54 protein-coding genes (2 of these 54 cut by a window edge) are annotated in these 56,664 nt (G+C 59.2%); 14 read left to right on the forward strand and 40 right to left on the reverse strand.

From position 1 onward, the window contains the following. From NE609_RS00290 to NE609_RS00410, 25 genes are all read right to left on the reverse strand, one after another. A protein-coding gene (locus tag NE609_RS00290) for a phage tail sheath family protein (protein WP_256151331.1) crosses the window boundary here: on the reverse strand, positions 1-683 show its 5' portion. 658 nt of this gene lie to the left of the window's left edge; only the first 683 of its 1,341 coding nucleotides appear in the window; its start codon is at positions 681-683; its stop codon lies off the left edge, out of view. A gap of 1 nt (position 684) precedes the next feature. Then, the gene (locus NE609_RS00295; RefSeq protein ID WP_256151332.1) at positions 685-870 is read right to left on the reverse strand and encodes a hypothetical protein; all 186 of its coding nucleotides are present in this window, start codon (positions 868-870) and stop codon (positions 685-687) included. Between the two features lies 1 nt (position 871). Next, positions 872-1,297, reverse strand: a complete 426-nt coding sequence (locus NE609_RS00300) for a DUF6838 family protein (protein ID WP_256151333.1) — start codon at positions 1,295-1,297, stop codon at positions 872-874. Beyond that, entirely contained in the window at positions 1,284-1,757 is a 474-nt protein-coding gene (locus NE609_RS00305) for an HK97 gp10 family phage protein (RefSeq protein ID WP_256151334.1), read from the reverse strand. Before NE609_RS00305 ends, NE609_RS00300 begins: the two co-directional genes overlap by 14 nt. Continuing rightward, positions 1,757-2,119 carry a hypothetical protein gene (locus tag NE609_RS00310; protein WP_256151335.1) on the reverse strand — a complete coding sequence of 121 codons (363 nt, stop codon included), beginning with the start codon at positions 2,117-2,119 and terminating at the stop codon, positions 1,757-1,759. Before NE609_RS00310 ends, NE609_RS00305 begins: the two co-directional genes overlap by 1 nt. Then, the gene (locus NE609_RS00315) at positions 2,113-2,502 is read right to left on the reverse strand and encodes a hypothetical protein (protein WP_256151336.1); all 390 of its coding nucleotides are present in this window, start codon (positions 2,500-2,502) and stop codon (positions 2,113-2,115) included. The genes NE609_RS00310 and NE609_RS00315 overlap by 7 nt, the downstream gene beginning before the upstream one ends. A 5-nt stretch (positions 2,503-2,507) precedes the next feature. Further along, positions 2,508-3,695, reverse strand: coding sequence for a phage coat protein (locus tag NE609_RS00320; RefSeq protein ID WP_256151337.1), 1,188 nt, complete (start codon positions 3,693-3,695; stop codon positions 2,508-2,510). Between the two features lie 20 nt (positions 3,696-3,715). Beyond that, positions 3,716-4,315 carry a phage scaffolding protein gene (locus tag NE609_RS00325; protein ID WP_256151338.1) on the reverse strand — a complete coding sequence of 200 codons (600 nt, stop codon included), beginning with the start codon at positions 4,313-4,315 and terminating at the stop codon, positions 3,716-3,718. Positions 4,316-4,719: 404 nt separating this feature from the next. Then, entirely contained in the window at positions 4,720-6,306 is a 1,587-nt protein-coding gene (locus NE609_RS00330; RefSeq protein WP_256151339.1) for a minor capsid protein, read from the reverse strand. After that, positions 6,296-7,786 (reverse strand): phage portal protein, encoded by a 1,491-nt coding sequence (locus tag NE609_RS00335; protein WP_256151340.1) that lies wholly within the window; start codon positions 7,784-7,786, stop codon positions 6,296-6,298. The genes NE609_RS00330 and NE609_RS00335 overlap by 11 nt, the downstream gene beginning before the upstream one ends. A gap of 13 nt (positions 7,787-7,799) precedes the next feature. Further along, positions 7,800-9,023, reverse strand: coding sequence for a PBSX family phage terminase large subunit (locus tag NE609_RS00340; protein WP_256151341.1), 1,224 nt, complete (start codon positions 9,021-9,023; stop codon positions 7,800-7,802). Then, positions 8,950-9,435 carry a hypothetical protein gene (locus tag NE609_RS00345; protein WP_256151342.1) on the reverse strand — a complete coding sequence of 162 codons (486 nt, stop codon included), beginning with the start codon at positions 9,433-9,435 and terminating at the stop codon, positions 8,950-8,952. Before NE609_RS00345 ends, NE609_RS00340 begins: the two co-directional genes overlap by 74 nt. Positions 9,436-9,589: 154 nt before the next feature. Then, positions 9,590-10,033 (reverse strand): hypothetical protein, encoded by a 444-nt coding sequence (locus NE609_RS00350; protein WP_256151343.1) that lies wholly within the window; start codon positions 10,031-10,033, stop codon positions 9,590-9,592. Continuing rightward, positions 10,030-11,391 (reverse strand): SNF2-related protein, encoded by a 1,362-nt coding sequence (locus NE609_RS00355; protein ID WP_256151344.1) that lies wholly within the window; start codon positions 11,389-11,391, stop codon positions 10,030-10,032. Before NE609_RS00355 ends, NE609_RS00350 begins: the two co-directional genes overlap by 4 nt. Beyond that, positions 11,381-11,665 carry a VRR-NUC domain-containing protein gene (locus NE609_RS00360; RefSeq protein WP_256151345.1) on the reverse strand — a complete coding sequence of 95 codons (285 nt, stop codon included), beginning with the start codon at positions 11,663-11,665 and terminating at the stop codon, positions 11,381-11,383. Before NE609_RS00360 ends, NE609_RS00355 begins: the two co-directional genes overlap by 11 nt. Before the next feature lie 308 nt (positions 11,666-11,973). Beyond that, on the reverse strand, positions 11,974-14,289 hold the full coding sequence (locus NE609_RS00365) for a virulence-associated E family protein (protein WP_256151346.1): 2,316 nt from the start codon (positions 14,287-14,289) through the stop codon (positions 11,974-11,976). 80 nt (positions 14,290-14,369) lie between these two features. Then, positions 14,370-14,792: a dCMP deaminase family protein gene (locus NE609_RS00370; RefSeq protein ID WP_256151347.1), complete on the reverse strand. Its 423-nt coding sequence runs from the start codon at positions 14,790-14,792 to the stop codon at positions 14,370-14,372. 4 nt (positions 14,793-14,796) lie between these two features. Further along, entirely contained in the window at positions 14,797-15,201 is a 405-nt protein-coding gene (locus tag NE609_RS00375) for a dUTP diphosphatase (RefSeq protein ID WP_256151348.1), read from the reverse strand. After that, positions 15,191-15,955 (reverse strand): FAD-dependent thymidylate synthase, encoded by a 765-nt coding sequence (locus NE609_RS00380; protein ID WP_256151349.1) that lies wholly within the window; start codon positions 15,953-15,955, stop codon positions 15,191-15,193. The genes NE609_RS00375 and NE609_RS00380 overlap by 11 nt, the downstream gene beginning before the upstream one ends. Beyond that, positions 15,948-16,283, reverse strand: a complete 336-nt coding sequence (locus tag NE609_RS00385; RefSeq protein WP_256151350.1) for a hypothetical protein — start codon at positions 16,281-16,283, stop codon at positions 15,948-15,950. The genes NE609_RS00380 and NE609_RS00385 overlap by 8 nt, the downstream gene beginning before the upstream one ends. 5 nt (positions 16,284-16,288) lie before the next feature. Next, positions 16,289-18,235 carry a DNA polymerase gene (locus NE609_RS00390; RefSeq protein WP_256151351.1) on the reverse strand — a complete coding sequence of 649 codons (1,947 nt, stop codon included), beginning with the start codon at positions 18,233-18,235 and terminating at the stop codon, positions 16,289-16,291. Positions 18,236-18,301: 66 nt separating this feature from the next. Next, positions 18,302-18,865 carry a DUF2815 family protein gene (locus tag NE609_RS00395; RefSeq protein ID WP_256151352.1) on the reverse strand — a complete coding sequence of 188 codons (564 nt, stop codon included), beginning with the start codon at positions 18,863-18,865 and terminating at the stop codon, positions 18,302-18,304. A gap of 4 nt (positions 18,866-18,869) precedes the next feature. Beyond that, positions 18,870-19,403, reverse strand: coding sequence for a 3D domain-containing protein (locus tag NE609_RS00400; RefSeq protein WP_256151353.1), 534 nt, complete (start codon positions 19,401-19,403; stop codon positions 18,870-18,872). Between the two features lie 12 nt (positions 19,404-19,415). After that, on the reverse strand, positions 19,416-20,576 hold the full coding sequence (locus NE609_RS00405; RefSeq protein ID WP_256151354.1) for a DUF2800 domain-containing protein: 1,161 nt from the start codon (positions 20,574-20,576) through the stop codon (positions 19,416-19,418). Continuing rightward, positions 20,569-20,925: a hypothetical protein gene (locus NE609_RS00410; protein ID WP_256151355.1), complete on the reverse strand. Its 357-nt coding sequence runs from the start codon at positions 20,923-20,925 to the stop codon at positions 20,569-20,571. The genes NE609_RS00405 and NE609_RS00410 overlap by 8 nt, the downstream gene beginning before the upstream one ends. 570 nt (positions 20,926-21,495) lie before the next feature. Here NE609_RS00410 and NE609_RS00415 point away from each other — a divergent pair. Genes NE609_RS00415 through NE609_RS00425 form a run of 3 tightly spaced genes read left to right on the forward strand, consistent with a single transcriptional unit; the run spans position 21,496 to position 24,305 of the window. Next, the gene (locus NE609_RS00415) at positions 21,496-21,888 is read left to right on the forward strand and encodes a helix-turn-helix domain-containing protein (RefSeq protein WP_256151356.1); all 393 of its coding nucleotides are present in this window, start codon (positions 21,496-21,498) and stop codon (positions 21,886-21,888) included. Beyond that, complete coding sequence (locus NE609_RS00420) at positions 21,885-22,577, forward strand: HNH endonuclease (RefSeq protein ID WP_256151357.1); 693 nt, start codon at positions 21,885-21,887, stop codon at positions 22,575-22,577. Before NE609_RS00415 ends, NE609_RS00420 begins: the two co-directional genes overlap by 4 nt. 45 nt (positions 22,578-22,622) lie before the next feature. After that, positions 22,623-24,305 carry a recombinase family protein gene (locus NE609_RS00425; protein WP_256151358.1) on the forward strand — a complete coding sequence of 561 codons (1,683 nt, stop codon included), beginning with the start codon at positions 22,623-22,625 and terminating at the stop codon, positions 24,303-24,305. Positions 24,306-24,350: 45 nt separating this feature from the next. On the opposite strand, the gene NE609_RS00430 is transcribed toward NE609_RS00425, so the two are convergent. From NE609_RS00430 to NE609_RS00450, 5 genes are all read right to left on the reverse strand, one after another. Then, the gene (locus NE609_RS00430) at positions 24,351-26,930 is read right to left on the reverse strand and encodes an FtsX-like permease family protein (RefSeq protein WP_256151359.1); all 2,580 of its coding nucleotides are present in this window, start codon (positions 26,928-26,930) and stop codon (positions 24,351-24,353) included. Beyond that, on the reverse strand, positions 26,927-27,610 hold the full coding sequence (locus NE609_RS00435) for an ABC transporter ATP-binding protein (protein WP_101551052.1): 684 nt from the start codon (positions 27,608-27,610) through the stop codon (positions 26,927-26,929). The genes NE609_RS00430 and NE609_RS00435 overlap by 4 nt, the downstream gene beginning before the upstream one ends. A gap of 82 nt (positions 27,611-27,692) precedes the next feature. After that, on the reverse strand, positions 27,693-28,682 hold the full coding sequence (locus NE609_RS00440; RefSeq protein WP_256151360.1) for a sensor histidine kinase KdpD: 990 nt from the start codon (positions 28,680-28,682) through the stop codon (positions 27,693-27,695). Continuing rightward, positions 28,669-29,355, reverse strand: a complete 687-nt coding sequence (locus NE609_RS00445; protein WP_256151361.1) for a response regulator transcription factor — start codon at positions 29,353-29,355, stop codon at positions 28,669-28,671. Before NE609_RS00445 ends, NE609_RS00440 begins: the two co-directional genes overlap by 14 nt. A 226-nt stretch (positions 29,356-29,581) precedes the next feature. Continuing rightward, entirely contained in the window at positions 29,582-30,460 is an 879-nt protein-coding gene (locus NE609_RS00450; RefSeq protein WP_256151362.1) for an aldose 1-epimerase family protein, read from the reverse strand. A gap of 175 nt (positions 30,461-30,635) precedes the next feature. Between NE609_RS00450 and pepT the strand changes: the two genes are divergently transcribed. Continuing rightward, entirely contained in the window at positions 30,636-31,862 is a 1,227-nt protein-coding gene (gene pepT / locus NE609_RS00455; RefSeq protein WP_256151363.1) for a peptidase T, read from the forward strand. Between the two features lie 66 nt (positions 31,863-31,928). On the opposite strand, the gene NE609_RS00460 is transcribed toward pepT, so the two are convergent. Beyond that, entirely contained in the window at positions 31,929-32,486 is a 558-nt protein-coding gene (locus NE609_RS00460) for a TetR/AcrR family transcriptional regulator (protein WP_256151364.1), read from the reverse strand. A gap of 183 nt (positions 32,487-32,669) precedes the next feature. Here NE609_RS00460 and NE609_RS00465 point away from each other — a divergent pair, with 183 nt between their 5' ends. The 3 genes from NE609_RS00465 (at position 32,670) to NE609_RS00475 (ending at position 38,678) form a co-directional block, all read left to right on the forward strand. Next, the gene (locus NE609_RS00465; protein WP_256151365.1) at positions 32,670-33,461 is read left to right on the forward strand and encodes an SGNH/GDSL hydrolase family protein; all 792 of its coding nucleotides are present in this window, start codon (positions 32,670-32,672) and stop codon (positions 33,459-33,461) included. Positions 33,462-33,541: 80 nt separating this feature from the next. After that, entirely contained in the window at positions 33,542-35,323 is a 1,782-nt protein-coding gene (locus NE609_RS00470) for an SGNH/GDSL hydrolase family protein (protein WP_256151366.1), read from the forward strand. Between the two features lie 127 nt (positions 35,324-35,450). Beyond that, positions 35,451-38,678 carry a thioester reductase domain-containing protein gene (locus tag NE609_RS00475; protein ID WP_256151367.1) on the forward strand — a complete coding sequence of 1,076 codons (3,228 nt, stop codon included), beginning with the start codon at positions 35,451-35,453 and terminating at the stop codon, positions 38,676-38,678. A 100-nt stretch (positions 38,679-38,778) separates the two neighbouring features. Here NE609_RS00475 and NE609_RS00480 read toward each other — a convergent pair whose 3' ends face one another. From NE609_RS00480 to NE609_RS00490, 3 genes are read right to left on the reverse strand one after another with little or no spacing between them, the layout of a single operon-like run. After that, a complete protein-coding gene (locus NE609_RS00480; RefSeq protein WP_256151368.1) occupies positions 38,779-39,729 on the reverse strand; it encodes a DUF4097 family beta strand repeat-containing protein in 951 nt (316 codons plus the stop codon). A 4-nt stretch (positions 39,730-39,733) separates the two neighbouring features. After that, entirely contained in the window at positions 39,734-40,381 is a 648-nt protein-coding gene (locus tag NE609_RS00485; protein ID WP_256151369.1) for a permease prefix domain 1-containing protein, read from the reverse strand. Beyond that, positions 40,371-40,721, reverse strand: coding sequence for a PadR family transcriptional regulator (locus tag NE609_RS00490; protein WP_121585796.1), 351 nt, complete (start codon positions 40,719-40,721; stop codon positions 40,371-40,373). Before NE609_RS00490 ends, NE609_RS00485 begins: the two co-directional genes overlap by 11 nt. Before the next feature lie 169 nt (positions 40,722-40,890). Between NE609_RS00490 and NE609_RS00495 the strand changes: the two genes are divergently transcribed. Further along, positions 40,891-41,946, forward strand: coding sequence for an alcohol dehydrogenase (locus tag NE609_RS00495; protein WP_101551029.1), 1,056 nt, complete (start codon positions 40,891-40,893; stop codon positions 41,944-41,946). 70 nt (positions 41,947-42,016) lie between these two features. Here NE609_RS00495 and NE609_RS00500 read toward each other — a convergent pair whose 3' ends face one another. The 6 genes from NE609_RS00500 to NE609_RS00525 form a co-directional block, all read right to left on the reverse strand. Further along, complete coding sequence (locus NE609_RS00500; RefSeq protein WP_256151370.1) at positions 42,017-42,943, reverse strand: nucleoside hydrolase; 927 nt, start codon at positions 42,941-42,943, stop codon at positions 42,017-42,019. Then, positions 42,940-43,881: a nucleoside hydrolase gene (locus NE609_RS00505; RefSeq protein ID WP_256151371.1), complete on the reverse strand. Its 942-nt coding sequence runs from the start codon at positions 43,879-43,881 to the stop codon at positions 42,940-42,942. The genes NE609_RS00500 and NE609_RS00505 overlap by 4 nt, the downstream gene beginning before the upstream one ends. Before the next feature lie 63 nt (positions 43,882-43,944). Then, a complete protein-coding gene (locus tag NE609_RS00510) occupies positions 43,945-44,913 on the reverse strand; it encodes an ABC transporter permease (protein ID WP_256151372.1) in 969 nt (322 codons plus the stop codon). Beyond that, the gene (locus NE609_RS00515; RefSeq protein WP_256151373.1) at positions 44,913-46,004 is read right to left on the reverse strand and encodes an ABC transporter permease; all 1,092 of its coding nucleotides are present in this window, start codon (positions 46,002-46,004) and stop codon (positions 44,913-44,915) included. Before NE609_RS00515 ends, NE609_RS00510 begins: the two co-directional genes overlap by 1 nt. Then, positions 45,997-47,559, reverse strand: a complete 1,563-nt coding sequence (locus NE609_RS00520) for an ABC transporter ATP-binding protein (RefSeq protein ID WP_256151374.1) — start codon at positions 47,557-47,559, stop codon at positions 45,997-45,999. The genes NE609_RS00515 and NE609_RS00520 overlap by 8 nt, the downstream gene beginning before the upstream one ends. A 164-nt stretch (positions 47,560-47,723) precedes the next feature. Continuing rightward, a complete protein-coding gene (locus NE609_RS00525) occupies positions 47,724-48,887 on the reverse strand; it encodes a BMP family ABC transporter substrate-binding protein (protein ID WP_256151375.1) in 1,164 nt (387 codons plus the stop codon). 915 nt (positions 48,888-49,802) lie between these two features. On the opposite strand from NE609_RS00525, the gene NE609_RS00530 reads away from it, so the two are divergent. From NE609_RS00530 to NE609_RS00555, 6 genes are all read left to right on the forward strand, one after another. Beyond that, positions 49,803-50,855 carry an ABC transporter ATP-binding protein gene (locus NE609_RS00530; RefSeq protein ID WP_101551015.1) on the forward strand — a complete coding sequence of 351 codons (1,053 nt, stop codon included), beginning with the start codon at positions 49,803-49,805 and terminating at the stop codon, positions 50,853-50,855. Beyond that, positions 50,852-51,664: an ABC transporter permease gene (locus NE609_RS00535; RefSeq protein WP_101551013.1), complete on the forward strand. Its 813-nt coding sequence runs from the start codon at positions 50,852-50,854 to the stop codon at positions 51,662-51,664. Before NE609_RS00530 ends, NE609_RS00535 begins: the two co-directional genes overlap by 4 nt. Continuing rightward, a complete protein-coding gene (locus tag NE609_RS00540; RefSeq protein ID WP_101551011.1) occupies positions 51,661-52,473 on the forward strand; it encodes an ABC transporter permease in 813 nt (270 codons plus the stop codon). The genes NE609_RS00535 and NE609_RS00540 overlap by 4 nt, the downstream gene beginning before the upstream one ends. Then, positions 52,470-53,714 carry a PotD/PotF family extracellular solute-binding protein gene (locus tag NE609_RS00545; protein ID WP_256151376.1) on the forward strand — a complete coding sequence of 415 codons (1,245 nt, stop codon included), beginning with the start codon at positions 52,470-52,472 and terminating at the stop codon, positions 53,712-53,714. Before NE609_RS00540 ends, NE609_RS00545 begins: the two co-directional genes overlap by 4 nt. Positions 53,715-53,966: 252 nt before the next feature. Then, positions 53,967-56,414 carry an ATP-dependent Clp protease ATP-binding subunit gene (locus NE609_RS00550; protein WP_121585784.1) on the forward strand — a complete coding sequence of 816 codons (2,448 nt, stop codon included), beginning with the start codon at positions 53,967-53,969 and terminating at the stop codon, positions 56,412-56,414. 139 nt (positions 56,415-56,553) lie between these two features. After that, a protein-coding gene (locus tag NE609_RS00555; protein WP_121585782.1) for a thioesterase family protein crosses the window boundary here: on the forward strand, positions 56,554-56,664 show its start. 279 nt of this gene lie beyond the right edge of the window; only the first 111 of its 390 coding nucleotides appear in the window; its start codon is at positions 56,554-56,556; its stop codon lies beyond the right edge, outside the window.

Raw genomic sequence — 56,664 nt, forward strand, 5'->3', positions numbered from 1 at the left:
TCGTCGCGGAGGCGCTTTGTGTAGTTGATATACAGCTTGATAGTGGTCGAGTCGTCGGACGGGCAGCCGAGAGTATTGAAGCTATAGCTCTCAAACTTATCGAGCGCCGCCTGATGAGCCGCCGCGTTTGCCGTGCCGTTCGTACCACCGGTGAGCGGGGTCTTCGCAGTCGCGGCGAGAGACGCGGTAGTCTTCCACGTTACGAAGTCGTTATCCTTGAGCGCGGTAGCCGCAGCCACGGTCTGCGTATCGAGGAGAGTCGTATCGTAGTAGAGGCTGACGTCGAAGAGGCTGGAGTTGTCAGCGTTCGCCGCAATAACCACATAGAGCTTGTTGCCGGCAACGCCGGAATACTTCGCCGTGCAGTAAGCGCAAGCGGCCTTAGCGCCTCCGCCATTCAGGCGATAGGCGTAGAGGGTCTGCGTGTACTGGAAAAGCTCGCGCAGAGGCAGCAAAGCGTCATCAGTGTACGCATGACCGAAAATCTTGAGGCTGTTCTTCTGGAAGTCGCCGCTCGTCACGGTAAAGACCGTACTGTCGGGACCCCAGTCCAGCATAAGAGGCATAGCCGCGTAACCTCTGTCGGAGAGAGTAGCGGACGCCTTAGCCACGCTGGAAAAGTTGATATACGTGCCGGGGAGTACCTTGTTCTGTACTGCCCAGATTCCACCGCCAAGGGCCATATTATTTCACCTTGCCTTTCATAAAGTTTTCGATAGCGGTATCAACCTCTTCGAGGGTGTACCACTTACCGTCCTCCAGAAGCGCGCCCAGAAGGTCGCGGCGCTTAGCGTAGCGCTGAGACCTCAAAAGCTGCTCTTTGGAGTGAGTAGGAGCGACGGACTTTGCCGCCGCAGTAGCTTTCGCCATATCAGTTTCCTCCTTGTTCAATTTTCAGAGTTCCCATTTTGACCTCCTCGGCCGTCTTATACGTGAAGTGGTTATAGGAGACGAGGAAGTGAAGCACTCCGTCCGTCACCTGAAAACTCATATCCGTACCGCGTAGCTTATCGCCGCCGGGCAGGTCAATCACTTCAAGCACTTCGGTGAGGGTATCTGCCACGCCGTAGCAGTCCTCACGCCCGGCCTTCGGAAAGTAGAGAACATCAAAACGAGGAAGACGTTTCTTGCGCTGAGCCGGGTAGTCCGCGACCTCGGCGTTAATCAAAAGCACAATAAAAGCAGGTTGCCGAAGCCCCTGCTTTACTGCGTTTGATTCGATGTGACTGCCGGGAAAAGCGGACCTCAGGGCCAGCGTGATTCCGTCTAAGATAATGTTTGTACTAATTTCCGCCATTGCAGACCTCCTTCAGCTTCCGAAGCACCATCTTCTCAAGCACAGACGGGGCGATTCGTCTCAGCTTTTCCTCAGAGATAGTCAGCATGTACCGGCCCTCGACCCAGCCGCCGCTTACGGTACGGTGACCGAACTCGACATACGAGGCGTACTCGACCGGATTTATGATTTCGACCATATACGTATTCCCGGACTTTGTGACAGTCAGGGACTGCGCATACTCGCGGCCGGCTTTACCGTTCTTAGCACCCCAGCCTCGGCGGAGGGTACCGCCTTTCTTACCGGAGCCTTTCGGGTACTTGCCGACCGGGGTAGCCGGAATAACGAGAGCCAGAAGCCTTGCGGCGAGCTCTTTACTGCAGGCCACGCAGAGGTCGTCTATCTCAGAGTCGCTCAGCTTTTCAAAGCCTTTCGCGAACTCCCTGAACTGAGAGAAGTCGCAGCGTCCCCAGCGGGACATTAAGCGTACTCCTTGAACGGGACGAGCGGTATCTCCTGATGACAGCTATAGACCGCAGGCTCGCCGGACCTCGCATAAGCGGTAGTCCGGCCTTCCTGCGTTACGACTATCTTAGAGCCCGCCGGGATTTTTACGGTCTTCGAGACGAAGAGCTTGACAGACTGCTGAATCAGCGGTGCGCTGTCCCGCTCAGTCGTGCTTGAAATACTTGAGAAGGACAAACGGCAGGGCTCGCCGTGGAGCTTCTGGACCTCCGTAGGCTCGTCCCGGCCGTTTGCCTTATTTACCGCTGTCTCGAGGACATAAACGTCACAGAGGCCGTCCCAGAGCCTCCGTAGAGCGTTCTGATAGCTTTTCACCATACCAACCTCCTAAACGCTGCGATAAGCTCCGCGTCGGGGTTTACCATCTTCGCGAGCATTGCGTCGAACTGGTCCTCAAAGGAGCCGGTATCTGCAATCGCAAAGGTGACGGAGGTGTCGCCCTCAGAAATGCTCTTAGCCGGCGCGTCGAAGTCGTAGACCTCAGAGAGCGCACCGGAAGCCTTCTTGTCTGTGAGGAACATGCCCGCAGCCATATCCGCCCAGACATAGAAAAGGCCCTCAGACACTTCGAGCTGATTCGTTCGTACCTTTAGGGTCGTCTCGGCTTTCTTAATATTGTAATCAAGCGCCGCGCTGTCGGTCTCGGTCACGGTATAACCGAGGGCCGACAGTCGGGCGGTTACTGCCGCGAGTATCTCCATAGGCCTTAACCTCTGGAGAAGATACGCGCGATAGGAATGGCCTTGTGGTTGATGTAGGAACGCTGAGACGCGGTAGTCTCACCGGAATGCACCAACGCCCAGTTCGCGCCGTTCTTGAGCTCGGTATCGGTAGGAGACAGAGAAGTCTGAGAAGCCTTCTCATAAGAGATACCGTAAGGAGCGAAGACCTTGCGCTGACGAGTGTACAGAGTGTCCTCACCGCCGTTGGTCTTCGGGTCACGGTTCATCTCATAAGGCACCTTCGCGCCGATGTCCTCGTAGGAGATAGCGCCTTCGCCGAGAACGTAGGTCGTATACTGAGTACCTGCAACGACATAATCGTTTGCAGCCAGAGTCTTGCTGCCGAAGTACGGAGTTACCTTAGACAGAAGAATCTCGCCTGCAGCAGGAGTGCCAGAAGCGACAATCTTCAATGCGCCATCAGTGTTGGCATCGGCGTCGAAGTAGCCATCAGAAGCCGGCATGTCGTCGTCAACAACAACGAGCTTGCCGTTCCACGTGCCGAGCTCGAGGTCGCGGGTAATGCCGTCCTTATCGGTATACTTGAGACGCTCAATCAAGTTGAGATTCTCAAGGCCGGTAGAAACGTCAGAGTGCATGAACACGAGCTTGAACTTCTTCTTGTTCGCGCCGCAAGCCTTGTTCGCCGCGGAGTTCAGAGTAGAAGCCGCCATTGCTCCGGTACCGACACCGGTTACGTCGAGGGTATGCTTAGACACGAACTCCTTGCCCTTTGCGTCGGTCATGGCGAAAATGCCGGCAAGAATAGCGAGAATCGTGTTCTGGTCCAGATGGTCCTTATACTCGGCCACCTGCTGGCTGATGTTGTCCATGAAGTCAACGCCGCCAGTAATGTCATAGGAGAAGTCCCTCTCAGTCCAAGCCTTCGCACGACCGACGACAACGACGCCCTGCTCGAAGGTCTTAGTGGAGGTTGCGGTGATGTCAGTCTGGCCGTCGTAGTTAACGGCATCGCCATCAATCAGGCCGCGCATAGCCAGACGGGCATACGCAGTGCCGTTCTGAGCGGTAAACACACCGCGGATGTCGGGGTTGCCCGCAAGGGCACGAGACTTCTTGAGCTCGTTCAGGTTGAGGTTAGGAACGCGGTCCACCATGTACTTGAACGCCTCAGCATTGAAGCTCTTAGAATCAAACTTGCTGTTTGCCATAGTAAAATCGTCCTTTCATATTAAAGTTTTGTGTCAGGATTTTCGGCGAGGTACGCGCAGAGCTCGTCGTAAGTCATATTCTCCGGCTTTTTATCGCCGGAAGGTGCCGGGTCTCCGCTCTCGCCGGGCTTGAAGCCCTTAAAGTCATTCTTCGGTTTCGTAGTGTCGAACATAAAACCGCTGTCGGGTGCCTCGGCCAGCTTCTTAATCTGGTCGGCCAGACCCTTAACGGTGCCGTCCGCGTCGAGCTCAGCCTTATCAAGGTCGAGCAGCGCCTTCACGGCTTTTACGTTCTTCGCTTTGGCAGCAGACAGAGCCAGCTCAACGGCGTTATCGATTTTGAGACGCTTGATTTCTGCCTCATGGGCCTTCGTCGTTGCGGTGTTCTCAGTCTGGAGAGTAGCGATTTGCGTCTTGAGCGCCTCGACGTCGCCGGTAGAGGCCTTGAGGGTCTCAAGCTGCTTGTCGCGCTCCTTGACGGTATCGGCGAGAGCTTTCTTCTCGGTGTTCAGAGTGTTGAAGTCTGCACGCGCCACGAAGTTCTTGCCGATTTCCTCAGAGACCTTCTTATCAATCTCCTCGGAGTACGCTTCTCCCAAAATAGTTTTCAGCCAGTCCAACATTTTGTCCTCCTGTCTCCCGCTGTCCTTTTTATCCGGCCAGTCCCGGTATTGCGGGTACGCTATTTGTTGTCCGCCGCGTAAGGCGGTAATTTTTGTATGAAAAAAGCGCCTCCTGCTAAAAAGCAGGGACGCTCTAATCAACTATTGCTTCTGTGGGGCTCCACGGTCTCCCGTATCGCGTTTTAACTGAGGGGCCCTTAGATTTACCCTCTGAAAAATCGGGCTCGAATCAGGAGCCTTCTGGCTCGCTCGAATATCGACCGCACTTCTTACATACCTCGAGAGCCTTATCCCAGTCGGGAACGGTATCGCCCTCAAGAAGAATATCGTCGGTAGCGATATTGCAAAGCTCCCAGCAATAGCCCCAGTCAATTTCCTTATTCAGTAAAGGGCACTTGACCTTATTTTGCTCGGACATGTTTCATCACCTCGTCATATAGCAGCTTGCCGCGTTCGTCCAGTTGCCCGGCGGTACCAATCTCGCCGTTATTATCAAGGACCGCAAAGCCCTCACTCGTATAGAAGGCGTATTGCGTGCCCTTACGCTGTTTGAGCGCGAAGTCTGCGTTATCAATAATATTCTGAGTCCATTCTAAGGTTATGCCGCGAGAGGCAAACCGTTTTTCGGCGTGCTCGTTCGCCTTGATAGCGACTCGCCCCAGAGGCGGGGCGACCAGAGTTCCGGTTGTCCGGACTTTGCCCTCATCGTGGAGAGCCTTGACCGCTTTATGCGCGGTCCAAAAGCGCTTATCGCTTGTAGGATTCGCTCCCTTGTATCGGTAGTAGCCTGTAAGGTCCTTGTAGTTCTCAGAATTATATTTTAACTGCTGAAAAGCCGCAAAGTTCTTAGGCGCGTCTGCACCGAGTCGAGCCTTGTAGTTCTCATACTGCTTTTTATCAGCAGATTCATTATACCACATATTTTTGAACTTTTCTACGGTACCAGCGCCATAGGCGGCGTCTTGTCTCGCTTTCCAGTCCTTATATGTCATATCCTTCGGAATATCGAAGCTCTCGCCGGTCTTCACGTCTCTCGCGAAGCGGTCTCCGAGACCCTGCATATCCTCGTAGTAGGGGGCGGTCGTGCCACGACACCACGGATGAAAAGGCGGCGCGGTAACGCCGACTTGATACTCACTCATAGGATAGACCTTGCCGTCGAACTGCGCGCAGAGGCTGCAGGTCTCGTTGTCAAGGGTTTCCACAATAACGTACTTCTCGACGCCGAGGTCTTTGAAGCAGTCCTTGCGGGCCTCGTTCGCGAAGGCGGCGCTCTCGGTCATAACCAGACGCCCGGCCTGCGACTTAGAGACCTGAAAACGGTCGGAGATAGCCTTGATGGCTTTATCCGGAGCCGCACCTCGCATTATCATCTGAGTAAGCTGCGTGTTGACGCTGTTGACGAGCGCCTGCTTGTTCGCCCAGATTCTATCGCTGAAGGTCTGGCTGTCTAAGGTCCACGGCCGCGAGAGTACTTTGCTGATAGCTTCATCGGTCAGCCCGTGAAGCGTCCAGCCGACCCCCATGCCCTTTTGGAGCTCAAAGGCGGTATGATAATAGCCTCGCTGGTAAACCTCGCTCAGGGACGAATTAAGGGCCTCCGTCTGCGCCCCGTGTAAGGCCTCGGCCTGCTCCTGTAGCTGGAGCTTCAAGCTGTCAAGCCTTGACACGTGGACGCGGGCAGAAGCATTCTTAAGCTGCTTGAGCCACGCCTGAGAGACTGCGTTCTCTTGACCGTGTTTTATGTACTCTTCAACGGTCCACCGGAACTCGTCAAGCTCCTGCGTGGTAAGCAGCTTATTCGCCTCGGCGAGCGTTATGCCGTTTTCGGCCGCAAACCGCTGATACCATCTCGCGATTTGCGATTCTATATCCTGAATAGCGGTTGCATATTGCCGCTCGAGGTTTTTAACGTAGTCGTACCCCTTATCAAGCAAGGACTCCTCAAGAATCCGCATTCGGTTGGCCCAGTACTTATCATTCCTCATTTACCGGGTCACCGCCTTCGGGGTTACGCAAAGCCCGCGCCTGCTCAAAAGCCGCGCGGTAGGGGTCAGTTTCCTCTTTCTGCTTTTCGAGCCGTTCAAGCTCGGCTGCAGGGTCATCGACCCACGGGTGCATAGCGACGATGGTCTCGTCGGAGATAATGCCGACGGACTTAGAGCAGTTATCGATAGCCTCAGACTCGTTGATAAGAATGTCGCGGTTGAAGATAACCGTAATATCTTCGCTCTCATACGAGCCCTTGCCGGTGTTGGCAAGGTAGGTGTTCACAAACCAGAGAATCTCTTCAAAAGAGGCTTGCAGCTCGGTCTCCATCGCGTTCGCGTCGAGGTCGATGTCGCAGTACATGCTCTGAATGTTCATCTGGTTAGGCGTACCAGAGAGGCGGTCGTCCTTCGCGTCGTAGCTGCGGAGGTTTTCAATGAGCGCCTTTTTCAGAAGCTCGAGGACGGTCTTATAGTTCTCAGAGTTTACCGAGATTTCAAGGCTGTCCACGCCGCCGTCAGTACCCTCGACCGTGCGGACCTTGATAGCTCCGTAGGTCGTCAGGTTACGCCGGAACTCCCCGAGGTCCTGTCCATCGTAGTTCTTGAGGACAAGGACAGTATTACGGACGTCTTCCTCCATGTTGTTCACGAAGTCGGATTGCAGGAGGTTGATAGCGTCCTGCAAGGAGCGGCCCCGACGAATGAGAGGGACTTCCTTCGGGTTGTACTTGATAGGGATAAGGGGGAAGCGTTCCCAGTTCAGGGGCTGCTCGTTACCCTTGCTGTCCTTCACCTTAACATAGGCCTGCTTCTCAGTGTCCGGCGTGAGTACGCCGTTCTCAAAGATGTAGGTCGTGACGCCTTCCGGCGTGAAGAGGTCGACCTTCTTAACGATTTTCTTCTCGGTACCGTAGTAGACCTCGACCGGATAAAGGCGAAGGGCGGAGTCAAGCTCGGTGTGAGCTGCGTCCGCCCAGAACGGCATAATCTCGTAGCCGGGGAATACCCGGAATGCGAGCTCGCCGTTTTTATTGTAATAGGGATAAAGCCACGAGATACCCGCATTGAGGCACTCGACTCCCGCGCTCTTGAGAGTACGCATAAACCTCATGCCGAGTACCTTCTTGACCTCGGCTGCGTAATCGTCATTCTCGCAGGAGAAGGAAATAGGCTGACCGAGAAGGTAGTTTGCCTTCTGGTCAACGTGTTTCGCATACTGGTTATCCACAATGCGGTTGTTCGGGAGATTCTCAATCACAATCAGCTTACCGTCAGGGCCGATAGCCGTGCGCTGGCGTTTGAGAATGTCATGGTCTCCGGTATAGTACCGGTCGCCGTCAATCATCTCGCGCCGTTCAGGAGAAGTCTCCCAGTCGGTAAGCTCTCGCGCGTAGAACTCAAGCTCGGTCATAGGCCTGCCGGCGCGGAGGCGCAAATTGAAAAACTCCTGCTCGATAGGCTTCTTGAATAAGGGCATTTATCGCACCTCCTTAAAAACTGAATCTCGACGGTTGGAACGCGGCGCGAACGAAGTATCTCGTATCGTCCATAGCGTGGTCGTCGGTTTTTAGCGGCCGGTCTTCGGCGGCTTTTTCGTCCCACCGATATAAACCGAACTCTCTTATACAGTCCGTGCAGCAGTCGCAAAAGAAAATGTCGCCGGCGTTCAGCCGGGTAGCAACATCGCGAATACCGTCAAGGACTCGGTTGCTTGCCTGCTCGACCATGAAGCGGTCGTGCCGGCGTATGACCTCGATAAACGAGGCGGCGGAAGGGTCAACGATGATTTTCCGAATCGAGAGGTCTCCCGCAAGCTCTTCAATAGCTGCGTAATGCTCCTCGTCCGTTCGCTGATACCGTTCCTTGCGTCCGTCGTAGTAGTACTCTCGAACGCGGTACCATTTTCCCTCACAGAGGCCCCAGAGCCCGGCCGAGGTCGGGTTTAAGGTGCCGTAGTCGCAAGAGATAAGGTACTCCTCGTAATCGCGAGGCACGGAAGGGACTACATGATAGTCCTTATTAAACATTGTATATATCAAGCCCTCCGCGACGGTCCAGAGACCACGGATATACCGGTCGTAGAACACGCCGGAATACATACCCTCGTATCGGGCTTTGATTTTCTCATCAAGGCTGAGGTTGTCGTCCATCGTAAAATGCAGGTAGAGCATATTGCGCTCCGCCGCCTTACGAATCCACTCTTTATAAAACCAGTGGCCCGGCGACTCGGGGTTGCAGTTAAACCAGAACTTCGACCCGGAGACCGAGCAGCGCGCCATAGCCTGCTCTACGAAGGAGCGAGGCATAAGGGCGACCTCATCGAAGAGGACTCCCGCCAGAGTAATGCCCTGAATAAGGGTGTAGCTGGATTCGTCTCGGCCTCCGAAGAGGTAGTAGGTATTAGAGCGATTGCCGATAGTGACGACCATTTTATTCTCGCTGCGGCGCTCAGTAACCTCGAACATACCCTCAAGCCATGTGGGAATATGTACGATAACGTTACGCCGAAGCGCTTCAATCGTGCGGCCGCAGATAGCGAAGTTCTGTTTATCGAAGCTCGCCATGCTCCACATGATAAAGCCGATAGCCATTGAGACCGTCTTGCCGGAACGGATTGACCCGTCGCAGATAAGGCCGTCTCTATTCTGATGTTCCGGTTTCGTCCACCAGAAGAGGGTCGCATTCTGCCGAGGACTGAAGCTCTGGTATTGCACTCAGGTCAACCTCCTTTCCAGCAGCACGAATCGCCTCAAAGAAGTTGGTCTCCTTCGCGTCGGACGACTTAATTGCCTCGTTAGCTGTATATTTGTCAATGACGATACCCATAGCGGTAGCAAGCTGATTGACCGTCGCGGCAGCGAGCTTGTCTTCGTCTCCCATAGCCGCAAGCAGCTTGTCAATCAGTCCGCAAACGTCATTTTTCTTAGAATCCATAAAGGCCAGAATGCTTGCCGTGTTCTCAGCCTTTTTTTGTGCGACCTTTTGTTTTAGGTCGTTGTCGCTTTTTAACGTGCGCTGAATCGTAGTCGTAGAGACGCCGTATTTCGCGGCCAGCGCCCGAATGCTCGAGCCGTTCACCGATTCAGCTATAATCTTTTTCCGTTGCTTATCGGTCAGCTTAGCCACGTTCGTCCCTCCCTCGTTAGTTGTTGCTAACCTCCATTCATAATAATAGACGGAGCACTGCACCGGAGGCCCGCGCAGTGCTCCGCCCGCGATACCGGAAGTCCCGATAACGCAAAAAAAAGCCGGACTCTTCATCCGACTTTTTCATCATATATTATATCGCATGTTCGGCGTGAATTAACGCGCTTTCGGTAAAAATTGTGAGAGCTTTTTTATGAAGAGTCATCGTCCAGCGGAAAGTGATGTCAAGTCGTACCGCGATTTCCTCCCACTTGAGGTACTTAAGATACCTCATCTCTAACAGAGCGTTAAGGGTCGGGTCGGTAACTGCCTGATTGATAGCTCTCCCGATTTCCAGCTCGATGGCTGCAAGCTCGTAGATTTCCGCTTTGATTTCCGACTGCAAATCGACGATAGCGCAAGCGGCGTCCTCGACCTTCTTCGACGGGGTAGAAGAAAACGAAGCGACCGGCTTAATCTCAGCCGTGATAGACTCAGCTCTGCGAATCCACTCGTCGATACGTTCCTCCTTAACCTTTATTCTTTCTCTGGACCTATATCCTCTGTTGAGGAAGTCCTTCGCTTCCTGTATTGTCATTTTGATACCTCCTTGATTCTGGCTTTCAAAGCCTCGAGGCAAGCGTTCTGCCTTACCTCCTTCGGCGCGAGTATGTCATCTAAGACGCGGTAGTCATAGGTGCCCTTCATCAGGATATGGTGAATCAGGACCGTTTTCTTTTGTCCCGGACGGTGTAGCCGCTTGTTTGCCTGCTGGTAAAGCTCGAGACTGGTAGGAAGGCCGTACCATATCGCGATATGACCTCCTGCCTGTAAGTTCAGGCCGTGCCCCGCGCTCGCAGGGTGGGCGAGCATAATCGGAATCTTGCCCTCGTTCCAGCGAACGACCGCCCCGTCGTCTTTAATATCTACCGCTTCCGGGTACCGCTCCATAATTCTGTCGCGCTCATGCCGAAAGGCGTAGAACACCAAAACGGGTTGACCGTTCGCTTCTTCGATAAGCTGGTCTAACGCCTCGAGCTTGCAGTCGTGCAGGACTTTAACGTTGCCATTCTCGTCATAAGCCGCACCTCCCGCAGCCTGCAAGAGCTTATTCGTCAGGACCGCAGCGGTCGGCGCGTCGATGTCGCCGTCGGCAAACGGAAGAAGAGTGTCCCGCTCAAGAGTCTTATAAAGCTCCATCGCCTCGGGGGTAAGCTCAAACTCACGACGGAGAAAAAGCCGGTCCGGTAGCTGTAGGTAGTCCGCCGCGTTCATACTGATACAGAACTTACCGATTTTCTCATAGATAAGGTCCTCCGCGCCGTCTTTCGGTTTCCATGAGAAAATGGTCGTGGCGTTCCGCTTATCCGGGACGAAGTAAGTATCGCGATACCCTGTCAGGGTTTTGCCGAGAGCCTTACCCTCATCAAGCAAGTACATCTCCGGCCACAGGTCAAGCAGTCCGTTCGGCGACGGCGTGCCGGTAAGACCGACAATCCGCTTGATATACTTCCGCACCTTTTTCAGAGCCCGGAAGCGCTGCGCCTTACTGGACTTGAAGCTCGAGAGCTCGTCGATGATAACCATATCGAAAGGCCACTTGCTTTTGAAGTGGTCAACAAGCCAGACGACATTCTCGCGGTTAACGATATAAATATCTGCCTCCCGCTCGCAAGCCGCGATACGCTCAGCCTTCGAGCCGAGAATCAGCGAGAGTTTCAGGTGTTTCAGGTGGTCCCACTTCTTGACCTCGGGAGGCCACGTTTCCTTTGCTGGTTTCAGCGGAGCGATAACAAGGACCTTACTCACGGCAAAGTAGTCATTCAGGAGCTTGTCCGCAGCGCTCAGGCTCGTTACCGTTTTCCCCATACCCATATCCAGTAAGAGCCCCGCCTCGGGGTTATCGAGAATGAACTTCTCCGCGAAGTCCTGATAATAGTAAGGTTTATATTCCATCGGCTTTTAGCCTCGCTTTCAAATCCTCCATATCGGAGATACGCCAAACAGTACAGCCGAGCCCCTCTAATGTCGCGATGACCTTTTTCTGCCTGACACTCAAACCGTCACTCAGCCCCGGCCGCTTGACCTCTATAAAAATTATTCGTCCCCCCGGCAATATCGCGATTCGGTCAGGCACCCCCGGAGCTCCCGGGGACACCCACTTGTACGCTTTACCGCCGAGGGACTTGATATGCTCACAGAGCTTTCGCTCAAAAGTGCTTTCATACATAAAATCCCTCCTTTAGGTAGTCGAGTAGCGCGTGTAACAAAGATTCCCTATATATACATGTAATGCGAGGGGGCGACGAGATTGCGTCGAGTGCCCCTTTACTTTTTCAAAAAATGTTTTTAAGATTTTTCGACTACCAGTACTACCAAGTAGCCAAAAGCATTGATATATAAGGCTTTTTCGAGGTAGCAGAGTAGGTAGCACTTTGTTGCAAGTAGTTCTCAAAGTGCTACCTTTGTTGCAAGTGCGCTTGTACGACCTACCCTCTAACGAAAAAAGTTGGCCTTTTAAGTGCTACCTTTGCTACCTCAGACCTCTTTCACGAAGCCTCTCTGCCTGCCGTAAATTGCTCCGCAGTTGACGGAGGTGGATAACCGCCAGCCCGGAATCATGCGCAGGAGCCCGATAATCTCGCGGGCCTGAGTCTGCGAATAGCTCTTCGGGTCGCCCTTGAAAAGCTCCTGCCAGACTTCAAGTGCGCAGACCTTTGTTCTCGGCACGGTGCCGTTACGCTCCTCGCCGAAGCCGCCGCTCCAGAACATGAGACGCTTTTCGAGGTCCCAATCGTCCCAGCCCTCGGGCAGCAGGACTTCAAGGAAGTTCTCGATAAGACCGAGCTTGCCGTTCGCCTCGGTGTGGTCGGCCTGCACCTTGCGGGCCATCTCTTCGACCGCACCGTCAAGGTACCAAGTCTCACCGGCCTCGTAGTAGGTCACGGCCTCGGCCCATATCTGGTCCACGATAGAAGCGGTCAGCTTGTCCCCAAGAGTTTTACCCGAGTCGGTAACGACGACCGGCCAGAAACGGCGGGCGCCGGTAGGGTCACGCAGGAACTCCTCGTCATTCGTGGTGCCGAAGAAGGCGCATTGTCTCGGGTGGCATTGCGTGCGGCGAGCGTATGCCGCGCGGTAGTTGTCCTCTTGTTTAGAGACGAACTGCTTAATCTGCTCAACCTCAGCTTTACGGGTCGCAGCCATCTCGGAGAGCTCGATAATCCAAAAGCCTTGAAGCTGCTCGTAAGCGTCCTTGCCGGACATGGTATAGAGCGAGTCCGAAAACCACTCTTTACCGAGCTTCTTCAAGGTCGTGCTCTTGCGGCAGCCCTGCGGGCCGATAAGAACGAGCATGTGGTCGTGCTTGCAGCCCGGAGATAAGATTCTCGCGGCAGCACCGATAAGCGCCTTACGGGTTACCGTTCTCGTGTACCGGGAGTCCTCGGCGCCGAGGTAATCGATGAAGAGCGTCTCGCAGCGTTTCTCGCCGTCCCAGATAAGGCTCCGCAGGTACTCGCGTACCGGGTGCCTCGTGATGTCGGCGAGAGCAAGGTCGACGCCTTCTCGGGTCTTCGGCATAGAGTCGATTTTGTAGTCCTTCTCAAGGACATTGTGAACGCCGGCGTCGTCGGTGTCGTCCCACGAGCGCGGCTTTGCGTCGGCCTTTCTCCAAGGGAGGTCTCCGCAGACCATAGGTCTCTCCATGAACTCGTCCCAGTAGAAGGTCCCCTTAAACCGAGGGTCATTCTTCACGATGATACGAATATTCTCTACCGTAGTCGCTGCGTGTCCGGTCTTCGGATTTACCTCAAGCTGTGAGACCCAGTTCATATCAGGAGCCTCGTCGCCCTCGCCGAAGAGCTGAACGATGTAGTCGAGCTGCTTGCTCTGCAGCTCCTTCATAACGCTCTCACAGTTGGTCTCAATCCACTTACACATATTCTTATAAGAAGGAAGGTTGTTCGCCGCGGTGTTCGCGGGTTTCCCTTCGTCGTCCTTACCGAACATGTGAATGCGGACGAGGTCGAACGCATTGCAGAGCTTGCCGCAAGTCGGGTCCGTGCTGTGATGGCTGTACGCAAAGCGACCGTCTTCGTAGATAACGAGGCCGCCGGAGGTCGAGCCGCCTTTATAGGTGTAGCGGCCGTTTTCGCCCTTGATGTAGACGTCAGGCAGGAAGGTCTCGATTGCGTCCTCAACGGAGTAAGTACGGCAGAACGCGCCGACGATACCGTCTTTCGCGGTCGGGTCTCCCTGCTTGTCAGCGAGACGCCGAATCGTGCCGGACTTCCTGCTCGATACGGGCCACTGAGTCGGGTCTTTCCAGTCCGCATACCTTGCGAGCTGCTCGTCGGCGTCCAGCCACGGGCCGTCCTGCACTTCATAACGGAACTCGCCGTCAGAGGAAGCGCTCGCCCAGTACATGAGCCGATGGGGCTCATAGGTGGTATCGTCGCACATGTCGATACCGATGTCGCCTGCAATCCTGCGGGCAATGGCCTCGTACTCCTCAGGAGACACGGGCCTTGAGAGAGGAAGCACAAGGCGAAGTCTCGGAGCTTTCGCCGTGTGGCTATGTGTGCTGTAGAGCACCGCAGCGCAGCCCAAAATCAGCTCGACCGTAGGCCAAGGGTCTTCGCCGGCCGTGATAGAGTCCATGTCGAGGGTGATAAGCCGACGCTGCAGTACGGCGTCGATTTTACGGCGGCCGCCCTTTAAGGTACCGCCGACAAAGCCGCCGACGTCTTTCGCATTGTCGCGTTCCTCCTTCGGCATACGGAAGTACTCTTGCTGGGTCTCCTGCGTCCGGGTCACACGGCCGAGCTTATCAACGAACTCAGACCAGAGCATTTCTTTAGTTTTCCAGCTTGCCGAACGCCGCGAGCTACCCGTCGCAATCGTTATCAAGCCGTCGTATTGAAGAGTCGGCATTAAAAGGTACCGGCTCTCGTTACTACTCTCGTGATACCCGCGTTCTTAATCATGCGGTCGCAGATATTACACGGAGCGGGGTCAATGGTTTCATCGAGGCATGCAAGGTAAAGGGTAGCACCTCGCATGGACCGCCTCGGCGCACTGATAATCGCGTTCTGCTCGGCGTGAACGGCGACGCAGGTCCCGTACTGGTCCCCATGACGAGCCGCGTGCTCGTCAATAGGCGTGGAATGCTCTCGGCAGTAGCACTTCCCAACGTCGCAGCAGTTGGCCTCACCTCTGGGCGCGCCGTTGTAGCCGGTCGCGATGATTTCGTCGTCTGCGACAATCACGGCCCCATACTGCCTGCGAAGGCAGGTAGAACGGGCCGCGACGGCTTTTGCGATATTCAGATAGTAGTTGTCTTTGTCTATTCTCATAGTCTTACCTCCCGCTACTTCCGAAAGCTCCGGTACCACGCTCGGCAGACTCTGCATACGTGAACTCAGGGATAACGACCGGCATAATCACGAGCTGGCCGATACGGTCGCCCTTCTTGATGTCGTAGCCGTCGCCGCCAACATTCGAGACGATAGCATGGACCTCTCCACGATAGCCGGAATCAATGGGCGGAAGCTCGCATACGATACCGCGAGCGCTCAAGCTGCTGCGAGGAAATATGTACCCCACATAGCCATCAGGCAGCTCCAGACCGAAGCCGAGAGGCAGCTTGTAAACCTGTCCCGGGTAGATGGTCTGGTCTCTGGGACTGAACACGTCCGCGCCGGCGTCGTTGTCATGTGCTCGTACAGGAGCGGGACCGTTAAAGTCAATCAGCTTAATCTTCATCTCGCACCTCCATACAGAGCGGAAAATCCCGCTCAAGAATATCGTGCGGCGTAAGGTCAGACGTCAGCGGAGCGCCGCAAGCCATCTTACCTTCAAGACACTTGCCCTTCATGCAGAAGGGGCCAGTCGTCTCAGGAGAGAAGAGAGCCGGAGCCAATTCGTAAAGCTCTTCCCAAAGGCGGAGCATAACGTAACGGGTCTCGGCGGTATTGCGCCGGCAAGTTCTCTGGCTTATCATGTGCTTCCACTGATAAGGCGTCGCGCTGATAATCAGAACGTTTCTCAGACCCTGCGGCGCCAGATAGCCGGCAGAGTCGTTGTCCACGCCGTACTCGACGAGGAGCTTGTACTTCCGCATAGCGTCCTGACACTGGGAGAGGTAGGAGAAGCGCATTTGACTGTCAAGCAGCTCATAAGGGACAACGAAGTCGGCCTCATTCGAGTAGTCGCTGTACTGCAGCGACGCGGACATGAACTTGACCTCGTTCTGGTGTCTCGTAATCTGGGCAAGGAATCGCCTTGACGCTCCGACAATTACGGCGTTGATGACCGCGAACTTCTGAATCGTGGGGTGCGGAAGCTGGGTCATAACCTTAGCCGTTTTCTCGGTGTACTCTTTATCGTAAAGAGCGAGGAAGTCGGAGAGGTCTTTGACCGTATGCCCGCGCTGCGTCAAGCGCGCTGCGCAGACCATCATCTTCTCAGCCTCGCTGATTGCGGTCGGGTTGAGGATTGCGACTTTAATTTTATCCATTGCCGTTCGCCTCCTCCTCGACCAAAGCCTTGAGCAGAAGCAGGTAGTTAATGCTGTCCGTGATTTTCTCGGTCCAGCGGTCAAGAGAGTAGCTGCGGCCGTCGGTACACATATCCGAGATAGAAACGAGGTGCTTTGTCAGCATACCGAGCAACGCCTCTTTCGGAGTACCGTCAATAATCGCAGCCGCCTTCTTGAAGTGTGCAAGGCGGTCGATGTTGCTCTCGTCTACGGCGTCAGGGGCGTACTCGTGGCCCTTGCCGGTAAGCAGGTGCTCGCAGACAAGAAGCTGCTCTTTGACAACCTTATTAAATACGTCTATCTTCATAGCGGTTAGTCCTTTCTATAGTATTCGCACTCATAGGCGTCAGCCTTGAGCGGTAAGCCGGTCGCCCACTCGATGGGCTCCGACATGATTTTGCTGATTTCCTCGGCGGAGCTTACGCCGATAGGTACCTCGCAGATAACTTCGTCATGGACATGGAACACGACCGGAAAACCGGCGCGCTCCAGACGGTCAATGGCGACCGCAAGGCAATCCCGGGCCGTAGCCTGAACGATGTTCTCCACGAGTTTCGGGCCATAGGACTCGATACGACCCCAGCCGCCCGAGGACTGAATTGTGCCCTCATAGGTGATACTGTCGTCGTCGATTCTGGGCTTTACGTAACTCAGCTCACGACCATTCGGAAGTCTCAGCTTGAGGAGAGGCCCTTGCTTGTAGAAGCCCATACCGAAAGGCAGCTTAGTAGGAGCCTTCGTCTGAATGGTCCTGCGTGCGGCGGCATCCGTGTCCCACCACAATTTAGTGATGGCAGGATTTGCAGCGCGCCAGCTATTGACGAGCGGTTTCAGCTCAGACTCTTCGAGCCCCATCTCGAGAGCGCCCATAGATTTCAGAGCGCCGACGCTGCCGCCGTAGCCGAGCGCGAGCTCAGCGATTTTTCCTTTCTGCCGCATAGGGTCGCCCTTCTTGACGGAGCCCTTCGGAAGGTGAAACATCTGCTCGGCGGAAGCCTCGTAGATTTTGCCGTGGGTCTTGAAAACCTCCATGCGCCACTCTTCGCTTGCGAGCCACGCGATAACGCGGGCCTCGATAGCAGAGAAGTCAGACACGATGAAGCGGTAGCCGGGTCTCGGGATAAAGGCCGTGCGGATAAGCTGCGAGAGAGTCCCGGAAATGTCGTCGAAGAGCATTTCAAGAGTCTCAAGGTCTCCGGCCTCGACGAGCTGTCTCGCGGTATCGAGGTCGCGGTCCGGCATTTTGTTCTGGGGTAAGTTCTGCATTTGCACGAGACGCCCAGCCCATCGGCCGGTACGCGCCGCGCCGTAAAACTGAGTCAAGCCGCGAATGCGTCCGTCTGGGCAAGCCGTGCGAAGCATAGCGCTGTATTTTTCAGTTGAGGTCTTTGCAAGACCCGCTCTGATGTCGAGCATACGGTCCACGGCGTCGCAGTCAGCGTCGGCTCTTACACCGGCGATACTCTTCTTGTTGAGGCTCTCGACCTCAATACCCGCAGTGTCCTCAATCCAGCTCTTGAGCTGCGCAGTACTCTTCGGGTTTTCAAGGCCTGTGAGTTCCTTAGCCTGCTCGAGAAGTCTCGCCTTGATAACGGCGTCAATCTCGACCGCGTGCTCCGCGAGGTTAAGGTCCACGCCGACGCCTCGGTCGTTGATATGCTGGTCGTGAATCCAAAGGGGCTGTTCCTTTTCATACACCGGGAAGCGAGAGAGCTTCTGCCGGATAGCCCGCTCCGAGACGACGTCCTGACGGTTGTACTCAACGTAGATAGCCCAGCGGTCAGGGTCATGCTCAGGAAGGTTGCGGGTCCGGTTGCCGTTCGTCTTCGTAGGCTTACAAGGTATCGAGAAGTAACGGATAAGCGCCCGGCCGGTCTTAGACTTCTGCTTGTCTTCAGGAAGCCCGATGACTTCGCCGACAGCCTCCAAGCTACCGGGCAGGCCCAGCTCTCGGGCCATGACTGCGGTACAGCTCCATTGCTCGGGCGGCGTCACGCGGCCCATAAACGCGCTCAGGCAAGTCCGTTCAAAAGACGCATTGAATGCTGTCTTTAAGATTTCGGGGTCATACAGAGCGTTCTGGAGCTCCTCAGGCAGGCTCTCGCCTCTGGCGAGGTCGATAACCTCGACCGGGCCGTCGTCCCAAGCGTACCCGAAGAGAAGAATCTCAAAATCGGGGCTCTGAGCGTAGGCGTAGACGCCGCACTTTTGCAGAGAGACCGAGCTGTAGGTCTCTATATCGATTGCTAATGTTCTCATATTGCCTCCTTCCTCCGGGCGGCGTTCGCCTCAGCAAATCCGAGACGAACGCGCCGGAGCATACGCTTAACCGAGGAGGTCGTCGTTGTCGTCCTCGTCTTCCCAGCCGTCGTCCCAATCGGAATCCGTAACAACGCCGCCGCCCAGAGGCTCGCCGTCGTAGAGCTTCATAATACCGTTGAGGCCGGCAGAGATACCCTTGTTGCCCTGCGTGTCATACACGTAGAAGTTGATGATTGCACGGCCGTAGCAGCCGGAGTAGAGCTCCTGCGGGTCAGTCAGCGGGGTCTTGTCCGCGTGGACGAGAACGGGCTTGTTGTTGGAGCTAACGGTGATAACGTAGCAGCCCTTGCACTCTTCGCCGAACTCGCCGCCGTTCGGGCGCTCACCATCGCCGTCATGCAGCGTGCTCTTGAGGTTGGTAGGCAGCTTCTTGCCGCTGTTGCTTGCCATGAACTTCTGCTTAGCCTCGTCCATAGCAGCCTTGATTTTCTGCATGGTGGCCTTGTCACTCTTCGGAATCAGGAGGGTAACGCTGTACTTCGGCGTAGCGCCTTCCTGAACGGCGCGAGGGGTGAAGAGGTTGCAGTAGGAAAAACGGACCTTACCAGTAGTGATTTGAGTAGACATAGTATCAATCTCCTTTAATATAAATAGTTTTCATCTGAACGCCGTACTCGACGGCAAGCTCATGTGAGTCAAAATAGATGTCGATAACGTTTCCCTTAACGGCGCTTCCTGTATCTTCGGCTATGTACTCGTGACCGTCGATAATGAGGACCGTTCCGAGAGGTATCACAGCGGGGTCGACCGAGACCGTGCGGTCTGCGGTCGGAATCGTGCCGCTCTTTGTTCGCTGCACGTAATCGGTACCGACCCGAGAAGGGTGTTCCGCACTCCAGATACCGCAGCACTTAACGCAAGTGCAATAGGCGGTAGTCTTGAACTCGCCGAGCTCGATAAGCTCAGGCTCCGGCGCGGCGGTCTCGGTAATCGGCTCAGGAGCTTCTACCCGAACGGGCGAAGACTTAGGCTCATCAGGAACGGAAGCGCTCGGCCTCGTAACGAACGAGAGAATCAAGGCGACAATGAGCGCCAGAATGAGGAGCCACTGGATTTTGATAAGGCGGATTCTCGCCCGCGTTCTGCGTCTTGCCGCTTCCGTCATAACGAGACCTCCTTACTTATCGAACTCAGCGAGAAGCTGTTCTTCGGGCTTGAACTCAGGGCGCTTGTCCTTTGCAGGAGCCAGAGCGGGCTTACCCTGAGGCTTGACGATAAGCTCGCCGAGCGTTTCAGCTACAGCCTTTTTACCGAAGTCCTTCTCCATCTGAGTCAAAGTAATCAGTTTGCGCTCGTAGAGCAGACTCTCGTCGTAACCGGCGGACTTCATAGCCTCGACGACTTTCAACTCGTCCGCGAACTTGCGGTTGCTGCGGCCCTCGACCATCTTCCAGCCGGTAACAGGCTGACCGCTGAGCAGCGTAGAAGATACAAGGCCTTCAAGGTCCGTAAGCCACGCCTGAATATCCGCGGCCTTTTCAAGAATCGCGCCGGCCTCTTCAGGAGTCAGGAGCATAGCGTCCGGAGCCTCATCGAAGAGCTTGAGATTCTTGTCGGCTCTCGCTTTGCACTGAGCTTTCGCCCGGCAGAACTTGCAGACCTCTTCGGACGGGGCAAACTCGCCTTCGCCCTTATAAGCCAGCTTAGCGCGGGGCTTGACATACTTCTCAGCCCACTCGAGCAGCTCCTTGACGGTGATTTCGTCGGAGCTCTGAACGCCGGAGAGGCGAGGCTGGAAAATCGTCATGCGAACGGAATCGATGTCGAAAAGCGTGTTGTACTTGAGAAGCGCGCCGAGGGCGTAGAGCTTCATCTGAGGGTTACCGGTCGCCTCAACGCGAACGCCCTTGCCGTACTTAAAGTCCACGATTTCAAGGACCTTGTCAGCGACGATGATACAGTCGCCGGTACCGAAGCCGTCCTTGACGTACTTCGAGAAGTCGACTCTTACCTCAAGCTCGGTAAATGCGTCCTCGCAAGACTCCTGCGCAACTTTGGTCTTTTCAGTAACAAATCTTGCGTAGTCATTTGCGCATTCCTGCATTTCAGCGTTGTAGTAAGGACCTTTTGCCAATTCGTCACGACGATTCTCAAAGTCCATCTCGGAGACCTCACCGAGGAAATAGCGGGCGGTCAGCTCGCAGAGCTCATGAGCTGCGGTACCCTCTTCGGCGTACTCGCTCGTAGTCTGCGGAAATTGAAGCTCAAGTAGTGCGCTCGGCGTACACTCGAGCCAGCGGTGAGCGCCGCTTGCGGAAAGTAGTGCGTGCTTAGCCATTGACACTCACCAGCTCTTTCATAAGCGCCGGATAGTCTTCCGTGCGGCTGTCGAAGTCGGAGAGCTTCTTGCAACCGAACTTCGCAAAGATGTCGGCGAGCTCTTTCTGCTTGCCGGCTTTGGAGAGCTTCAGGGCTACGGCGCGAATGTCGGTCTTCGTGATAGGCTTGTCCTCGGTCTTCGGAGTCTCAGTCGCAGGAGCAGGGGCCTCGGTCTTTGAAGTCTCGACGGGCTTTTCCGAAGGGGAATCGAACATACTTACCTGACCGGGAATCTCGGTATCAGGGAGCAGGGCTCTCAGCTTGCTCAGGTTTTCCTGAGTCAGTTCCATTGTTACGGTGATTTTCATTTTGTTTTGCCTCCTTGTTTTTCTTCCAAGCCAAATAGGCTTGCATATTTTGTGGATTTTCGTAAAACGCGTTGACCGCAGCGCTTAGTCGGTCAAGCATAAGATTCTCTCTTGCAAGAGCGGTTTCGGCGAGCGTCGGCCGCATTTTTGTCTTTTAGGACAAATCAGCCGCAAAAAAAATTGCGTTCGTCGTAGGAGCGTCCAAATCAAGGAGCTCCTTACAGAGCTGCACTTCAGGTACCGTGAAGGCAACTTTGCCCGTAATCTTACGGTAGGCTGTGCTCATACTCCAGCCCTGCGCGTCCGCAAGGTCCTTCGTAGTAACGCCTTTCAGGGTCATGTGGGCCCTCAACATTCGAGTTTCAACCATACGATATACTGTCTCCTTTCCTTGAGATTTTTCCTCGTAGGCACTACCGGTTGTCCCAAAGGACAAATTTATTATACCGTGTCCTTTTGGATTTGTAAATAGCCTTTTGGAAAATATTTGTGAATTTTAAGCAAAAGTATTCACTTTAAGACAAATGCGTGTTATAATAAGAGTAATCTTTTTCAAGGGAGGCGGTCTTAATGACTTTAGGCGATAGAATACATTATCTCAGAACAGAGAAAGGGTACACTCTGCAGGAGCTCGGCGATAAGGTCGGCGTCGGTGCGAGCACGGTCCGCAAGTGGGAAACGGGCTACATCAAAACACTTCGTACCGATAAAATGCAGAAGCTCTCGAACGCTCTCGGAACGTCGGTCGACTACCTGATGGGGTGGACCGATAACAGCGTAAACGTCGGAACGGTGGGGACCAATAACGGCGTCATAGGCCAGAACTCCGGTGAGATTCACTTAGAGCAGCAGCGCTCCAAAGAGGAAGCGGAGCTTCTGCGTATTTTCTCCGGGCTCGATGTCAAGCGGCGTATGGAGCTGCTTATGACAGCTATCCGCTTAGACGAGGAGCAGAATCAATGAACGCGTGGAGCAGAGAGGATATAATTATCGCCTATGCTCTTTACTGCGTTACTCCTCTCGGGAAAATCAATCCCAGCAATAAAGTCATTCAGCAGGTCGCCGAGATTATTCCTCACTCAGTCGCTTCTATCGTAATGCGCATGAGGAACTTCCGGTACATAGACCCGAAGGTTTCCTCAGGACTTAAGAACGTAGCGAAGGCGGACCGAATGATTTACGAGGAGTTCAAGCACGACTGGGGCTCTCTGAGTCTTGAGGCGGAGACTTTGACGGGTCTCGCTATCTTTGACTCTTCGCCTTTGCAAGGAGCAAAGCCGCTTTCGTCTCTAACGAATCACGGAAAAGTATCGCGGGAACGACACTTCTTCAAGCAGGCGGTGCTCGCGGCTTACGACGACCGGTGCTTTATATCCGGCTGCGCGCTGCCGCAAATGCTCGTTGCAAGTCATATAAAACCGTACTCGCAATGCCGAAGCGAGGCGGACCGGGTCAGCCCCGACAACGGGATTTGCCTCAATACTTTTTATGATAAAGCCTTCGACCGAGGCCTTATAACTATCACTCCTTCCATGAAAATCTATGTTTCTCCAATAATTTTGGATAGCCCTCAGGACGCTTTTACAGCCCGCTGGCTGGCTTCTCTTGACGGAATGGTTTTACCCCCCCCCCCCCCGATTTCCGCCGCGTAGAGAGCTTCTGGAGTACCATAACGACGAAATTTTTAGGAGGGTCACATGAATACAGTAATTTATGCTCGGTATTCTGCCGGCCCAAGACAGACCGACCAGAGTATCGAAGGGCAGCTTAGAGTTTGTACCGACTTTTGTAAGCAACGAGGGCTTACCGTTATCGACACATACTGCGACCGTCATATCTCAGGACGGACAGACGAGCGACCGGAGTTCCAAAAGCTCATTGCGGACGCTAAGCGCAAGAAGTTCGAGGCGGTAGTCGTCTATAAGACAGACCGCTTTGCCCGGAACAAATACGACAGCGCCGTTTATAAGCGGGAGCTCAAGAGGAACGGAATCCAAATCTTTTACGCCGCCGAGGCGATACCGGACGGGCCTGAGGGCATTATCCTCGAGAGCCTTATGGAAGGTCTCGCGGAATACTACTCGGCAGAGCTCGCTCAGAAAATCAAGCGGGGAATGCACGAGAGCGCTTTGAAGTGCCAGAGCACCGGAAGCGGGAGACCTCTCGGCTATCGGGTCGACGAGCAGAAGCACTTTCAGATAGACCCAGAGTCAGCCCAGACCGTTCAAACGATTTTTGAGCAGTATATTAAGGGCGAATCAAATGCGGCCATCTGCGAGCTCCTGAACAGCCGTGGGCTGCGTACCGCGCAGGGTAAGCCCTTCAACAAGAACAGTATCAATCGAATTATTAAAAACCGAAAGTACATCGGCGAGTACCGGTATCACGATATAGTCGTCGAAGGCGGTATGCCTGCAATTATCTCGAAGGACACCTTTAACCTCGCTCAGGCCGAAATGGAACGCCGGCGCACTCGCAAGGCTCCGAAGTCGCCAAAGGCTGAATACCTCTTAGCCGGTAGGCTCTTCTGTGGTCATTGCAAAGGGCCAATGCAGGGCGTCAGCGGAACGGGCAAGAGCGGGAACAAGTGGTACTACTATTATTGCGGGAACACTCGCGGCAAGAATAAGACTTGCGATAAGAAGCAGGTCTCACGCGACCGCCTCGAACGCGCCGTAGTCGACTTCACCGTCCGCTATATTCTTCAAGAGGAAGTTCTCGAGGAGCTCGCGAGGAAGGTACACGCGGCGCAAGAGCGCCAAAATGATACCGCTTCGGAGATTGCCTTTTACGAGAAGAAGCTGGCAGACAACAAGAAGTCTATCGCGAATGTGCTGCGGGCTATCGAGTCAGGAGCTGCGACGCAGACCTTACCTGCACGCTTGCAGGAGCTCGAGAACGAGCAAGCGGTCATTCTGGGCGAGATTAGCTTCCTCAAGGGCAAGCGCCTCGCGTTCACAGAGGACCAGATTCTCTTTGCATTGATGAAACATTTTGAGCCATACCCGGGTGAGTCCGAGCAGGACTACCGTCGGAGAATCATCTCTGACTTTGTTTCAGAGGTCTACTTATATGACGACCGGCTTCTTATCTACTTTAATATCAGTAGTGAAGACGGAAAACTCAAGTCCGCAGACCTCTCAAACATTGAAGGCGGCGAGTTCGACGAGGGACTCGTCAGCTCCACCAAAGGCACCATCGGAAGATGGTGCCTTTTTTCTGCAATCCCCGCCGTGACGGATGCGCAGCATCCGGCACGAACGGTGGGGATTGGTTGGTTGAGAGTTCGATCCTCTTCGTCTCCACCAAAAAAAGTCCGCAACGGTTTCGTAGCGGACTTTTTTGTAGTGTTCGGCCTATTTTTCGGGGCGCCAGATTAAATCGGGAGGACGGCTTCTGCCGTCCCCCCCGATTTTTGCAGCCGTTTAGGTCATGTCGTCCCGGAGCGCGTCGATGATGTTTTCCCTTTTGATTTTGCCGACGGCATAAGCCATCGTTGCGAATATGACCAGCAGCACGCTGAACACGCTGATCCCGATGCTCGCCCACGGCAGCGTAAACTTCACGCGGTCCACGACCATCACCTTGTGGATGAGCCAGGAGGACACCGCCGCCAGGGGAAGCCCGAAAAGCAGGGCCCTCGCGCCGTAGAACACGCACTCAAACCGCATCATTCTGTTGAAATTCCGGTCGGACATTCCCACGGAGCGGAGCATGGCAAGCTCCCGCCTGCGCAGCTTTATGTTCGTGGAGATCGTGTTGAACACATTGGCGACCGCGATCAGCGAGATCATGATGATGAACGTATAGGCGAACATGTTGGCGACGAAGATGTAGCTCCGGTTTTCCTCGAGCATTTCGGAGGCGTTGAGCAGCAGGTAGGGGACCGTCAACCCCTCCGCCCGGATGATCTCCTTCATTTCAGCCGCCGACCGAGACGGGTTTTCCGATTGAAAGGTCAGGCCCTTGACCCTGACATCCACCGGGGCGCCGGAGGGGATGAACGCCTCCTTGAGCGACCAGGGGGCCATCACCTGGAAAACATACGGCTGCTGTGGGGAGGCCCCCATCACCGGGGGCGTATCCGGAGGAACGAATTCCACAAAGGTAAGGCTTACCTCCCGCCCGAGCTCCGTCTTCGGCGTCCCGCCCGACAGGGGAATGATGGTTACGTCCGCGGCGGAAGCGGCGAACAGGCCGCGAAGCTGGCTTAAGGATTCCGCACGTCGGTCCTGCATCTTCGCGACGGCGATCAGCCTGGCGTTTTCCCCTGCGTATTCTTCGGGCGGCAGGCCCAGCCCGCGGATGATTTCCAGGTAGGCGTCGTCGTCGAGAAATTGGAGCTCCATCGGCAGCTTCACCGGTTCCCCCGCGGGATCCACCCCAGCATATTCCCGGTAACCGTCCGAGAGGATGCCGGCCGGGACGGTACAGGCGTATTCCACCACCGACTGGCAGGTGCTCCGGGTGACGCCCTCGGCGGTTTCGAGGCTGTCATAGAGCCGCAGCAATTCTCCGTCGTCCAGCTCCTGCGCGCCGAAGCCCACGTCGTAGTCGGTGACCACTTTCGCGTCTTCCGACATCCGCTTCAAGTCGGCGACAAGGGCGCTCGTTGAGATAAACAGCACGACACTTAGGATGAGCGACATCACGATGCTGCGGTACCGCTTTTTGTTCCGCTTGAAATTCTTCAGCGCAAGGGTGCCCTCCAAACCGCAGACACGCTCCGCCAGCCTCGACGTTTTCACCGCCCGGGATTCCATCTTGACTTCGTTCGTCTGGCGGATGCACTCCATCACCGGCGTGTTAGAGGCCTTCTTGGCCGGGAGATAGGCCGAAATCAGGATCGTGACGAGGCTGACCGCTGCCGCACCGGCAATCGCGAGGGCGGACACATGCATGGTCAGGGGAATCTCGGTGTGGAAGATATCCCCGAACTGACGGGAGGCGGAGGAGATCACAAGCCCGATCCCGCCGAGCCCCACAAGAACGCCGGCCGGGATGCCGACCGCACCGATGCAGAGCCCCTCGAAGAGCACCGAATTCCGCAGCTGTTTCGCCGTGGCGCCCACGGAGGCGAGGATCCCGATCTGCCGGGTGCGCTCGTTCAGGGAGATGCTGAAGGCATTGTAAATGAGAAAGATCGAGCCGACCATGATGATCACGACCACGATGCACCCGAACGAAAAGAGCAAGGCGTTGAAGATTCTGTCGCCCGGGTCGTTTGAGAGGCCCATCATGCGCAGGACATGGTGGTTCAGGATGTACGGACGGCCGTCCGCCGCGCCGCGCAGGTAGGCGTGCACCCGGCGCGGATTTTTCAGCGTGACGAAGAGGGCGGAGCTGTCCGCGCCTTCCGCCGCGTCCGTCCGCGTGATCAGGGTGTACCCCGGCGCGGAATCCGGCTCAAAGGCGGGCGTCCCGCAGATACCGACCACCGTGTAGGTCTTTTCGCCCCGCGGCAGAAGCGTTTCCGTCCCTGCCTCGTACGGGTCGCCCTGTCCGAGCGCCCCGCCGTCCCGCACGCGGCTTCCCACCGCGAGGGAGAGCGTGTCGCCCGGCGCGCAGGAGACGCCGCCGTCCGTCGAGGCCTTCCCTGAAACGAGGACCTCCCCGCTGTTTTCGGGAAGCCTGCCGGACAGCAGGGTCAAGGGCAGAGCGTCGAAGGTCTCCGTGCTGAAACCGGCGATGAAAAGGTACGGCCGGTTCGGGTTTTTGCCGCCTTCCAGCGCCGCGTAACCGATGTTTTCAAAGGACGCGGTCGCCAGAACGTCCCGGTCGAGCGCCCGTTCCCGCGCAAAGGAGGGGTCGGCGTCCAGAAACGCCAAATGCCAGCCGCCGTATCTCTGGGCCGCGCCCTTTGCCATATAGTCCAGCAGGGAGACGCCGAAGGTGGAGACGGCCGTAATCATGGCGGCGGACAGGATCACGCCGATGATGGTGACGGCCGTGCGCGTGCGGTTCTTTTTCAGCCCCTGGAGGGCCACTTTATGCAAGATATTCATGGCCGCACCCGCTCGTCTCTCACGACCCTGCCGTCCGATATGCCGATGATGCGGTCCGCCTGCAGGGCGATGTTTTCGTCATGCGTGACGAGGAGCAGGGTCTGCCCGTACTTCCGGTTGCTCTCCTTCAGCAGCTTGACGATCTCATGCCCGTTCCGGCTGTCCAGACTGCCCGTGGGTTCGTCGGCCAGCATGACCGCCGGGGCGTTCATCAGGGCGCGCCCGATGGCGACGCGCTGCTGCTGCCCGCCGGAAAGCTGATTGGGCAGGTGGGACCTGCGGTCCTGCAGGCCGAGCAGGCGCAGCAGGTCCTCCAGACGTTCCCCGTTGACCCGGCGCCGGTCCATCAGGATCGGCAGGGTGATGTTCTCCACCACGTTCAGGGTGGGGATGAGATTGTGGAACTGGTAGATCAGCCCGACCTGCCGCCTGCGGAAGACCGCCAGCTTTTCGTTGTTCTGGGCGTAGACGTCCTGCCCATCCAGATAAACCTTGCCGCCGGTGGGCACGTCCACGCCGCCGACGATGTGGAGCAGCGTGGATTTGCCCGAGCCGGAGGGGCCGATGATGGCGGCGAACTCCCCCTTTTCAACGGTCAGCGAAACGTGATCAAGCGCAACGACGCGGTTCGCGTCCTTTCCGTAGACCTTGCACAGGTCTTCGATCCTTAAAAGCTCCATGATGGGAGCCTCCTTTCCCATGGCTTACCCATATCATAGAACATTTGGCTGACATCCCGGTGACTTTCGGGTGAGAGATCCGTCATTTTGGGAAACGGATCGAAAAGACCGCGCCTCCCTGCGGGTGGTTCCCGGCGGTTACCGTCCCGCCTTGCCGCGAGATGATCGTCTTGCAGAGGGCCAGTCCGATCCCGTAGCCGGCGGCGTTTGTGCCTTTCCCGCGGTAAAACCTGTCGAAGAGGCGGGGCAGCTCCTCCCGCTCGAAGCCCGCGCCGTTGTCGTGGATGACGATTCCGGCATACAGGGGGTTATCCTCGCAGACGACCTCGATCTTCCCGTGGTCGCCCGCGCTTTCCATGCAGTTTTTGAGGATGTTCCGGAGCGCTTCCGAAAGCCACCCGGCGTCGCCCCAAATTTCGATCCCTTCCGGCGCGTCGACCCGCAGGGAGACGTCATGCAGCTCCATGGGGATTTGGAGCGGACGGAGCGCGGCGTCGACAAGGCTAGCCACGTCGACCCGTTCGCTTTGGAAAACCACGATGCCCGCGTCCAGCCGGGACAGTTTGAGCAGGGAGGTGAGCAGCCAGTCCATCTGCGTAAGCAGCTCCTCCGCTTCCCGCAGCAGCGCCTTGCGTTCGCCCGCGTCCGGCTGGTTCGCCAACAGGGAGAGCACCAGGTTCAGGGATGTGAGCGGGGTACGGAGCTGGTGGGCGATGTCCGCCAGCGAATCGGCAAGGTGCTCCTTCTCCTGCTTCAGCGCGTCGTTCTGCTCCCGGAGCCGCAGCGTCATTTTCGTGACCTCGCTTTGCAGGATCGACAGCTCGCCCTCGTCCGATCCGCCGATGAAGATTCGGTCGGCATGGTGGAGCACGAGATCGATCTGCTCTGAGACCTCCGCGATCTTTTGATAGCGGGCGCGGGTAAACGCGTAGAACGCCGCCCCAAAGGCCGCGGAAGATAGTAGGGAGAGGATTCCGGCCGCCGGGCGAATAAGAAAGCCGATCACGGCGGCCGTCACGGCGACCGCGGCAAACAAAACGGCGAACCGCCGGACCTCCCTATTCCGAAACATGGCTGCCTCCCAGGCGGTATCCCGTCCCGCGGACGGTCAAGATGATCCGCGGGTTGGCGGGGTCGTCCTCGATCTTTTCGCGCAGGCGCTTGATGTAGACGGTCAGGGTGTTGTCGTTGACGAACTCGCCGGCGGCGTCCCACAGCTCGTCCAGCAGGCGGTCCCGCGTGAGGATGCTTTGGGGGTTGTTGACAAACACCAGCAGCAGGCGGTATTCCAGCGCGGACAGGAAAATTTCCCGGCCCTCTTTTTTCACGACGCCGCTGGACGGGTCGACCCGGAGCCCGCACACGTTGAACGCGGCGGGGGAGCGCCCGGTTTTCCGCAGGGCCGTTTTGATCCGCGCGACCAGTTCGCGCGGGCGGAACGGCTTGGTGATATAGTCGTCCGCGCCCATGTTCAGCCCGGTGACCACGCTCGCTTCATCCCCGGAGGCCGTCAGAAAGATGACGGGGATCGCCCGCGCCGCCTTGATCTCCGTATAAACCGTGAAACCGTTTCCGTCGGGCAGGGAAATATCGATGAGCGCCAGGTCGAACGGGTCCCCGGCGAGCGCGGTGAGGGCTTCCTCACGCGTGGGAGCGTGGATGACCGAAAAGCCCTCCGAGCGGAGCAAAAGCGTCAGGTTTTTTGCGATCGCCCGGTCGTCCTCGACCAGAAAAATGTTCGGCATGGGTTATCCTCCTGTCTGCGCCCGGCAGTAGTATCATGTTCATTATGCGGCATCGGTATTGGAAAGTCAAAGCGTATCCTGCATTTTCCTGTAATTCCGTCAAATGGACCGTAAAATCGCGCGTTAAGGCGGACAAGGACGTGGGAGGCGGCATCCGGCCAAACGATAAGAGCCGCGCGGACGAATCCGTCCGCGCGGCTCTTCTTTCACAGGGGCCTCCGGCTGGTCACACGCCGGCGGTGAGGATGTGGGTGCACGACCAGCTTTCGCCGGGCGCGAGGGTGGTGAGGCAGGGGCGTTCGGAGAACGCGTGCCCCAGGTCCGCCCGCCCGGGCAGGCCGTGCCACGGCTCAATGCAGAGGAAGCCCGGAATGCCCGGCTTGCTCCAGAGCAGCGTATAGGGGTACCCCTCGCAGGAAATGCGCAGATACCGGCCCGTTTCCGCTTCCTCGAGCTGGATCCAGGAGGAGCGCAGACCCTTCATGCAGATGCTGTCGTCGTCGAAGAGCCCGGGTGTGAGCGGGACGGCGGACTGCCCGGGGAAGACGGGGGTCTCCTCGCCGGTGGCGAGCCCGTTTTCGTCGCAGCGGACCCGCAGGGGGGATTCCTCCCGCTCAAAGCGCACGAGGTAGCCGGTCACGGCCTTTCCCGGCGTGAAGGGGCAGCGCAGCGCGGTGTGGAAACCGAGCTGGAAGGGCATCGGGCGGCTGTCCTCGTTCTGGACGCGGCAGACGGTCACGACGGAATCCCCCTCCAGCCGGTGGGTGGTCTCGAGCGAAAACTTCCAGGGCCAGAGGGCGAGGGTCTCTCCGTTCCAGCCGAGGCGGAAGGTGAGGAAATCCGGCCCCGAGGCGGACAGCATATGCTCCATATCGCGGGCGAAGCCGTGGGACCCCGCCTCATAGCGGCGGCCGCCCTCCTCAAAATAGTTGTCCCGCATGCGGCCGCACCAGGGGAAGCAGAGCGGCGCGTGCCGCCCCCAGACCGCCGGGTCCGCGCTCCACAGCAGCTCGCCGGGCCCGCCCGCCTTGCGCAGCGAGCAGAGCTCCGCGCCGTGTGTGTCGGCTTCAAGGGTCAAACTGCCGTTTTCAATCTGATGTCTCATAAGAACCCCTCTTTCCCATCCTGTTTCATGCCTTGCAACGCCAATTGTCTGCGCTTATTATAGCCGATGGGCGGGGAAAATGCAATTTGCGCGGGAGCGTCTCTGCGCCCAGGAATTGAATCCCGGGCGCTTTTGTGTTATCCTTGTTGGGAAGTACTGACAGGAGGAATCACAAATGCAGGTCAAGGATCGGTTTTTAAAATATGTCTCTTATGACACCCAGTCGGACGACGACAACCTCGCCGCGCCGAGCACGGAAAAGCAGCTTGTGCTGGCCAACGAGCTCGTGCGGGAGATGCGGGAGATGGGGATCACTGACGCGGCGGTCGATGGAAACGGCATCGTGACGGGCACGGTTCCGGGCAATGCGCCGGACGCGCCGGTGCTCGGGCTGATCGCTCATTATGATACGTCGCCCGCGCTTACCGGCACGGATGTGAAGCCGCGCGTCATCGAGGGCTACGACGGCTCGGACATCCCGCTCAACGCCGAGCACGGGATCGTGATGAAGGTCTCCGAGTTCGGGATGCTCCGCGACGCGGTGGGGGAGGACCTCATTGTGACCGACGGAAACACGCTGCTCGGTGCGGACGACAAGGCGGGCGTGGCGGAGATTATGACCGCCGCCGAGCGGCTGCTCGCGGACGCGGGCCGTCCGCACGGGACCATCCGCCTCGGCTTCACCCCCGACGAGGAGGTCGGCCGGGGGGCCGACCACTTCGACGTGGCGGCGTTCGGCGCGGACTACGCCTACACTGTCGACGGCGGCCCGGTGGGGGAGCTGGAATTTGAAAACTTCAACGCCGCGACCGCGAAGGTAACGGTGACGGGGCAGGGCATCCACCCGGGCGACGCGAAGGACCGGATGATCAACGCCAGCCGGGTGGCGGTCGAGTTCCAGTCGATGCTGCCCGAGCGCCAGACGCCCGAGAACACCGAGGGGTACGAGGGCTTCATCCATCTGATGCGGTTTGACGGCGGGGTGGAGGAAGCGAGGCTCGCATACATCCTGCGTGACCACGACGCCGAAAAGCTGGAGGAGAAAAAGCGCGTGATGCGGGCGGCGGGCGAGTTCATCAACGGGAAATACGGGAAAAAGCTCGTTTCGGTCGAGCTGGTCGACGAGTACCGCAACATGAAGGAGCAGATTCTGCCCCATTTCCACCTGATCGACAACGCGCGCCGCGCAATGGAGGAGGTGGGGATCGAACCGAACGTGATCCCCATCCGCGGCGGCACCGACGGGGCGCGGCTCTCCTACATGGGGCTGCCCTGCCCGAACCTCGGCACGGGCGGGCAGTGCTTCCACGGGCGGTACGAGCACATCACCGTCCAGTCGCTCGAGCGCAACGTGGAGCTGCTCATGAAGATCGCGGAGATCTACGCGAAGCGGCCGGGCTGACCGCAATGATGCCTGAAACCGGAAAAAGACCGCCGGCGGAACTTCCGTCGGCGGTCTTTCTGCGTCTCAGAGGCTTAAAAATTGGTCCACCAGGACCTCCATCAGCAGGTCCTCGGCGGGCGCCTGGTCGAAAAGCGCCGACTGCATGATGGCGCTCTCAAAGAAAAAGAGGAGGCTCGCAGCCGATTTATCCGGGTTCGGGACGGCTTTGGCGCCCCGCTTCAGGCGGGAGGCCAGCGCATTAAAAAGCAGCGCGCGCTCCTCGGCGATCAGCTCCTTAACCTCGGGCATCGAGAGGGAGAGGGAATAGAGCATCATGACGAAGCGGTTCCGGTCGCGGTTGCCAACCAGCTCGTGCAGCTGCTCCCGCTTTCCCGCCTCGTCCCGCGCGAGGTAGAGCTCGTCGATATCGTTGCGGATGGATTCGAAGAGCATGCGCGCCACCAGCATGAGGATTTCGTCCTTGCTCTTGAAGTAGTGGTGGATCAGCCCGGCCGCCATGTCGGCGCGCTGCGCGATGTCCTTGACGGAGGTGGATTCGTAGGAACCCTTTTCCAGCATACAGGCCTGCAGCGCGCGCCCGATCTGGATGCGGCGCTGCTCGGCGATTGATTGTCTTCCCATGGACTACTCTCCTAAATTTTTTTATAAATCAGAAATTTTTTTATTGACATTCGTCAAACGGTATGCTTATAATATAAAATAGATTGGTTGGTTAGTCAACAAATAAATTTTATTCCGATTTCATTATACCATGATTTCAAAACGATGCAATCGATTTGGGGCCGTAAAATAGGAGATGGGAAAATGAAGCTGCTGGTTGGAATTCTCATCCTGGGACTGGTGATCGGAGCGGTTGTCTGGATTCGCCTGGCAGGGCCCTTCCGGGCCGGGAACCACCGCAGGTACAGCCTCGGCGGGGTAAAGCGGGGAACGCCCAACGCGCTGACGGGTAGGACCGTCCTCTGCCTCGGCTCGTCGGTGACCCGCGGGCTGGCGGCCGGGAACGTCTCCTTCGCGGACTATATCGCCCGCCGCAGCGGCTGCAATTTCATCAAGGAGGCGGTGTCCGCCTCGACGCTGGCGGGCCGCGGCCGGCGGTCGTACATCGCGCGCCTTGAGCGCCATCCCGCGGTAAACCGCGGGATCGACTGCTTCCTCTGCCAGCTGTCGACCAACGATGCCACCTTCAAAAGCGACCCCGGGGACGTGAGCGATTCCTTCGACATCGCGTCGTTCGACACCGGGACGACGGTCGGCGCGATGGAATACATCATCGCCTTCGCGAAAAAGACCTGGGACTGTCCGGTCGTCTTTTTCACCGGGACGAAGTACGACAACCCCCGCTACCACCGGCTGGTCAATCTGCTGCTCGAGCTGCGGGACAAGTGGGGGATCGAAGTGATCGACCTGTGGCACAACCGCGAAATGAACCGGGTCAGCCCGGATGATTATAAATTCTACATGAACGATGGCGTCCACCCCACCAAGGCCGGCTATTTGGAGTGGTGGACGCCGGTGATCGAGGAAAACCTGTGCAGGATTTTGGAGGAATGGAACGAACGAAAGGGGCTGTGTGAGCCGACGCCGGGTCTCTGAAGAACCCGGCTGCTTCGCAAGAGATTTCATCATTTCAAAACAGCGGCTGCTGTCAGAAACAGCAACAGGAGGAGGATATCATGTTAAACTTTTGGCGCGCGATTTTCTATTCGGATTTGCTTGCCCCGGTCTTTAAAGCCGTCGCGACCGCGCTGGGCGTGACCCCGCAGGTCTGCAAGGAGTACTGTACCAGCGGCGTCATGATGTACGGCCTGCAATTCACGATCATCGTTTTGATCGTGATCGCCGCGATCGTCCTGATCCGGCTGTTCGGCCTGCTCAACCCCGGCAACCTCCCGAAGTATAACCCCGGAAATATGGACCAGGTCAAAAACAGCCCCCTCAAGGGCAAGCGGTTCATCTTCCTCGGCTCTTCCGTGACCAAGGGCTTCGCTTCCTTTGGGAAGTCCTTCGTGGATATGGTCGCCGCCCGCAACGGCGCCGTCTGCGTCAAGGAGGCCGTCTCCGGCACGACGCTGGTCGACAACGGCCCCAAATCCTACATAAGCCGCCTGAAAACCATCGACGCCAAGACCCCCTGCGACGTGTTCGTTTGCCAGCTTTCCACCAACGACGCGACCAAAAAGCTGCCGCTCGGCAAACTTTCCGCGGGCACCGGGCTGGCGGACTTCGACACGAAGACCGTCTATGGCGCGATCGAGTACATCATCGCCTATGCGAAGGAGACCTGGGATTGCCCGGTCGTCTTCTACACCAATCCCTTCTACGCCGATGAGAAATACGCCGCGATGGTCTCCGCGCTGAAGGAGATCGCCGGAAAATGGGAGATCTCCGTAGTTGACTTCTGGAACGACGGCGAGATTTCCGAGCTCTGCAAAAAGGGCAGCTACCGCAACGATCAGATCCATCCCACCAAGAAGGGCTATCAGGCGATGACCCCCACCGTTGAGGCCGCGCTGGCCTGCGTCCTGACCGGCAAGGCGGTGCCCGCGCCCAAGAAGAGCATCGCGCTCACCGGGGACGCCCTCAAGAAGAAGGTAAACGGCAGGCGCGTCAAAAAGATCGTTCTTCGCGTTCTCGCGGTGATCCTGGCGATCCTCGTGGTGGTCGGCGCCAGCACGGTGCAGCAGCTTGTCACCGTCACCGGCATGAAGAACGAGGGCAACAGCGACAAGTATGCCCCCGAGGTGCAGGCCGCCAACCCCGACAGCCCCATCAAGGGTAAGACTCTCCTGTGGCTCGGTTCCTCCGTGTTCCAGGGCTTCGGCGCGGGCAAGACCTCTCCCGCCGCGTGGATCGACGCGATCGACGGCACCAACTCGATCGTCGAGGTCAAGGGCGGCACCCTGCTCGCAGGCGTGGAGGCCTCGATCGGCAGCGGGCTCGGCAGCGTTTCCTCGTCCGATTCCTACCTGCCCCGCCTGATGAACCACACCGCGGAGACCGACCCGGTCGTGGACCTCGTGGTGGTCCAGCTCTCCACCAACGACTCGAAGGGCCAGTGCGAGACGGGCGAGGTCAGCGCGAGCTTCGACATGGACGACTTTGAGCTCACCACCACGGTCGGCGCGCTGGAAGCCATCACCGCCTACTCCAAGGAGACGTGGGGCGCCCTGGTCATCACCGGCACCCAGTTCGAGGATGAAATGACCTACTCCGGCGGACAGAACAAGGACATCTACCAGCTGATGATCGAGAGATGCCACGAGCTCGACGAAAAGTGGGGAGACGAATTCTCCGTCCTCGACCTGTGGCACAACGACGTCATGTATGAGAACGTCGTGACGGGCGACACCCTCTGGCGCTCCTACATGAGCGACGCCATCCATCCCACCAAGAAGGGCTACCTCGAGTGGTGGGGACCCTACGTTGAGGAACGTCTGTTTGAGCTTCTCGGCTGATTCATCGTTCAACCCGACACTTCCATAGCCCAGCGCTGACGAGCGCCGCAAACAGGGGTCTGATGAACGGGCCCCTGTTTGCGTGAGGCAAAAATACGGACATCCCGATAGTGGAAAGGAAATGCCTATGCAGGGAATCCTGGAAAAACTGCGGCGTGACGCGCGGGAAAATCCCAACCGCGCCGTCTACAATTTTTTGGACTGCGAAACCGAGCCGTTCGGGCAGAACGTTGTGACGATGGGGCAGCTCCATGCCCGCGCCACGGACATCGCCGCCGACCTCAAGCGCAAGGGCGCGAAGCGGGGGGACCGCGCAATCATCCTGTCGATGCAGGACGCGGGGACGGTCTACGCGATCTTCGGCTGCATGCTGGCGGGCGTGGTGTTCACGGTGATTCCGCCGCCCATCGACGCGGGCAAGTTCGCGCGCTTCGTCTCTGTGCTCAAGTCGTGCGGGCCGCGCTTTCTCATCTCCAACGAGGGGATGGAGCGATCCTCCGACACGAAGGTGACGGCCCCGCTGCTGCGGAAGGCCTTCTTCCAGGCGGTGGCCCTCAGACGCGTCTATACCGACCGGACGGAACGGTACGAGGGCCCCGAGATCTTCTGCGGCTACGGCGCGGACGACCTTGTCTATCTGCAGTACACCTCCGGGTCCACCTCCGAGCCGAAGGGCGTAATGGTCTCCTACGGGAACCTGACCGCCTGCATCGACCAGTGCCGGGAGCTCTTCGACTTCACCGTGGGCAACCACAACATTGCCTCCTGGGTGCCCTTCTACCACAACATCGGGCTGATCGCCGCCCTCTTCATCCCGCTGATCCCCGACCACGGAGTCTCCTACCTGATCCCGACGCTGCAGTTTTTGGCGAAACCGACCGTCTGGCTGAAGGTGCTCTCCGACTTCCGGGTCAACATCACGGCGGCCCCCAACTCCGCCTATGACGTCTGCACCCGGCTGATCGGTGAAGAGGACGCGAAACACTATGACCTCTCCCACGTCACCCACCTCGTCAACGGCTCCGAGTTCGTCAACCTGCGTACGGTCGAGAAGTTCTGCGGCCTCTTCCACATCAGCCGAAACGCCTTCGCGCCCGGTTACGGGCTGTCGGAGTGCGTCTGCATCGCCACGCTGGCGAGCGGCGAATTCCGGTCGGTGGAGATCGACCGGGAGGGGTACGCAAAGGGACGTTTTGCCCCGGTGCCGTCGGGCGGGAAGGCGATCGTCGGCGTGGGGCGCGTGCCCTCCGGGATGCGGATCGTCGCGGTGCGCGCGGACGGGTCTCCCTGCGGGCCGGACGAGATCGGCGAAATCTGCCTGAGCGGGGAAAACGTCTGCGGCGGCTACTGGAAAAACCCGGAGGAGACAAAGCGCTTTGAAACGGAGATCCCCGGGCACCCGGGCCGCTTTTACCGCACGGGGGACATGGGCGCGCTCTACGATGGGCAGCTCTACCTGACCGGCCGCATCAAGGAGATGATCGTGGTCAGCGGGAAGAACATCTACCCCAGCGACATCACGCTGCTGCTGCACGAACAGGGGCTCGCCCCAGCCGTCGACGCGGTGGGCGTCTTTTCGGTGGAGTCGGAGGGCGGCGAGCGGCCGGTGCTCTGCGTGGAATGCGGCGGGGAGACGGACTTCCGTTCCCTCGCGGCGGAGATCAACCGCGCCGTGGCCGGGTCGTTCGGGTTCTCCTTCCACGACACGGTATTTGTGGAGGCGGGCTCCCTCCCGCGCACCGACAACCGCAAGATCAAGACCCACGCCATCAAGGAGGCGTACGAGGCGGGCAGGCTGAAAATCCTTTACAGCACCCGCCGGAGCGGCGCGGAGCGGGAACCGCCCGCGCCCCGGCCAAGGGCTGTTTCTGCGGACGCGTCGGAGGAGGAGCTGCGGGCGGTGGTGCGCGCGGCCTTCAGCCGCGCGGCGCCGGGCGTCGGGTTTTCCGACGAGGACAGCTTCCTCGAGATCGGCGGCGACTCGCTCCAGATGATGGAGCTGCTCTGCGGGCTCGAGCGGGATCTCGACGTCTCCATCGACCTGCGCGAGATGGCCGCCGCCCCGACGGTGGCGGGCATCGCCGGTTACCTCCGCCGGGTGCGCACGGGCGAGGGGCCGGGGGAGAAGCCCGACCTGCGAAAGGAGTGCGTGCTGGACGAATCGATCCGCCCCGAGGCCCCCTACACGACGCCTCCGGAGGAATGCCGAAGCATCTTCCTGACCGGTTCGACGGGCTTTCTCGGCGCGTACCTCATCCGCTCGATCCTAGAGCGGCGGGCGGGGAGCGACCCGGTCGTCTACTGCCATGTGCGGGCGAAGGACCCCGCCGCCGGGCTGGAGCGGATCGTCGCCAACATGAAGGATTTCTGCTGCTGGAAGGAGGACTACCGCGACCACATCGTCCCGGTCACGGGAGATTTGAACCTGCCCAACCTCGGGCTGGATAAATTCACCTACCGGCGGCTCGCGGATGAAATCGGGCTGGTGATCCACAACGGAGCGCTGCTGAACTTCGTCTATCCCTACCGGCAGATGAAGCGGACGAACGTCACTGGGACGGCGGAATGCCTGCGGTTCGCCTGTACGGGCAGGCCGAAGTACTTCCACTACATCTCCTCCTACAGCGTCTACGACACGCCCGGCCAGTTCGGGAAAACCGTGGCGGAGGACGATCCGCTCCTTTCACCCGAGGGGTATTTCCTCGGCTATTCCGAGACGAAATGGGTCGCGGAAAAGCTCGTGGGCATCGCGCGCGAAAGGGGTCTGCGCGCCGCCGTCTACCGTCCCGGCGACATCACCGGGACGCTCCGGGACGGCGTCTGGAAACTGGAGGATATGATCAGCCGGTCGATCGTCGGCTGCATCCAGATGGGCGCGGTCCCCGACATCGACGTGAACCTCCACCTCACGCCGGTGGACTACGTCAGCGACGCGGTCGTGGCGATCGCCTTCCAGAGCGGCTCCGACGGCAGGGCGTACAACATCATCAATCAAAACCTCATGCCGATGAACCAGGTGGGCCGGCTGATGCGCAGGGCCGGCTACCGGGTCGAGACCCTCCCGTACGACGAGTGGTGCGTCCGGCTGGCCGCCTGCCCGTCGGAGGAGAACGCGCTGCGGATTCTCTCCTGTCTCTTCACCGACCGGCGCGCCGAGGGAGAGAGCCTCGTCGAACGGTTCGGGAAGCGCCAGCCGCGCTTCCGGACGGACAACGCCGACCGGATGCTGCGGGGGACCGGCGTCTCCTGCCCGCCGGTCGACGCCGCCCTGTTCAAAAGCTACCTGAACTATTTCCGCCGGTGCGGATACATCGGCGCGCCCGCGGTGCGCGCGCTTCCGGTCTGGAAGCGCTGACGGCGGCGGGACTTTCATCCAGCTCCCTCGATGGATGGTCTTCTTGAGAACAAACAAAATGCCCGGCGCGCAGTCATGCGCGCCGGGCGTTTTGCCGTGGTCATCCGCGGAGGATGGAGATGTCGCCGCTGATGGTATCGAAGGAGAAGCGGGCGCCGCCGTCCTTGTAGACGCGGCGGCCCTTGTCTCCGGTCGTCGGGAAGTCGGAGGAAAAGTCTCCGCTGACCCGGTCGTAATCGGCGGTGAAGCCGTCGTTTTCGGGGATCGTGATGTGGACGCTCCCGCTGACCGAGGAGCCTTCGATCCGCTCAGGGCAGATCGCCGAGCCGACCCGGAAGGAGCCGGAGATGGTGTCGTACTGAATCCTGCCAAAGGAGCCTTCAAGCTGCACCGGGCCGCTGACGCTGTCGGTCTCCGCGCTGCCGGCGGTGAGGCCGGAGGAGCGGACGCTCCCGCTGACGGTGTCGAGCTCGAAGCTGCGGCAGCTGGTGTCGGTGATATCGGTGCTTCCGGAGACGCTGTCGATTTCGAGCTTGTCGGCGGTGATTCCGGAAACCTGGATGGAGGCGGAGGCGACGGAGATTTCCGCCTCATCCATCCGCGCCGCGAGGGATTCCGGGACCAAAATCTCCAGGGTCTTGACGGGGGAATTGGCGGAGCGGAAGACGCTTTGGCGGGGCGCGCAGAACTGGATGACGAGGGTGCGGTCCTTGAGATAGTGGCGCATCCGCATGCTGTCGTCGGCCTGCCCGCGGATGGTTTCGTCGAAGGCGAGCTCGCTGCCCTCGTAGGACCGGACGGTCACCCCGCCCGAGACCCAGTTGATTTCGATGCTGTCGACCTGGTCGGCGGGGAAGCTGCCCCCTCCGGCGGTATAGCGTCCGGCGTCCGGGTAGGAAAAGCCGCTGCCCGAAAAGCCGACGCCGGAAAAGCCGAACGGCAGGGGGCGGCCCAAAAGTTCGCCGCCCGAAAGCCCGACGGCGAGGATGCAGGTCAAAAGCACGACGACCATCGACCAGAGAATGATCCGGATGACTGCTGACGTTTTCATATCCTTACTCCTTCAAATCGAAGATCGCCTTGATGATCGAATTGACCGCCGCGGTGATCAGGAAGATGACCCAGGTGATGTGCCACGCCATCGTGATGAAGCTGAGGATGAAGTAGACCGCCAGGGCGGCGGACCAGATCGCGCCGGAAATCGAACGGAACGCCTGCCTGCGGTGTCCGCTCTGCATCTTCCACTCCTTGAACTCCTCGACGACGGTGTCGTCCTGCCTGACATAGACCGGCTTCGACATGCTGTTCCAGATGAGCAGGCCGGTCGCGGCGGCGATCATGGCGAACATTGAGACGACGCCGATCTGACGGTCGATCAGCATAACGGGGATGACCGAAAGGATGTAGAGGATCACGGCGATGGGAACGACCACCGCGGAACGCCGCCTGTAACGCATCAGCTCCTCCTGCTCGCGGGTGGAGTCCCCCCCCTCCCGCCTGAGGTAGCGGAGCAGCTCGCTCACGTCCCCGACGCTCGCCACCGCGAGATTGTAGGCGGCCTCCTCGCTTTTTCCCTCGGAGAGCAGGTCGCTGTATTTGTCGTTCAGGTTCTGGAGCATCTCCTCCTTGAGCTCGACCACCTTTTTCCCGGCGGGCGCGTCCTCAAAGAGGGTGTCGATGAAAGCGCGAAGTTTATCCTGCATGGTCCGTTTCCTCCTCATCAGTAATCAGCGCGTCGATCAGCGCCTTGGCGGTCTGCCATTCGGTTTTGAGACGCTCGAGGGCCTGCCTGCCCTCATTGGTGATCGTGTAGTACCTCCGGCGCGCCCCGGTGCTCTCGTCCCCCCAGTAGGAGGAGATATATCCGTTTTCCTCCAGCCGCCGGAATGCGGTGTAGAGGGTGGCTTCCTTCAGCTCGTACTGGCTGCGGGTCTTCCTCTGGATGGCTTTGTTGATTTTATAGCCGTAACTGTCCCCGAGCCGCAGCTGCGCGAGGATGATCGTGTCGGTGTTGCCGCGGATCAGATCGGATGTGATGGACAAAGCATCCACTCCTTTCCTGAAACTTTAGTTATATTAAAACACAATTTACCTCGCCTGTCAATGTATATTGAAAATATATTTATTCCTTCCTGTAAAGACTGGCGGAGCGCATGGGTCCGTGGTATAATTTGACTGTCAGAAACCATTTCGGACGAAAGAGGGGTCAAGTATGAAAGAGTCCATGCTGGCGCTTGTCTACCGCGGAAACCACGAGATTGGCCTGGAGGAGCGCCCCGTTCCGAAACTTCGGGACCCGCGCGACGCGATCGTGCGGGTAACCCGCTCGACCATCTGCACGAGCGACCTGCACATCCGCGACGGCTTCGTCCCGCGCGCGAAGACGGGGGTCATCCTCGGGCACGAGTTTGTCGGCGAGATCGCCGAGGTGGGGGAGGGGGTCGGGAACCTCCGGCCCGGCGACCGGGTGGCCGCCACCTGCGAGACCTTCTGCGGCGACTGCTTCTTCTGCCGGCGCGGCTACATCAACAACTGCGAAAAGGGCGGCTGGGAGCTCGGCTGCCGCATCGACGGCGGCCAGGCGGAGTATGTGCGGGTGCCCTTCGCCGACCGGGGGCTTGTGAAAATTCCGGATTCCGTCTCGGATGAGGACGCGCTCTTCCTGGGCGACATCCTCGCGACCGGTTATTTCGGCGCGGAGCTTGCGGACATCCGCCTCGGCGACACGGTCGCCATCCTCGGCGCGGGTCCGGTGGGCCTCTGCGCCGCCGAGTGCGTGCGGCTGTTCGGGGCGGGGCGGACCGTCCTGATCGACGTCAACCCCTTCCGCCTGAACCTCGCGAAGGAGCGCGGCCTTGCCGACGACCTCGTCAATCCCGCCGAAACCGACGTCGAGGAGGCGGTGCGCGCGCTGACCGGGGGCCGGGGCGCCGACGCGGTCATCGAGGCCGCGGGCGGAAAAAACACCTTCCAGACCGCGTGGAAGATCGCGCGGCCCAACGCGGTCGTCTCGCTTGTCGCGCTCTACGAGGAGGCGCAGGTGCTTCCGCTGCCCGAGATGTACGGCAAAAACCTCATCTTCAAGACGGGCGGCGCGGACGCCTGCCACGGCCCCGAGCTGATGCGCCTGATCGAAGCGGGCCGGATCGACACCTCGCTGCTCATCACCCACCGAGGCCCTCTCAACGGGATCATGGAGGGCTACCGTGTCTTTGAGCACCATCTCGACAACTGCATCAAGTGGGTCGTCACGCCCCCCGAGGGCTGACGCGCCCGGAACCCAAAGAAAAAGCCGGCAGGCACTTTCGTGCCTGCCGGCTTTTTATGCTTCTATGCGGTCAGTAGGCCGCGAGCAGCTCGCGGACCTTCGCGGCGAAACGCGCCCGATCGACCCCGGTGACGAGGTCGGCGTTCGGTTCCTTTTTGGCGTCGCTGTAGCAGTCGGTCACCGTTTTGCCGCGCGTGACGGGACCCTTCGTCTCGACGCCGATCCAGCAGCGCTTCGACTCGAACATCGACGGGTCGAGCGCGTAGATCAGCGCGCAGGGGTCGTGCAGCACCGCGCCGATGCTGTGGTAGCGGTCCTTCCAGCTGAGCGTGTAGCCGAGCAGCTTGGCCGCGTACCGCGCCTGCGGGGAGGACAGGGCGGCGATCTCGTCGATCTCTTCGGGCAGGAGGCAGGACTGGTGGGTCACGTCAAGCCCGCACATCGCGATGGGCACGCCCGCGCGGAAGACCATCTCGGCGGCCTCGGGGTCGGCGTAGATGTTGAACTCCGCCGCGGAGGTCGTGTTGCCGTAGGCGACCGCGCCCCCCATGATGGTGATCTTTTTGAGATACCGGGGCAGGTCGGGATATTTGGAAAACGCGATGCCGAGGTTGGTGAGCGGCCCGACCGCGATGATCTCGAGTTCGCCCCCCAGGGCGCGCGCCTCGCGGTAGATGGCGTCCCACGCGTGCCCTTCGGCGTAGGCGGTTTGCGGCTCCGGCAGGGTGAACCCGTGCAGGCCGTCCGCCCCGTGAATCTCGGCGGCGGTGTGCAGCTCGCAGAACATCGGCTTTTCCGCGCCGCGGTAGACGGGCACCCGCACGCCCGCCAGCTCGAGGATGCTCAGGGCGTTCGGCGCGGTGCGGTCGAGCGGGACGTTGCCGGCGACCGGCGTGAGCGCGCGCAGGTCGAATTCGGGCGCGCGCAGCGCCAGCAGGATGGCGATGGCGTCGTCGACGCCGGGGTCGCAGTCGATGATGATGGGCCGTCTGTTCATGCCGATACCTCCCCATAGGATTTCGCGGCCTCTGCCAGCAGGTCGACGAAGGCGGCGCGGTCGATGCCGAGGATGACGCGCGCGTTCGGCTTATGGTCGTGCAGGCGGTAGTAGTCGGCGACGGTCGCGCCGCGGCAGTAGTCGCCCTGCGTCTCCACCTCGACGTACAGCTCCTCGATCGTGAGAATCTCGGGCGCGATCAGGGCGGCGACTGCCACCGCGTCGTGCACGGGCGCGCCGGGATAGCCCTTGGCGCGGTGGAAGCCGTAGAAGAAGTCGAGCCATTCGGCGACCACCGTCGCGACGGGGTTGCCGAGGGCGCGGATGCGCTCGAAATCCTCGGGGAAGACGAGCGCCTGCTCGGTGACGTCGAGCCCGGCCATGATGATCGGGATGCCCGAACGGAAGACGAGGTCGGCCGCCTCGGGGTCGACAAGGATGTTGAATTCCGCGGCGGGGGTCCAGTTGCCGTGGTGGAGGCCGCCGCCCATCAGGGAGATCTCCCTGATTTTGGATTTCAGCTCAGGGTGCGCCAGCAGCAGGGCCGCGACGTTGGTGAGCGGGCCGGTGGGCACCAGCGTGACCGGCTCCGCGCTTTCGGAGAGCACCTTGGCCATCAGCTCGACGGCGCTCATCTCCAGCGGCTCAAAGGCGGGCTCGGGCAGGTCGGGCCCGTCGAGCCCCGACTTGCCGTGCACGGTCGGCGCGACGATCGGCTCGGAGACGAGCGGCCCGGTGCGCCCGCGCGCCATCGGCGCGCGCAGCCCGATGAGGGTCATGATGCGCAGCGCGTTGTAGGTGGTCTTTTCAATCGTCTGGTTGCCGCAGACCGAGGTGACGGCGCGGATGTCCAGCAGGGGCGACGCGTTGGCGAGCATCCACGCGATCGCGTCGTCATGCCCGGGGTCGCCGTCGAGGATGATGGGGATTTTTTTCATGGCAGTCCCTCCTGTGCGGGAAAGGGGAGGGAGCGTCGCCTCTCCCCGGCCCGGATTTTTCAGTTACGCGCCCGCCTGCGCGGCGCCCGCTTTTTTGGCTTTGCTGTGGTGCCGGATCTTTTTCGCCTTGTTCATCGTGCTGGCCGCGTAGACCGCCAGGCCGACGATGGTGAAGACATAGGGGGTCATCTTGACCAGCTCGGCGGGGAAGCCGAGGCTCTGCAGGTTGTTGGCCAGCGCGTCGGCGAAGCCGAAGAGCAGGGAGGTCAGGAAGGTGCCGAGCGGCTCGCCGCGCCCCATCGCCTCGGCCGCCAGCGCGATGAAGCCGCGCCCGGCTGTCATGTTGGTGTTAAAGCTCGACATGTAGCCCATCGACATGAACGCGCCGCCCAGCCCCGCGAGCACGCCGGAGATGCCCAGCGCGATGAAGCTGATGCGGTTGACGCTGACGCCGACCGAATCGGCCGCGTTGGGGTTTTCGCCGACCGAGCGGATCTGAAGCCCGAGGGGGGTCTTGTAGAGCAGCACCCACACGAGGAAGACGCAGAGCAGCGCCACGTAGGTCAGGACGTTGTGCCCCGAAAGGATCTGCCCGAGCACGGGGATGTCCTTGATGAGCGGGATGTCGATTGACGGCATGACCTTGCTGGCGAGGTTGGCGGAGTAGCCGCGGTCGCCGCTGGCGAGGTACATGAAGAGGATGGTGCCGCCGCTGCCGAGCATGTTGACGGCGATACCGGCGAGGATGATGTCGGTCTTGAGAATGAGGGCGAAGAAGCCGATCATCAACGCGACGAGCATGCCGATGACCATCGCGCAGAGCAGGCCGACGCCGGCGCTCTGGGTCCAGGCGGAGAAAATGACGCCGGTGAGGGCGGAGATCATCATGATGCCCTCGAGGCCGATGTTGGTGACGCCCGCGCGGTCGGCCACGACGGCGGCCAGCGCAGCGAAGAGGATCGGGGTGGTGATGCGCAGGATGGAAAAGGCGAAGGGGATGGAGAAGATAATGCCCAGAATGTTTTCCAGCATCAGGCTTCCACTCCTTTCGCTTCCTTCTCGGCGGCTTTCCCGGCGATCTCGTCCTTGGCGTCCCTGACTACCAGCTTGTGGCGGTATTTGGAGAGGAACTGCTCCGCCGCGAAGAAGAGGAAGATGACCGCCTGGATGATGCTGAGCATCTCGGCGGGCACGTCGGTGTTGAGCTGCATCAAATCACAGCCGCGCCGCAGGTAGGCCATGAAGAAGGCGGCCAGCGGGATGAAGATGGGGTTGTTTTTGGCAAGGATGGCGATCGTGATGCCGTCCCAGCCGTAGCCGGGAAGCTGGCGCCATTTGAAGCGGTCGTAGTAGCCGAGGATTTCAACCGCGCCGCCCATGCCGGCGAGCATGCCGCCGACGACCTGGCACATGACGACCGTGGCGGCCACCTTCATGCCAGAGTACTTGGAAAAGCTCTGGTTGATGCCAATCATGCGGATGGCGTAGCCCCAGCGGGTGCGGTACATGAAGATCGAGACGAGCACGGTGGCCACAAGCGCGATCACGATGCCCCAGCTCAGGTTGGTCTTGGGGACGAGGGTGGGGATGATCGCGGTGTCGAGGAACTTGTGGGACATCGTGGCGCCCTGGGTGCGGTCGGCGAGGTGGTAGCTGAGGATGTAGACGCCCAGCTGTAAAAGGATGTAGTTGAGCATCAGGGAGGAGACTATCTCGCTCGCGCCGAGCTTTGTTTTGAGCAGGGCGGGGATGAGCATGGTCAGCCCGCAGACGAGCATCGCGGCCGCGATGCAGGCGGCGGCGTGCAGCACGGGCGGCAGGCGCAGGTAGATGGCGCAGGCGCCCGCGACCAGCCCGCCGAAGAAGACGGCGCCCTCGCCCGCGAGGTTGAACTGGTTGGCGTTGAACATGACGCAGGTGGCAAGTCCGGTGAAGATGATCGGGATCATGCGCTCGAGGATGATCCAGATGTAGCGCATCCGCGTGAAGGGCGCGACGATGAGGTTGTAGAGCGCCTGGAAGGGCACGTCGCTGATGATGAAGATGAACACCATCGCCACCGCGAGCGCCACGAGGATGGCCGCCGCCCCGCGGATGATCTCGAATTTGAGGCTTTTACGCATGGATAACCCTCCTTATCTCCTCGGGGGACTGGCGCTTGAGGCCGAGCATGTATTCGCCCATCTCAAGGTCGGTCAGGGTGGAGGTGTCCTCAAAATACGCGACGATCTCGCCGCCGTAAAAGACGATCAGGCTGTCGGAGAGCTCGATGATCTCGTTTAAGTCGGCGGAGACGAGCAGCACGGCGGCCCCCTCCCGGCTGAGCTCGACGAGCTTGCGCCGGATGAACTCGGTCGCGCCGACGTCGATGCCGCGGGTGGGCTGGTCGGCGATGATCAGCTTGGGCGCGCAGGAGAATTCGCGCGCCACGACGACCTTCTGGATGTTGCCGCCCGAGAGCATCTTGACCTGCTGGCCGCCCGACCGGCAGAGGATCTGGTAGTCCTCGATCAGCCGGTCGCTCTCCTCGTGGATGGCGTCCATCTTGAAGAGCGGCCCCTTGTTGAACTGCGGCTTCTGGAAGCGGTCGGCGATGAGGTTTTCCTCGATCGTGCCGGCGGCGGCCACGCCGTAGAGCATCCGGTCCTCGGGGATGTGGGAGACGCCCAGCCCCCGTATGTAGCCCTGCCCCTTTCCGGCGACCGGGCGGCCCTCGACCTCGATCGCACCGGAATCGGGCTGATTCATGTCGAAGAGCATCTCCACCAGTTCCCGCTGGCCGTTGCCCTCGACGCCCGCGATGCCGAGGATCTCCCCCTTGCGCACGCTGAAGGAGACGCCGCCGAGCATCTGCTTGCCGTACTCGTTCTGGTAGTGCACGTCGGTGACGGAAAGCACCGTGTCGGTGGGGGAGGGCGGCTCCTTTTCGACCTTGAGCACCACGTCGCGCCCCACCATGAGGCGGGAGATATCCTGCTCGGACACGTCGGCGGTGTCGAAGACGCCCATCGACTTGCCCGCACGCATGATGGTGAGCCGGTCGGTGATCTGCTTGATCTCCTTGAGCTTGTGGGAGATGAAGATGATCGTGTGGCCCTGCTCTTTAAAATGAATGAGCTCGCGGAAGAGCTCGGTAGTTTCCTGTGTTGTCAGAACGGCGGTGGGCTCGTCGAGGATGAGGATCTGCGCGCCACGCACGAGCGCCTTGAGGATTTCCACCTTCTGTTTCATGCCGACCGGGATGTCCATGACCTTGGCATGGGGGTCGACCTGGAGGTTGTACCGTTCGGCGTACTCCTCGGTGAGGGAGACCGCCTTTGCATAGTCGAGGAACATGCCGCGCTTGCGGGGCTCCATGCCCAGCACGATGTTTTCCGCCACGGTGAGGGAGGGGACCAGCATGAAGTGCTGGTGCACCATGCCGATTCCCTTCGCGATGGCGGCGTTCGGCGAGGAGAGCACGACCTTCTCGCCGTTGATCACGATTTCACCCTCCTCGGGCTGCTCGAGACCGAAGAGGATTTTCATCAGCGTGGATTTGCCCGCGCCGTTTTCGCCCATCAGCGCGTGGATTTCCCCCTTGCGGACCGAAAAGTCCACGCTCTGGTTTGCCGCAATACCGTTTGGATAGACCTTTGTGATGCCCTTCATCCGGACAACTTCGCTTCGATCCTCCATAGTAGGATACCTGCCTCCCCTCTATACAGTCGGACGCGCCGCGGCGCCCGGGAACCTGGGACGTGGTGGGTGTACGGACGGATTCCTGCCGGAAATTACTGCAAAGGGGGAGCGGAAGCTCCCCCTTTGCAGATTTTATCCGCGCGAAGCGGACAACGGTTTATTTACGGACGGGCGCCCTCGCGGATGGCCTCGACGTCGGCGGCGTTGTCGCCGAACGCGGTGTCGACCACGATCTCGCCGGAGGTGATCTTGGTGGTGGCGTCCTCGACGGCCTTCTTGATGTCGTCGGGCAGGGTCTGGAAGTTGCCGCCGGTGGCCAGGCTGACGCCGCCCTCGGAGATACCGAGGTTCAGGGTCTCGCCATAGTGGGTGTTGCCGGCGAGCTGCTCATTGATGACCCAGATGATGGAATCGCCGATGTTCTTGAGCCCGGAGAAGAGGGTGACCGCGGCAAGCTCGGGCTGCGCGATCGAGAAGGTGGCCTCCTGGTCGGAGTCGACGCCGATGAACCAGGCCTTCAGCTCGTTGGCCGCCTCGGCGGCGCCGTTTCCGGCTCCGCCCGCGACGCCCCAGACGATGTCGCACTTGTTCTGGCCGATCATGACGTTGGCCAGCTCCTTGGCGGCGCCGGTATCATAGAAGTTGCCGACATACTGGGTGTCGATCTTGACGTCCGGGTCGGCGGCCTGCGCGCCCTGGACGTAGCCGACGAGGAAGTCGTTGATGACCGGGCCGTTCTCGCCGCCAACAAAGCCGATGACCTTCTCGGGGTTCATGTTCGGCAGGTCGGAGGAGGTGGCCAGCGCGGCCGCGGTGCCGACAAGGTAACCCATGTCGTTCTGCTTGTAGTTGACGCAGACGACGTTGGGCAGATCGACGGCGGAGTCATAGATCAGGTATTTCTGGTCGGGGTAGTTGGTCGCGACCTGGGTCAGGTAGTCGGGCATCTGATAGGTGCCGCAGACGATCAGGTCGTAGGAGCCGTCGGCGGAGAGCTCCTCGAGGGTGGAGAGCCATTTGGGCTGGTCGGCGTCGGTCGGGCCGAGCTCAAAGGTCTTGTACTCGATGATTCCGTCCGCCGCGAGCTGGGAGAGGCCGGCCTCGCAGGAGTCGAAGAAGGACTTGTCGCCGAGGTTGCCGTTGACGACGTTGGCGACCTTCAGCTTTTCACCGGCGGGCGCCGGGGTTTCAGCGGGAGCGGTGCTGCCGTCCGCGGGGGTCTCCGCAGGGGCGGCCGGTGCAGCGGGCTCGGGGGAACCGCCGCAGCCTGCAAACATCATTAGAACCAGAGCCAGCGCGAGGAATAGGGAAAAATACTTTTTCATTTTTTTCTTCCTTTCTCATTCTGGATAAATCGTTTGGGTCCATGCAGAAAAATGTTTGCCGGGTCAATTTATATTTTACCCTTATTTTCTTCACATGTCAACAAAACCCAATCGGGAAGGGGGGGATAATTTTAGGAAAAGTGGTGAAATCTTTGTGAAAGATGTTAATAAATTTTGAATAGATACGGTAGAAAACTGAATAATTTAACGTATGGTACGACTTATACCCATCTGATCAGAGCGGCGCGAAGCCCGCTTGGAAAAGTCCTTTGCAGAGCCGTCCCGGGCCTGCTTTGTGCAGGAAATCCTGCATAAAAGCGCAAGAAAAATGAATAAATATTTTTTTACTGCATTTTACCGACAGCGGAGGATTTCAGACGTTCGCATTTGTTGTGTTTCTACAAAGGACATTGTATTTCAGAAGGAGGATTTGTGGAGCGGTGTCCCCGGATTTCGCGGGGGAGGACGGAACGGGATTTTCCGCCCTCGGCTCCCTCCCGCGGGCGCGGGGGAGGGGCGGGGAAAGGACGGCGGAAAAACCGGAGCATATCACAGCATGGCGGAGGATTTTGCAGAGATTTCGAGGCATTCCAAAATTTTTTTGGGGTATCGCGGAAATTTCCCGATAAAAACGTAAAAATCGCGAAAAATAATGGACTTTTATATTGACATTTTTTCTGCGTATGCTATATTGGGAATTGCAGTTTTTGCATCTGCAAAAAATCGATGATCAACTGCCGCCTAATAACGGGCGGCGCCGGGGTAAACGGCGCCGCTGCGATTAGTGTTTCCACGGAACGGGCGCACGGGAAAGGGGATGCGCCGCCGGGGAAACGAATTCCTTTTGCGGGTAAGCGGTAAGAAGTCATCGGGGGCCGTAAAGACGGCCTAAATTCCGCAAAGGGGGATGCATAAATGAAAGAAAGCACCATTGTCAGCCTGAGAGACATCTCCGTCGATTTTGATGGCGACCCCATCCTCGTCGGACTGGATCTCGACATCCGCGACAAAGAATTCGTTACCCTGCTTGGGCCGTCCGGCTGTGGCAAGACCACGACGCTCCGGACGATTGGCGGTTTCGTCACACCCAAGTCCGGTGACGTTTTTTTTGATGGCGTGAGAATCAACGACCTGCCGCCCTACAAGCGCCAGGTCAACACCGTCTTCCAGCGGTACGCGCTCTTTCCGCACCTCAACGTGTTCGAGAACGTGGAGTTCGGCCTCAAGCTCAAAAAGCTGCCGGAAAACGAGCGCAAGACCCGCGTGTGGGAGATGCTCGACCTGGTGAACCTCACCGGCTACGACCGCCGCAACATCGACCAGCTGTCGGGCGGCCAGCAGCAGCGCGTGGCGATCGCGCGCGCGCTCGTCAACCATCCGCGCGTCCTGCTCCTCGACGAGCCGCTCGGCGCGCTCGACCTCAAGCTGCGCAAGGAGATGCAGATCGAGCTCAAGCGGATGCAGCAGGCGCTGGAGATCACCTTTATCTATGTCACGCACGACCAGGAGGAGGCCCTCACGATGTCGGACACCGTCGTCGTCATGAAGGACGGCGACATCCTTCAGGTGGGCACCCCCCAGGATATCTATAACGAGCCGAAAAACGCGTTCGTCGCGGATTTCATCGGGGAAAGCAACATCATTGACGGCGTCATGCACGCCGACTGCCTCGTGGAGTTCGCGGGCCAGAAGTTTGAATGTGTCGACACCGGCTTCGGCCGGCTCGAGCGGGTCGACGTGGTCATCCGCCCGGAGGACATCAAGGTGGTCTCCCCGGAGCGCGCGCCGATCACCGGCGTCGTGGAATCTGTCATCTTCAAGGGGGTGCACTTTGAGATGATCGTCGACGCGCACGGCTACAAGTGGATGATCCACTCCACCCGCAGCGAGCAGCCGGGCACCTTCATCGGAATGGAGGTCGACCCCTTCGATATCCACATCATGCACAAGATGGAGGTGGAGGGATGAAATCGAAGGCGGCCGCGTTCCCATACCTCGTCTGGATGCTGATCTTCATCCTCGTGCCGCTCGGGCTGGTGGCCTACTACGCGGTGACCACCCCCGACGGGACCTTTACGATCGACTACATCTCCCAGGTGGGCGAATACACGCCGGTGCTTGTCCGCTCGGTGTGGCTGGCCTTCCTCGCCACGGTGATCTGCCTGGTCATCGCCTATCCGCTCGCCTTCATCATCTCCCGGCACAGCGGCGCGGGCCAGCGCACGATGGTCATGCTCATCATGCTGCCCATGTGGATGAACTTTCTGCTGCGCACCTACGCGTGGATGACCATCCTCGAGAAGAACGGCCTCATCAACCGCTTTTTCGCGCATTTCGGCCTCGGCCCCTTCGAGATGATCAACACGCAGGGGGCGGTCGTGCTCGGCATGATCTACAACTACCTGCCCTTCATGATCCTGCCCCTCTATTCGATCATGACCAAGATCCCCAACAGCGTGATCGAGGCCGCGCAGGACCTCGGCGCGAACGCGCGCAAGGTCCTCACAAAGGTGCTCATCCCGATGACCGTCCCGGGCATCTCGACCGGCGTCATCATGGTGTTCGTCCCGTCGGTGTCCACCTTCATCATCTCGCGGATGCTCGGCGGCGGCGGAAACCTGCTGATCGGCGATTTGATCGATTTGCAGTTCCTCGGGAACGCCTACAACCCGAACCTCGGCGCGGCGATCTCCCTCGTGCTGATGGTGCTGATTCTGCTCGCCATGAGCATCACCAACCAGTTCGGAGACGATGAGAAGGGGGATCTGCTCAAATGAAATGGCTGAAAAAATCCTACGTGGCCATCGTCATGGCGTTCCTCTACGCGCCGATCCTGGTGCTCATCGTCTTCTCCTTCAACCAGTCCAAATCCCGCGGCGCGTGGACCGGCTTCACCTTCGGCTGGTATGAGAAGCTCTTCCACAACCAGATGATCATCCAGTCGCTCATGAACACCCTGCTCGTGGCGGTGATCTCGTCGGTCGTGGCCACCGTACTCGGCACGCTGGCCGCCATCGGCATCCGCAACATGAAGAAGATGTCCCGCACCCTCGTCATGAACGTCACCTACCTGCCGATCATCAACCCGGAGATCGTCACGGGCGTCTCGCTCATGCTGCTCTTCGTCTTTGTCAAGTCGGCGGGCATCCGGCTCGACTTCGGCTTTACGACGGTTATCCTGGCGCACATCACCTTCAACGTCCCCTACGTCATCCTCAACGTCATGCCCAAGCTCCGCCAGATGGACATCTCCGTCTTCGAGGCGGCGCAGGACCTCGGGTGCAGCCCCTCGCAGGCCTTCTTCAAGGTGGTCATCCCCGAGATCATGCCGGGCATCGTCGCGGGCTTTCTGATGTCGTTTACCTATTCGCTCGACGACTTCATCATCAGCTATTTCGTCACCGGGCCGACCTCCCAGACGCTGCCGATCACGATCTATTCGATGACCCGGCGCAAGGTCAGCCCGGAGATCAACGCCCTCAGTACCATCATCTTCGTGGTGGTGCTCACCGTGCTGCTGCTCGTCAACGTGGGCGACGCGCGCCGTGAGCGGGAGCTCCGGATGAAAGCGAGGGATCGGGTATGATGAAAAAACGGTTCCTGTCCCTCGCGCTCGCCGCGGCGCTGCTGCTGGCGCTTCCCCTGCCCGCCTTCGCGGAGGTGGAGGTCTCCGACCCCGCCTACTATGAGCGGTTTCGGGGCAAAAACGTGTCGATCAACGTCCACAACTGGGGCGAGTATATCTCCGACGGCTCGGACGAGGGGATGGACGTCATCTCCGAATTTGAGGCGCTCACCGGCATCAAGGTGAACTACACCACCTTCGCGACCAACGAGGAGCTCTACGCCCGCCTCAAGAGCGGCGGAGCCAACTACGACGTGGTCATCCCCTCCGACTATGCGATCGCGCGGATGATCCACGAGGGGATGCTCGAGGAGCTCGACTTTGACAACATCCCCAACATCAAAAACATCTCCGAGAGCTTCCTGGACCCGATCTACGACCCGGGCGGGAAATACTCCGTCCCCTACACCTGGGGGACCGTCGGCGTGATCTACAATACCCAGATGGTCGACGAGGAGGATCTGGGGAGCTGGGATCTGCTGTGGAACGAGAAGTATCTCGGCGAAATCCTGATGTTCTCCAACCCGCGCGACGCGTTCGCGATCGCGCTGAAAAGGCTCGGCTACTCGATGAACCCGACGAGGGAGGAGGAGCTGCGCGACGCGACCGATTCCCTCAAGGACCAGAAGCTGCTGGTGCAGGCGTACGTCATGGACGAGATCTTCGACAAGATGCTCGGCGGCGAGGCGGCCATCGCGCCCTACTACGCGGGCGACGCGATCACGATGATGGCGGATAACCCCGACCTCTCCTATTTCGTGCCGGAGGAGGGGACCAACCGCTTCGTCGACGCGGCGGTCATTCCGGTGGGCGCGAAGAACAAGGAAGCCGCCGAGATGTTCATCAACTTCCTGCTCGAACCGGAGGTGGGAGCGGCCAACGCCGAATACATCGGCTACTCGTCCCCCAACGACGCGGCGCTCGAGCTGATGGACCCCGAGGTCACCGGGGACCCGATCGCCTATCCGCCCGACGAGGTGATCGAAAAGACCGAGTTTTTCATCGAGCTTTCGCCCGAGATGAGCCTCGCGATGGATAAGATGTGGACCGAGGTGCTCTCGTCCGACGAGGCCTACAGCAAGTGGCTCATCCCGATCATGATGCTCGTGGCCGTCGCGGCGTCGGTCTCCATCAACCTGCTGCGCTCCTGGCGCAAGCGGCGCGACCGGGAGTATGCGGACCGCCCGGTAAAAAAGGGCTGATCAAACCGAATAACGGAAAGTTGTTACATCCCATGAAAGGTGACCTCCTATTAGTGATTTCATCCCATACTATGTCGCTCCCTTCCCTTCGGTTACAGCGGGCGCGTTTTCCGCTTTCGGCGGCGCATATCGGCGGGGGCTTCTGACAATATTATGAATGGTTCCCGCATAAGATATTACGGCGCCCTGCGGGCCGCCGGCCGGAGGGAAACGCCGTTCGGGGGCGGGGAAACGAACTTCTGAGGTGATCTTTTGTTCAAATTCAACGGCTTTACGCCGAAGGCCAATACGGCGATCAACTGCGCGATCGAGGAGGCGTCGGTGCTCGGGCACACCTATATCGGCAGCGAGCACCTGCTGCTCGGCCTGCTCGCCGAAGGCAGCGGAGTGGCCTTCACCGTGCTGGGAAAATGCGACGTCACGGCGGAAAAGGTGCGCGAACTGCTCATCAAGACGGTGGGCAAGGGGATCCGCTCGGTGCTCACCCCGTCGGACATCACGCCGCGCTGCAAGCGCATCCTCGAGATGTCCCTCATGCAGACCCGGATGAGCGGCGTGCCGCTCGCGGGCACCGAGCACATCCTCATGAACCTGCTCAAGGAAAACGACAGCTACGGCGTGCGCTTTTTAAAGCAGCTCTCGGTCGAACCGGAGGCGGTCGTCAAGCAGATCGGCGACTTTGCCCAGACGACGGGCGCGGACCTGCTGGGCGTGCGTCGCGCCGTGCCGCCGCGGCCCAAGCCCGCGGTGCGCACCCCGCTCGTCGACAAGTACGGCCGCGACCTCACCGAGATGGCGCGGCAGGGGAAGATCGATCCGGTGATCGGCCGGGAGAAGGAGATCGAGCGGGTGCTCCAGATCCTGACCCGCCGCACCAAGAACAATCCCTGCCTCATCGGCGAGGCGGGCGTCGGCAAGACGGCGATCGCCGAGGGGATCGCGCGGCGGATCGTCGAGATGGATGTACCGCCCCAGCTCAAGCAGAAGCGGTTTATCGCGCTCGACCTGACAAGCATGGTCGCGGGCACGAAATACCGCGGCGATTTCGAGGAGCGGATCAAGAACACGATCGACGAGGTGGTTGCGGCCGGCAACATCATCCTCTTCATCGACGAGCTGCACACGATCATCGGAACCGGCGCGGCGGAGGGCGCGGTGGACGCCGCCAACATTTTAAAGCCCCAGCTCGCGCGCGGGGAATTCCAGCTCGTGGGCGCGACGACGATCGACGAGTACCGCAAGTTCATCGAAAAGGACAGCGCCCTCGAACGCCGGTTCCAGTCGATCCTCGTGGAGGAGCCGAGCGAGGAGGACGCGGTCGCGATCATCAAGGGCCTGCGCGAGCGGTACGAGGAACACCACCGCATCCGCATCCTCGACGAGGCGGTCGAATCGGCCGTGGCGCTGTCCGCGCGGTATATTGCCGACCGCCGCCTGCCCGACAAGGCGATCGACCTGATCGACGAGGCCTGCTCGCGTGTAAAGATGAACAGCATTACAGTCCCGAACAGCCTGCGGGAGCTGGAGAACAAGCTGACCGCCCTCAAGACAGAGAAGGAGACGGCGATCAGCACCCAGAATTTCGAGTGCGCGGCGAGCATCCGCGACCGGGAGAGCGACCTGCGCGCGCGTCTGGAGAAGGCGCAGAACGATTGGGAGGACAGCGGGGACGGAAGCCTTCAGAAGCTCACCTCCGAGGACATCGCGAAGCTCGTGGCGGACATCACCGGCATCGACGCGACCCGCCTCACCGAGGCGCAGAGCGAGCGGCTGCTCCACCTCGAGGAGTCGCTGCACCAGATGATCGTCGGGCAGGAGCAGGCGGTGCACGCGGTGGCGGGCGCCATCCGGCGCTCCCGCGTCGGTCTGCACGACCCGTCGCGCCCGCTCGGCTCCTTCATCTTCCTCGGACCCACCGGCGTGGGCAAGACCGAGCTCTGCAAGGCGCTCGCCAAATGCATGTTCGGCGACCCGCACGCGATGATCCGGCTGGACATGTCGGAATATATGGAGCGGCACTCGGTCAGTAAGCTCGTCGGCTCGCCGCCCGGATACGTCGGTTACGACGAAGGCGGACAGCTCACCGAAAAGGTCCGCCGCCGCCCCTATTCGGTGATCCTCTTCGACGAGATCGAAAAGGCGCACCCCGATTTCTTCAATATGCTGCTGCAAATCCTGGAGGACGGCATCCTCACCGACGCGCAGGGGCGCACCGTCAACTTTAAAAACACGATTATCATCATGACCTCCAACATCGGCGCGCGCATGATCTGCGAGCAGGGCAGGCTCGGCTTTTCCGCGGGCGCGCAGGAGGACCCGGATAAGCAGCAGGAGGCGGTGCGCAAGATGATGGTGGGCGAGCTCAAAAAATCCTTCAAGCCCGAGTTCCTCAACCGCGTCGACGAGATCATCGTCTTCCACAAGCTCAGCCAGCAGGAGGTGCGGCAGATCGCCGGGAACATGCTCGACGCGCTCAAGACGCGGCTCGCGGGGCTGCAAATCGAGATCAGCTTCGACGAATCGGCGGCGGAGAAGATCACCCTCGACGGCTTTGACCCGCTCTACGGCGCGCGCCCGCTGCGCCGGGCGATCCAGGCGAAGATCGAGGACCGCCTCGCCGACGAGCTGCTCCACGGCACCATCAAGGCTGGCGACCGGATCGTCTGCTCCTGGAAGGACGAACAGTTCACCTTCTCCTAGGGAGGCTTTGAAAAGTTCTCCCGGAACCCCCGAAGCGGTTGATGCAGTCCGGCGTTCCATCCGGAACGCCGGACCGCTTTTTGCATCCCGCGGCCATTTGTGCTATACTGTCGTCGGTTAGAAAACGGGGGTGCCATTTATGATCGGAGAAAAGAATACCGTGACCTTTACGGTTGGGCTGGAGCGGCTCGCGTCGCACATGGGCAGCGGGGACCTCGACGTGCTCGCCACGCCCGCGATGATCGCGGAG

The sequence above is a fragment of the Anaerotruncus sp. DFI.9.16 genome (assembly GCF_024461615.1).
GTDB classification, from domain to species: Bacteria; Bacillota; Clostridia; order Oscillospirales; family Ruminococcaceae; genus Anaerotruncus; species Anaerotruncus massiliensis.

What these genes read in the sequence shown, in the direction of transcription:
- NE609_RS00295 (WP_256151332.1), bottom strand. Translation starts at nt 870, where the DNA reads ATGGCGAAAGCTACTGCGGCGGCAAAGTCCGTCGCTCCTACTCACTCC.
- NE609_RS00300 (WP_256151333.1), bottom strand. Translation starts at nt 1,297, where the DNA reads ATGGCGGAAATTAGTACAAACATTATCTTAGACGGAATCACGCTGGCC.
- NE609_RS00305 (WP_256151334.1), bottom strand. Translation starts at nt 1,757, where the DNA reads ATGTCCCGCTGGGGACGCTGCGACTTCTCTCAGTTCAGGGAGTTCGCG.
- NE609_RS00310 (WP_256151335.1), bottom strand. Translation starts at nt 2,119, where the DNA reads ATGGTGAAAAGCTATCAGAACGCTCTACGGAGGCTCTGGGACGGCCTC.
- NE609_RS00315 (WP_256151336.1), bottom strand. Translation starts at nt 2,502, where the DNA reads ATGGAGATACTCGCGGCAGTAACCGCCCGACTGTCGGCCCTCGGTTAT.
- NE609_RS00320 (WP_256151337.1), bottom strand. Translation starts at nt 3,695, where the DNA reads ATGGCAAACAGCAAGTTTGATTCTAAGAGCTTCAATGCTGAGGCGTTC.
- NE609_RS00330 (WP_256151339.1), bottom strand. Translation starts at nt 6,306, where the DNA reads ATGAGGAATGATAAGTACTGGGCCAACCGAATGCGGATTCTTGAGGAG.
- NE609_RS00335 (WP_256151340.1), bottom strand. Translation starts at nt 7,786, where the DNA reads ATGCCCTTATTCAAGAAGCCTATCGAGCAGGAGTTTTTCAATTTGCGC.
- NE609_RS00350 (WP_256151343.1), bottom strand. Translation starts at nt 10,033, where the DNA reads ATGACAATACAGGAAGCGAAGGACTTCCTCAACAGAGGATATAGGTCC.
- NE609_RS00355 (WP_256151344.1), bottom strand. Translation starts at nt 11,391, where the DNA reads ATGGAATATAAACCTTACTATTATCAGGACTTCGCGGAGAAGTTCATT.
- NE609_RS00360 (WP_256151345.1), bottom strand. Translation starts at nt 11,665, where the DNA reads ATGTATGAAAGCACTTTTGAGCGAAAGCTCTGTGAGCATATCAAGTCC.
- NE609_RS00365 (WP_256151346.1), bottom strand. Translation starts at nt 14,289, where the DNA reads ATGCTCTGGTCTGAGTTCGTTGATAAGCTCGGCCGTGTGACCCGGACG.
- NE609_RS00370 (WP_256151347.1), bottom strand. Translation starts at nt 14,792, where the DNA reads ATGAGAATAGACAAAGACAACTACTATCTGAATATCGCAAAAGCCGTC.
- NE609_RS00375 (WP_256151348.1), bottom strand. Translation starts at nt 15,201, where the DNA reads ATGAAGATTAAGCTGATTGACTTTAACGGTCCCGCTCCTGTACGAGCA.
- NE609_RS00380 (WP_256151349.1), bottom strand. Translation starts at nt 15,955, where the DNA reads ATGGATAAAATTAAAGTCGCAATCCTCAACCCGACCGCAATCAGCGAG.
- NE609_RS00385 (WP_256151350.1), bottom strand. Translation starts at nt 16,283, where the DNA reads ATGAAGATAGACGTATTTAATAAGGTTGTCAAAGAGCAGCTTCTTGTC.
- NE609_RS00390 (WP_256151351.1), bottom strand. Translation starts at nt 18,235, where the DNA reads ATGAGAACATTAGCAATCGATATAGAGACCTACAGCTCGGTCTCTCTG.
- NE609_RS00395 (WP_256151352.1), bottom strand. Translation starts at nt 18,865, where the DNA reads ATGTCTACTCAAATCACTACTGGTAAGGTCCGTTTTTCCTACTGCAAC.
- NE609_RS00400 (WP_256151353.1), bottom strand. Translation starts at nt 19,403, where the DNA reads ATGACGGAAGCGGCAAGACGCAGAACGCGGGCGAGAATCCGCCTTATC.
- NE609_RS00405 (WP_256151354.1), bottom strand. Translation starts at nt 20,576, where the DNA reads ATGGCTAAGCACGCACTACTTTCCGCAAGCGGCGCTCACCGCTGGCTC.
- NE609_RS00410 (WP_256151355.1), bottom strand. Translation starts at nt 20,925, where the DNA reads ATGAAAATCACCGTAACAATGGAACTGACTCAGGAAAACCTGAGCAAG.
- NE609_RS00415 (WP_256151356.1), top strand. Translation starts at nt 21,496, where the DNA reads ATGACTTTAGGCGATAGAATACATTATCTCAGAACAGAGAAAGGGTAC.
- NE609_RS00420 (WP_256151357.1), top strand. Translation starts at nt 21,885, where the DNA reads ATGAACGCGTGGAGCAGAGAGGATATAATTATCGCCTATGCTCTTTAC.
- NE609_RS00425 (WP_256151358.1), top strand. Translation starts at nt 22,623, where the DNA reads ATGAATACAGTAATTTATGCTCGGTATTCTGCCGGCCCAAGACAGACC.
- NE609_RS00430 (WP_256151359.1), bottom strand. Translation starts at nt 26,930, where the DNA reads ATGAATATCTTGCATAAAGTGGCCCTCCAGGGGCTGAAAAAGAACCGC.
- NE609_RS00435 (WP_101551052.1), bottom strand. Translation starts at nt 27,610, where the DNA reads ATGGAGCTTTTAAGGATCGAAGACCTGTGCAAGGTCTACGGAAAGGAC.
- NE609_RS00440 (WP_256151360.1), bottom strand. Translation starts at nt 28,682, where the DNA reads ATGTTTCGGAATAGGGAGGTCCGGCGGTTCGCCGTTTTGTTTGCCGCG.
- NE609_RS00445 (WP_256151361.1), bottom strand. Translation starts at nt 29,355, where the DNA reads ATGCCGAACATTTTTCTGGTCGAGGACGACCGGGCGATCGCAAAAAAC.
- NE609_RS00450 (WP_256151362.1), bottom strand. Translation starts at nt 30,460, where the DNA reads ATGAGACATCAGATTGAAAACGGCAGTTTGACCCTTGAAGCCGACACA.
- pepT (WP_256151363.1), top strand. Translation starts at nt 30,636, where the DNA reads ATGCAGGTCAAGGATCGGTTTTTAAAATATGTCTCTTATGACACCCAG.
- NE609_RS00460 (WP_256151364.1), bottom strand. Translation starts at nt 32,486, where the DNA reads ATGGGAAGACAATCAATCGCCGAGCAGCGCCGCATCCAGATCGGGCGC.
- NE609_RS00465 (WP_256151365.1), top strand. Translation starts at nt 32,670, where the DNA reads ATGAAGCTGCTGGTTGGAATTCTCATCCTGGGACTGGTGATCGGAGCG.
- NE609_RS00470 (WP_256151366.1), top strand. Translation starts at nt 33,542, where the DNA reads ATGTTAAACTTTTGGCGCGCGATTTTCTATTCGGATTTGCTTGCCCCG.
- NE609_RS00475 (WP_256151367.1), top strand. Translation starts at nt 35,451, where the DNA reads ATGCAGGGAATCCTGGAAAAACTGCGGCGTGACGCGCGGGAAAATCCC.
- NE609_RS00480 (WP_256151368.1), bottom strand. Translation starts at nt 39,729, where the DNA reads ATGAAAACGTCAGCAGTCATCCGGATCATTCTCTGGTCGATGGTCGTC.
- NE609_RS00485 (WP_256151369.1), bottom strand. Translation starts at nt 40,381, where the DNA reads ATGCAGGATAAACTTCGCGCTTTCATCGACACCCTCTTTGAGGACGCG.
- NE609_RS00495 (WP_101551029.1), top strand. Translation starts at nt 40,891, where the DNA reads ATGAAAGAGTCCATGCTGGCGCTTGTCTACCGCGGAAACCACGAGATT.
- NE609_RS00500 (WP_256151370.1), bottom strand. Translation starts at nt 42,943, where the DNA reads ATGAACAGACGGCCCATCATCATCGACTGCGACCCCGGCGTCGACGAC.
- NE609_RS00505 (WP_256151371.1), bottom strand. Translation starts at nt 43,881, where the DNA reads ATGAAAAAAATCCCCATCATCCTCGACGGCGACCCCGGGCATGACGAC.
- NE609_RS00510 (WP_256151372.1), bottom strand. Translation starts at nt 44,913, where the DNA reads ATGCTGGAAAACATTCTGGGCATTATCTTCTCCATCCCCTTCGCCTTT.
- NE609_RS00515 (WP_256151373.1), bottom strand. Translation starts at nt 46,004, where the DNA reads ATGCGTAAAAGCCTCAAATTCGAGATCATCCGCGGGGCGGCGGCCATC.
- NE609_RS00520 (WP_256151374.1), bottom strand. Translation starts at nt 47,559, where the DNA reads ATGGAGGATCGAAGCGAAGTTGTCCGGATGAAGGGCATCACAAAGGTC.
- NE609_RS00525 (WP_256151375.1), bottom strand. Translation starts at nt 48,887, where the DNA reads ATGAAAAAGTATTTTTCCCTATTCCTCGCGCTGGCTCTGGTTCTAATG.
- NE609_RS00530 (WP_101551015.1), top strand. Translation starts at nt 49,803, where the DNA reads ATGAAAGAAAGCACCATTGTCAGCCTGAGAGACATCTCCGTCGATTTT.
- NE609_RS00535 (WP_101551013.1), top strand. Translation starts at nt 50,852, where the DNA reads ATGAAATCGAAGGCGGCCGCGTTCCCATACCTCGTCTGGATGCTGATC.
- NE609_RS00540 (WP_101551011.1), top strand. Translation starts at nt 51,661, where the DNA reads ATGAAATGGCTGAAAAAATCCTACGTGGCCATCGTCATGGCGTTCCTC.
- NE609_RS00545 (WP_256151376.1), top strand. Translation starts at nt 52,470, where the DNA reads ATGATGAAAAAACGGTTCCTGTCCCTCGCGCTCGCCGCGGCGCTGCTG.